Annotated in this window: 50 protein-coding genes and 1 tRNA gene (2 of these 51 only partly in view); 28 read left to right on the top strand and 23 right to left on the bottom strand. The window is 56.1% G+C overall.

The window, feature by feature from the left end; all coding sequences use genetic code 11:
* The 4 genes in view from E5180_RS12210 to E5180_RS12195 are tightly spaced (at most 36 nt apart) and all read left to right on the top strand, a layout consistent with a single transcriptional unit that may run on beyond the window.
* Nucleotides 1-120, top strand: partial view of a ComF family protein gene (locus E5180_RS12210; RefSeq protein ID WP_138924605.1) — the 3' end only. It extends 609 nt beyond the left edge of the window; only the last 120 of its 729 coding nucleotides appear in the window; its start codon lies off the left edge, out of view; the stop codon is at nucleotides 118-120.
* A gap of 36 nt (nucleotides 121-156) precedes the next feature.
* Entirely contained in the window at nucleotides 157-414 is a 258-nt protein-coding gene (gene grxC / locus E5180_RS12205; RefSeq protein WP_093732752.1) for a glutaredoxin 3, read from the top strand.
* Nucleotides 414-1,244: a carbon-nitrogen hydrolase family protein gene (locus tag E5180_RS12200; protein ID WP_138924604.1), complete on the top strand. Its 831-nt coding sequence runs from the start codon at nucleotides 414-416 to the stop codon at nucleotides 1,242-1,244. Before grxC ends, E5180_RS12200 begins: the two co-directional genes overlap by 1 nt.
* 9 nt (nucleotides 1,245-1,253) lie before the next feature.
* On the top strand, nucleotides 1,254-1,691 hold the full coding sequence (locus E5180_RS12195; RefSeq protein WP_093732750.1) for a MarR family winged helix-turn-helix transcriptional regulator: 438 nt from the start codon (nucleotides 1,254-1,256) through the stop codon (nucleotides 1,689-1,691).
* Between the two features lie 12 nt (nucleotides 1,692-1,703).
* On the opposite strand, the gene ubiG is transcribed toward E5180_RS12195, so the two are convergent.
* The gene (ubiG, locus tag E5180_RS12190; RefSeq protein ID WP_138924603.1) at nucleotides 1,704-2,450 is read right to left on the bottom strand and encodes a bifunctional 2-polyprenyl-6-hydroxyphenol methylase/3-demethylubiquinol 3-O-methyltransferase UbiG; all 747 of its coding nucleotides are present in this window, start codon (nucleotides 2,448-2,450) and stop codon (nucleotides 1,704-1,706) included.
* A gap of 48 nt (nucleotides 2,451-2,498) precedes the next feature.
* On the opposite strand from ubiG, the gene pip reads away from it, so the two are divergent.
* From pip to infB, 6 genes are all read left to right on the top strand, one after another.
* Nucleotides 2,499-3,470 carry a prolyl aminopeptidase gene (gene pip, locus E5180_RS12185; protein ID WP_138924602.1) on the top strand — a complete coding sequence of 324 codons (972 nt, stop codon included), beginning with the start codon at nucleotides 2,499-2,501 and terminating at the stop codon, nucleotides 3,468-3,470.
* Nucleotides 3,467-4,315 carry an ABC transporter substrate-binding protein gene (locus tag E5180_RS12180; protein WP_138924601.1) on the top strand — a complete coding sequence of 283 codons (849 nt, stop codon included), beginning with the start codon at nucleotides 3,467-3,469 and terminating at the stop codon, nucleotides 4,313-4,315. The genes pip and E5180_RS12180 overlap by 4 nt, the downstream gene beginning before the upstream one ends.
* A 162-nt stretch (nucleotides 4,316-4,477) precedes the next feature.
* A complete protein-coding gene (rimP, locus tag E5180_RS12175) occupies nucleotides 4,478-5,056 on the top strand; it encodes a ribosome maturation factor RimP (RefSeq protein ID WP_138924600.1) in 579 nt (192 codons plus the stop codon).
* Nucleotides 5,057-6,679, top strand: a complete 1,623-nt coding sequence (nusA, locus tag E5180_RS12170) for a transcription termination factor NusA (protein WP_138924599.1) — start codon at nucleotides 5,057-5,059, stop codon at nucleotides 6,677-6,679.
* A 22-nt stretch (nucleotides 6,680-6,701) separates the two neighbouring features.
* Entirely contained in the window at nucleotides 6,702-7,322 is a 621-nt protein-coding gene (locus tag E5180_RS12165) for an RNA-binding protein (protein ID WP_093732744.1), read from the top strand.
* A 9-nt stretch (nucleotides 7,323-7,331) separates the two neighbouring features.
* A complete protein-coding gene (gene infB / locus E5180_RS12160; RefSeq protein ID WP_138924598.1) occupies nucleotides 7,332-9,815 on the top strand; it encodes a translation initiation factor IF-2 in 2,484 nt (827 codons plus the stop codon).
* Nucleotide 9,816: 1 nt separating this feature from the next.
* Here the strand turns inward: infB and E5180_RS12155 are convergent, their stop codons facing one another.
* The 6 genes from E5180_RS12155 to E5180_RS12135 all read right to left on the bottom strand — a co-directional run bounded on the left by E5180_RS12155 (nucleotide 9,817) and on the right by E5180_RS12135 (nucleotide 14,405).
* The gene (locus tag E5180_RS12155) at nucleotides 9,817-10,623 is read right to left on the bottom strand and encodes a metallophosphoesterase family protein (protein WP_138924597.1); all 807 of its coding nucleotides are present in this window, start codon (nucleotides 10,621-10,623) and stop codon (nucleotides 9,817-9,819) included.
* On the bottom strand, nucleotides 10,620-11,543 hold the full coding sequence (locus E5180_RS12150; RefSeq protein ID WP_138924596.1) for a diacylglycerol/lipid kinase family protein: 924 nt from the start codon (nucleotides 11,541-11,543) through the stop codon (nucleotides 10,620-10,622). Before E5180_RS12150 ends, E5180_RS12155 begins: the two co-directional genes overlap by 4 nt.
* Before the next feature lie 85 nt (nucleotides 11,544-11,628).
* The gene (locus E5180_RS16010; RefSeq protein WP_302664626.1) at nucleotides 11,629-11,763 is read right to left on the bottom strand and encodes a hypothetical protein; all 135 of its coding nucleotides are present in this window, start codon (nucleotides 11,761-11,763) and stop codon (nucleotides 11,629-11,631) included.
* Nucleotides 11,764-11,889: 126 nt separating this feature from the next.
* Nucleotides 11,890-12,288 carry an 8-oxo-dGTP diphosphatase MutT gene (gene mutT / locus E5180_RS12145; protein ID WP_138924595.1) on the bottom strand — a complete coding sequence of 133 codons (399 nt, stop codon included), beginning with the start codon at nucleotides 12,286-12,288 and terminating at the stop codon, nucleotides 11,890-11,892.
* Nucleotides 12,285-13,511 carry a bifunctional glutamate N-acetyltransferase/amino-acid acetyltransferase ArgJ gene (argJ, locus tag E5180_RS12140; RefSeq protein ID WP_138924594.1) on the bottom strand — a complete coding sequence of 409 codons (1,227 nt, stop codon included), beginning with the start codon at nucleotides 13,509-13,511 and terminating at the stop codon, nucleotides 12,285-12,287. Before argJ ends, mutT begins: the two co-directional genes overlap by 4 nt.
* Before the next feature lie 3 nt (nucleotides 13,512-13,514).
* The gene (locus E5180_RS12135) at nucleotides 13,515-14,405 is read right to left on the bottom strand and encodes a peptidylprolyl isomerase (protein ID WP_138924593.1); all 891 of its coding nucleotides are present in this window, start codon (nucleotides 14,403-14,405) and stop codon (nucleotides 13,515-13,517) included.
* A 176-nt stretch (nucleotides 14,406-14,581) separates the two neighbouring features.
* On the opposite strand from E5180_RS12135, the gene secA reads away from it, so the two are divergent.
* Both secA and E5180_RS12125 read left to right on the top strand, forming a co-directional pair.
* Entirely contained in the window at nucleotides 14,582-17,311 is a 2,730-nt protein-coding gene (secA, locus tag E5180_RS12130) for a preprotein translocase subunit SecA (RefSeq protein ID WP_138924592.1), read from the top strand.
* A gap of 122 nt (nucleotides 17,312-17,433) precedes the next feature.
* Nucleotides 17,434-17,703, top strand: coding sequence for a spike base protein, RCAP_Rcc01079 family (locus E5180_RS12125; protein ID WP_138924591.1), 270 nt, complete (start codon nucleotides 17,434-17,436; stop codon nucleotides 17,701-17,703).
* 43 nt (nucleotides 17,704-17,746) lie between these two features.
* Here E5180_RS12125 and E5180_RS12120 read toward each other — a convergent pair whose 3' ends face one another.
* Together E5180_RS12120 and E5180_RS12115 are read right to left on the bottom strand one after the other, a co-directional pair.
* Nucleotides 17,747-18,415: a sugar transferase gene (locus E5180_RS12120; protein ID WP_254700470.1), complete on the bottom strand. Its 669-nt coding sequence runs from the start codon at nucleotides 18,413-18,415 to the stop codon at nucleotides 17,747-17,749.
* A gap of 102 nt (nucleotides 18,416-18,517) precedes the next feature.
* Nucleotides 18,518-19,252, bottom strand: coding sequence for a metallophosphoesterase (locus E5180_RS12115; protein WP_138924590.1), 735 nt, complete (start codon nucleotides 19,250-19,252; stop codon nucleotides 18,518-18,520).
* Nucleotides 19,253-19,428: 176 nt separating this feature from the next.
* Between E5180_RS12115 and E5180_RS12110 the strand changes: the two genes are divergently transcribed.
* From E5180_RS12110 to E5180_RS12080, 7 genes are all read left to right on the top strand, one after another.
* On the top strand, nucleotides 19,429-21,513 hold the full coding sequence (locus E5180_RS12110) for a YjbH domain-containing protein (RefSeq protein WP_441351429.1): 2,085 nt from the start codon (nucleotides 19,429-19,431) through the stop codon (nucleotides 21,511-21,513).
* Nucleotides 21,510-22,169 carry a YjbF family lipoprotein gene (locus E5180_RS12105; RefSeq protein WP_138924588.1) on the top strand — a complete coding sequence of 220 codons (660 nt, stop codon included), beginning with the start codon at nucleotides 21,510-21,512 and terminating at the stop codon, nucleotides 22,167-22,169. The genes E5180_RS12110 and E5180_RS12105 overlap by 4 nt, the downstream gene beginning before the upstream one ends.
* 171 nt (nucleotides 22,170-22,340) lie before the next feature.
* Entirely contained in the window at nucleotides 22,341-23,585 is a 1,245-nt protein-coding gene (locus E5180_RS12100; RefSeq protein ID WP_138925210.1) for a polysaccharide biosynthesis/export family protein, read from the top strand.
* Nucleotides 23,586-23,757: 172 nt separating this feature from the next.
* On the top strand, nucleotides 23,758-24,708 hold the full coding sequence (locus E5180_RS12095; RefSeq protein ID WP_138924587.1) for a glycosyltransferase family 2 protein: 951 nt from the start codon (nucleotides 23,758-23,760) through the stop codon (nucleotides 24,706-24,708).
* Nucleotides 24,708-25,112, top strand: coding sequence for a GtrA family protein (locus E5180_RS12090; protein ID WP_138924586.1), 405 nt, complete (start codon nucleotides 24,708-24,710; stop codon nucleotides 25,110-25,112). The genes E5180_RS12095 and E5180_RS12090 overlap by 1 nt, the downstream gene beginning before the upstream one ends.
* Nucleotides 25,109-25,882 (top strand): methyltransferase domain-containing protein, encoded by a 774-nt coding sequence (locus E5180_RS12085; RefSeq protein WP_138924585.1) that lies wholly within the window; start codon nucleotides 25,109-25,111, stop codon nucleotides 25,880-25,882. Before E5180_RS12090 ends, E5180_RS12085 begins: the two co-directional genes overlap by 4 nt.
* Nucleotides 25,883-25,908: 26 nt before the next feature.
* Complete coding sequence (locus E5180_RS12080) at nucleotides 25,909-27,312, top strand: hypothetical protein (RefSeq protein WP_254700469.1); 1,404 nt, start codon at nucleotides 25,909-25,911, stop codon at nucleotides 27,310-27,312.
* Here E5180_RS12080 and idi read toward each other — a convergent pair.
* Complete coding sequence (idi, locus tag E5180_RS12075; RefSeq protein WP_138925209.1) at nucleotides 27,309-27,827, bottom strand: isopentenyl-diphosphate Delta-isomerase; 519 nt, start codon at nucleotides 27,825-27,827, stop codon at nucleotides 27,309-27,311. The genes E5180_RS12080 and idi overlap by 4 nt on opposite strands.
* Before the next feature lie 345 nt (nucleotides 27,828-28,172).
* Between idi and E5180_RS12070 the strand changes: the two genes are divergently transcribed.
* Nucleotides 28,173-29,564, top strand: coding sequence for a DUF2793 domain-containing protein (locus tag E5180_RS12070; RefSeq protein WP_138924583.1), 1,392 nt, complete (start codon nucleotides 28,173-28,175; stop codon nucleotides 29,562-29,564).
* 113 nt (nucleotides 29,565-29,677) lie between these two features.
* Nucleotides 29,678-32,170 (top strand): calcium-binding protein, encoded by a 2,493-nt coding sequence (locus E5180_RS12065; protein ID WP_254700468.1) that lies wholly within the window; start codon nucleotides 29,678-29,680, stop codon nucleotides 32,168-32,170.
* A gap of 20 nt (nucleotides 32,171-32,190) precedes the next feature.
* On the opposite strand, the gene E5180_RS12060 is transcribed toward E5180_RS12065, so the two are convergent.
* From E5180_RS12060 to E5180_RS12045, 4 genes are read right to left on the bottom strand one after another with little or no spacing between them, the layout of a single operon-like run.
* Nucleotides 32,191-32,985, bottom strand: coding sequence for an ABC transporter permease (locus E5180_RS12060; protein ID WP_254700467.1), 795 nt, complete (start codon nucleotides 32,983-32,985; stop codon nucleotides 32,191-32,193).
* Complete coding sequence (locus E5180_RS12055) at nucleotides 32,985-33,887, bottom strand: sulfotransferase (protein ID WP_138924582.1); 903 nt, start codon at nucleotides 33,885-33,887, stop codon at nucleotides 32,985-32,987. The genes E5180_RS12060 and E5180_RS12055 overlap by 1 nt, the downstream gene beginning before the upstream one ends.
* A gap of 23 nt (nucleotides 33,888-33,910) precedes the next feature.
* Nucleotides 33,911-34,567, bottom strand: a complete 657-nt coding sequence (locus tag E5180_RS12050) for an ABC transporter ATP-binding protein (protein WP_138924581.1) — start codon at nucleotides 34,565-34,567, stop codon at nucleotides 33,911-33,913.
* Between the two features lie 8 nt (nucleotides 34,568-34,575).
* On the bottom strand, nucleotides 34,576-35,907 hold the full coding sequence (locus E5180_RS12045; protein WP_254700466.1) for a capsule biosynthesis protein: 1,332 nt from the start codon (nucleotides 35,905-35,907) through the stop codon (nucleotides 34,576-34,578).
* A gap of 90 nt (nucleotides 35,908-35,997) precedes the next feature.
* Here E5180_RS12045 and E5180_RS12040 point away from each other — a divergent pair, with 90 nt between their 5' ends.
* A complete protein-coding gene (locus tag E5180_RS12040; protein ID WP_138924580.1) occupies nucleotides 35,998-36,921 on the top strand; it encodes a glycosyltransferase in 924 nt (307 codons plus the stop codon).
* Between the two features lie 7 nt (nucleotides 36,922-36,928).
* Here E5180_RS12040 and E5180_RS12035 read toward each other — a convergent pair whose 3' ends face one another.
* The 3 genes from E5180_RS12035 to E5180_RS12025 all read right to left on the bottom strand — a co-directional run bounded on the left by E5180_RS12035 (nucleotide 36,929) and on the right by E5180_RS12025 (nucleotide 40,916).
* Entirely contained in the window at nucleotides 36,929-37,690 is a 762-nt protein-coding gene (locus E5180_RS12035; protein WP_138924579.1) for a sulfotransferase family 2 domain-containing protein, read from the bottom strand.
* Nucleotides 37,687-38,166, bottom strand: a complete 480-nt coding sequence (locus E5180_RS12030) for a DapH/DapD/GlmU-related protein (RefSeq protein ID WP_254700577.1) — start codon at nucleotides 38,164-38,166, stop codon at nucleotides 37,687-37,689. Before E5180_RS12030 ends, E5180_RS12035 begins: the two co-directional genes overlap by 4 nt.
* 251 nt (nucleotides 38,167-38,417) lie before the next feature.
* Nucleotides 38,418-40,916: a glycosyltransferase gene (locus E5180_RS12025; protein WP_254700465.1), complete on the bottom strand. Its 2,499-nt coding sequence runs from the start codon at nucleotides 40,914-40,916 to the stop codon at nucleotides 38,418-38,420.
* A 143-nt stretch (nucleotides 40,917-41,059) separates the two neighbouring features.
* Here E5180_RS12025 and E5180_RS12020 point away from each other — a divergent pair, with 143 nt between their 5' ends.
* Nucleotides 41,060-41,761, top strand: a complete 702-nt coding sequence (locus E5180_RS12020; protein ID WP_254700464.1) for an acyltransferase — start codon at nucleotides 41,060-41,062, stop codon at nucleotides 41,759-41,761.
* A 490-nt stretch (nucleotides 41,762-42,251) separates the two neighbouring features.
* Nucleotides 42,252-42,329 (top strand) — tRNA-Arg (locus E5180_RS12015).
* A 214-nt stretch (nucleotides 42,330-42,543) separates the two neighbouring features.
* On the opposite strand, the gene E5180_RS12010 is transcribed toward E5180_RS12015, so the two are convergent.
* On the bottom strand, nucleotides 42,544-43,485 hold the full coding sequence (locus tag E5180_RS12010; RefSeq protein WP_138924576.1) for an AAA family ATPase: 942 nt from the start codon (nucleotides 43,483-43,485) through the stop codon (nucleotides 42,544-42,546).
* A complete protein-coding gene (locus E5180_RS12005; protein WP_138924575.1) occupies nucleotides 43,482-45,617 on the bottom strand; it encodes an integrase catalytic domain-containing protein in 2,136 nt (711 codons plus the stop codon). The genes E5180_RS12010 and E5180_RS12005 overlap by 4 nt, the downstream gene beginning before the upstream one ends.
* 143 nt (nucleotides 45,618-45,760) lie before the next feature.
* On the opposite strand from E5180_RS12005, the gene E5180_RS12000 reads away from it, so the two are divergent.
* Nucleotides 45,761-46,920, top strand: a protein-coding gene (locus E5180_RS12000; protein ID WP_138922942.1) for an IS3 family transposase whose coding sequence is annotated in 2 segments (ribosomal slippage) — nucleotides 45,761-46,010 and nucleotides 46,010-46,920 — 1,161 coding nt in all. Because the reading frame shifts where the segments join, the coding sequence is not laid out codon by codon here.
* Here E5180_RS12000 and E5180_RS11995 read toward each other — a convergent pair.
* The 3 genes from E5180_RS11995 to E5180_RS11985 form a co-directional block, all read right to left on the bottom strand.
* Nucleotides 46,915-47,562: a hypothetical protein gene (locus E5180_RS11995; RefSeq protein WP_138924574.1), complete on the bottom strand. Its 648-nt coding sequence runs from the start codon at nucleotides 47,560-47,562 to the stop codon at nucleotides 46,915-46,917. The genes E5180_RS12000 and E5180_RS11995 overlap by 6 nt on opposite strands.
* 731 nt (nucleotides 47,563-48,293) lie before the next feature.
* A complete protein-coding gene (locus E5180_RS11990; protein WP_138924573.1) occupies nucleotides 48,294-49,529 on the bottom strand; it encodes a Zn-dependent hydrolase in 1,236 nt (411 codons plus the stop codon).
* Nucleotides 49,529-50,719, bottom strand: coding sequence for a hypothetical protein (locus tag E5180_RS11985; protein WP_138924572.1), 1,191 nt, complete (start codon nucleotides 50,717-50,719; stop codon nucleotides 49,529-49,531). The genes E5180_RS11990 and E5180_RS11985 overlap by 1 nt, the downstream gene beginning before the upstream one ends.
* Before the next feature lie 135 nt (nucleotides 50,720-50,854).
* Here E5180_RS11985 and E5180_RS11980 point away from each other — a divergent pair, with 135 nt between their 5' ends.
* Nucleotides 50,855-51,346: a MarR family winged helix-turn-helix transcriptional regulator gene (locus E5180_RS11980; RefSeq protein ID WP_138924571.1), complete on the top strand. Its 492-nt coding sequence runs from the start codon at nucleotides 50,855-50,857 to the stop codon at nucleotides 51,344-51,346.
* A gap of 21 nt (nucleotides 51,347-51,367) precedes the next feature.
* Here the strand turns inward: E5180_RS11980 and selD are convergent, their stop codons facing one another.
* Nucleotides 51,368-53,536, bottom strand: a complete 2,169-nt coding sequence (selD, locus tag E5180_RS11975; RefSeq protein ID WP_138924570.1) for a selenide, water dikinase SelD — start codon at nucleotides 53,534-53,536, stop codon at nucleotides 51,368-51,370.
* A 148-nt stretch (nucleotides 53,537-53,684) separates the two neighbouring features.
* Here selD and E5180_RS11970 point away from each other — a divergent pair, with 148 nt between their 5' ends.
* Together E5180_RS11970 and E5180_RS11965 are read left to right on the top strand one after the other, a co-directional pair.
* On the top strand, nucleotides 53,685-54,914 hold the full coding sequence (locus E5180_RS11970; protein WP_138924569.1) for a metallophosphoesterase family protein: 1,230 nt from the start codon (nucleotides 53,685-53,687) through the stop codon (nucleotides 54,912-54,914).
* On the top strand, nucleotides 54,911-57,671 hold the 5' portion of the coding sequence (locus E5180_RS11965) for an ATP-binding protein (RefSeq protein WP_138924568.1). 674 nt of this gene lie beyond the right edge of the window; the window shows 2,761 of its 3,435 coding nt (coding positions 1-2,761); the start codon lies at nucleotides 54,911-54,913; its stop codon lies off the right edge, out of view. Before E5180_RS11970 ends, E5180_RS11965 begins: the two co-directional genes overlap by 4 nt.

Here is a 57,671-nt window from a genome sequence, read left to right as displayed (position 1 = left end):
TTGGTGGATGATGTGATGACCTCTGGTGCGACGTTGCAGGCGGCGGCTTTGGCCTGTCTGGCGGTCGGGGCAGGTCCAATCTGCATTGTGACACTGGCAAGAGTGGCAAAAGATACTTAAGTCTTGGTCCAACCCATTTGTTGAAAGGACATCAACATGCAACCTGTCGAGATCTATACATCGCCGCTTTGCGGTTTTTGCCATGCTGCCAAACGTCTGCTGAATGAAAAAGGCATCAGCTTTGCCGAAGTCGACGTGTTGGCCCAGCCAGAGCGCAAGTCCGAGATGATCACGCGTGCCAATGGCGGGCGCACGGTGCCGCAAATCTTTATCGGAGATACCCATGTCGGCGGCTGTGACGATCTGTATGCACTGGAACGTGCGGGCAAGCTGGACGCGTTGTTGGCAGCCTGATGCAGGCGGCCCTGATCCAGCTGAATGTCAGCGACACACCGGCCCGCAATCTGGCGGGCACGGTAGAGATGGTGCGCGATGCTGCGGCGCAGGGGGCTGAATTTATCCTCACCCCCGAGGTGACGAACTGCGTGTCCACCAGCCGCGATCATCAGCGCAGTGTTTTGCAGCACGAGGACAACGACATCACTCTAGCCGCACTGCGCGACGCGGCGCGAGAGGCTGGCATCTGGTTGTTGATCGGATCGCTGGGGCTCAAGACGGGGGATGCGGACGGGCGCTTTGCCAACCGGTCGTTCCTGATTGATCCGCAGGGGCAGATCAAAGCCCGCTATGACAAGATCCACATGTTCGACGTGGATATCGACGAAGGTGAAAGCTACCGCGAATCAGCGGGCTACCGTCCCGGCGATCAAGCCGTTGTGGCGCAGACCCCTTTTGCCAAAATCGGGATGAGCATCTGTTACGATATGCGCTTTCCCAAGCTTTATCAGGCGCTGGCGGATGCGGGGGCCACGATCCTGACCATGCCTGCCGCGTTTTCCCCTGTGACCGGTGCCGCGCATTGGCATACGCTGCTGCGCGCCCGCGCGATCGAGACAGGGTGTTTCGTGTTGGCCCCCGCGCAAACCGGCACCCATCACAGCGATCGTCACAAGACCCGCGACACCTTTGGCCATTCGCTGGTCGTCGCCCCGTGGGGAGAGGTGCTTTTGGATGCCGGCACCGCGCCGGGCATTTACCCGTTCACGCTGGAAATGGCGCGTGTACAAGAGGCACGTACCCGCGTACCCAGTCTTGCCAACCGGCGGGAATTTGGGGCACCTTAGAAGACGACTATGACGGAAAATCGAAACTCACTTGCGATCACCTTGATCAGCGAATTGCTGTCGGCTGATCAACGGATGCGCACCCGGCTGACCCGGGCGCTGCCTAAAGGGATGGAGATTTCTCATTTTTCGGTGCTGAACAATCTGGCATGGCATGACGGCGAAAAGACCCCCGCGCAACTGGCCGAAACGTTCAACGTTACCCGTGGCGCGATGACGAATACGCTGAACAAACTGGTTTGGGCGGGCTATGTGCATATCCGCCCGGATTGGGACGATGCGCGGCGCAAGATGGTGGCGATCAGCCCTGCGGGCCGGAATGCGCGGGACCATGCGATCCGGCAAATATCCCCGTTGATCAATGACGTGGCGGATGATCTGGGCGAGGCGCAGGTGCGTGCCACGCTCGAAACCCTACGCGCCCTGCGGCGCCAGCTGGAAGGCTGACGCCGTCTTGGGTCACTCTGGCTTTAGGCTGGCGGTGACATAATTCACGCTCAGGTCACGGTCTGATAGACGCCACGACCATGTGATCGGGTTAAACACGAACCCCTTGCGATCGACCGCCGTTAGCCCTGCCTTATGCAGCAGGTCAAAGAGTTCGTCAGGTGTGATGAACTTTGACCAGTCATGTGTGCCTTTGGGCAGCCAGCGCATGACATGCTCTGCGCCGACAATCGCCATCATGAACGACTTTGGGTTCCGGTTCAGGGTCGAGCAGAGGTGCAACCCGCCGGGCTTTAGCAGGGTGCGGCAGGCGATCAGATAGTCGATGGGCGAGGCGACGTGTTCGACAACTTCCATGTTCAGCACAACGTCGAACTGTTCACCCGCTTCAGCCAGTGCCTCGGCCGTGGTGTGGCGATAGTCGATCTCGAGCCCCGATTGCTGCGCATGGACTTGGGCCACCGGAATGTTGCCCGCAGCGGCATCGGCACCGACCACGGTCGCACCCAAACGCGCCATCGGTTCAGACAGCAGCCCGCCGCCGCAGCCGATATCCAGAATGCGCAGCCCGCGAAACGGCTGGGGGGCTTTCAGATCGCGGTAGAACTCTCCGGCGATTTGAGTGGTGATGTAATCCAGACGGCAGGGGTTGAGCATATGCAGCGGCTTGAACTTGCCGTTCTCGTCCCACCATTCAGCGGCCATGGCCTGAAACTTTTCGATCTCGGCGGGGTCAACTGTGCTTTGAGGCGCTTGCATTCTGATCTCTCTGTGCTCTTTTGGGTCCAATGACTATATAGGGCTGTAATGGACAAAATCCCGGACCAAAAGCGCGCAGTGCAATATCTTCACCCGCCGATCGATCCGTTCGATCAGCGGATGATGGACATGGGCGATGGTCATTCGATCTATGTTGAACAATGCGGCAACCCTGATGGCATCCCCGTCGTGGTGTTGCACGGCGGCCCCGGCGGCGGGTGCAGCCCGTCGATGCGGCGCTATTTCGATGCCGAGAAATACCATGTGATCCTGTTTGATCAACGCGGGTGCGGGCGGTCCAAGCCTTTTGCGTCGGTCATCAACAACACGACGTGGGATCTGGTGTCGGATATCGAACATATCCGCGAAGCGCTTGGCATCGAGAAATGGATCGCCTTTGGCGGCAGCTGGGGGGCGACGCTGGCGTTGATCTATGCCGAAACGCACCCTGATCGGGTCCGCAACATCATCCTGCGCGGCGTCTTTATGATGACGCAGGCCGAGCTTGACTGGTTCTATGGTGGTGGCGCGGGCAAGTTCTGGCCTGACCTTTGGGCGCGGTTCACCAGCCTGATCCCCGAGGCAGAGCACGGCGATCTGATCGCGGCCTATCACCGGCGCTTATTCTGTGGCGACCGCATGACCGAAGTGAAATACGGCAAGGCCTGGGCCGCGTGGGAAAACGGGCTGGCGTCGATCCATTCATCGGGTGGGTCGTATGAGGGACCGGGAGAGTATTCGCGTACCTTTGCCCGGTTAGAGAATCACTATTTCACGAACGCGGGTTTTCTTGAGTTTGACGGACAGATCCTTGCGCATGTGGATCGCATTGCCCATATTCCTGGCGTGATTGTCCAAGGCCGCTACGATATGATTTGCCCCCCTTCAAGCGCGTATGAGCTGGCACAGGCTTGGCCTAATGCCGAGCTCAAGATGGTGCGTAATGCCGGCCATGCGCTGTCCGAACCCGGGATCAGCGCCGAACTGGTGCGCACGATGGACCGGATTGCAGCGCAATGACCCGTTCTTTGATGGACCGTCGTGCGTTATTTGCCTCGGGTGCCGCTGCTGCCTTGTTGGCTGCGACGGGCGTGTCGGCGGCGTCCATGCCCAAGGCGGGCGGGCGGTTGCGGATGGCGCTGTCGGGTGCGGCGCGCAGCGATACATGGGGGCAGGGCGACGGTCTGTTCATGCAGGTCGCGCGGCAGGGTCTGATCTTTGACACGCTGACCGAAATCGCTGCAGACGGGACATTGCGCGGAGAGCTGGCAACCGCGTGGCAGGGCAGCGAAGACGGGCGTGTCTGGCTGGTCGATCTGCGCAAGGATGTGTTGTTTCACGACCAGCAACCGCTGACCGCGCGCGATGTTGCAGCCTCGCTGGCGTTGGATGGTGTGGTAGAGGCGACCGGAACGCATCAGGTGCGCATCACGATGACTATGCCTGCGATGGATTTGCCCTTTACGCTGGCGGACCCGCGCCATGTCATTCGCGCTGCCCATGCGATGGACGATGGCATCGGCACCGGCCTGTACCGTCTGCGTCGTTTTACGCCGGGTCAGCAGGTTTTGGCCGAACGTGTGACGGATCACTACAAAGGCCGCAGCGCCGGATGGTTCGATACGGTGGAACTGGTTTCCATCCCCGCGCAGCAGGTCCGTGCACAAGCAATGGCCGAATATCTGGTCGAAGCTGCCGACCTGAACGATGGCGAAGCCCTTCAATCCTTTGATGATATTGCCCTGTTGCCCCATGCTCGGGGGGTGACGCACGCGGTGTCGCGCAGCATCGCCATGCCCCTGCGTACCGGCCAACATCGACCACTGGATAACCTGCGTGCGGCCGAACGTTGGTGGCTGGCCTAGGCGGGGCAGGCACACAGGGCTTGCAGTTTCACATATACGGGCGTATATGGCTTCATAACAGCGGCGCATCGGGGTCCACACCTGAGGCTCCACCGATCTTGAACACGGGCCGCGCGCCCGTTTTTTTGTGCCTGCTCAAAACTGCAGGATGATAGTGAGAATATGAACAACGACCTGATTGCAAAAGCAGCCATTGATCGCCGCATGGCCGAGATCATCACACCGGTGATCGAGGATCTGGGGTTTGAACTTGTGCGCGTGCGCCTGATGTCAGGCAAAACGACCACCTTGCAGCTTATGGCGGACCGCCCTGACGGCGGCATCGAAGTGGACGAGCTGGCCTTGATCAGCCAGTCTGTCAGTGCCGTTCTCGACGTCGAGGACCCGATCATCGAAGAGTATACTCTTGAGGTTTCCAGCCCCGGCATCGACCGCCCGCTGACGCGCCTCAAGGATTTCGAGATGTTCGAGGGCTATGAGGCCAAGATCGAAACCGCCGACCTGATCGATGGGCGCCGCCGCTTTAAGGGCGAACTGGCGGGCATTGAGGGCGACGAGGTGCTGATCAACGTTGAAGAGGGCACCATTGGCCTGAAGTTCGACTGGCTGACCGACGCGAAACTGGTCCTGACCGACGATCTGATCAAAGAAATGCTGCGCCAGCGTAAAGCGTCCGGTGCGATTGACGAAACCAAATTCGATGACATCGAGACCGAAGGGTCCACCGAGGGAGACGACTAAATGGCCATTACATCTGCCAACCAGCTGGAACTGCTGCAAACCGCCGAGGCTGTGGCCCGCGAAAAGATGATCGACCCCAATCTGGTGGTTGAAGCGATGGAAGAATCGCTCGCTCGGGCGGCCAAGTCGCGGTACGGCGCTGAAATGGACATCCGCGTCGCGATTGACCGCAAGACAGGGCGCGCGACCTTTACCCGTGTCCGTACGGTTGTGGCCGACGACGAGTTTGAAAACTATCAGGCAGAATTCACGGTTGAGCAGGCCAAGCAGTATATGGCCAACCCCGAAGTCGGTCAGGAATTCAGCGAAGAAGTCCCGCCGGTTGAGATGGGCCGCATCGCGGCGCAATCCGCCAAGCAGGTGATCTTGCAAAAGGTCCGCGAAGCAGAGCGTGACCGCCAGTACGAAGAATTCAAAGACCGCGCCGGCACGATCATCAACGGTTTGGTCAAACGCGAGGAATACGGCAACGTCATCGTCGATGTGGGTGCTGGCGAAGCGATCCTGCGTCGTAACGAAAAGATCGGCCGCGAAAGCTACCGTCCGAACGACCGTATCCGCGTCTACATCAAAGACGTGCGCCGCGAACAGCGTGGCCCGCAAATCTTCCTGAGCCGTACCGCGCCCGAATTCATGGCCGAACTGTTCAAGATGGAAGTGCCCGAAATCTATGACGGCATCATCGAGATTAAGGCTGTTGCCCGTGATCCCGGTTCGCGTGCCAAGATTGCCGTGATCAGCTATGATAACTCAATCGATCCGGTTGGTGCCTGCGTTGGTATGCGCGGCAGCCGTGTTCAGGCTGTTGTGAACGAGCTTCAGGGCGAAAAGATCGACATTATTCCGTGGAACGAGGACCAGCCAACGTTCTTGGTCAACGCGCTTCAGCCTGCTGAAGTCTCCAAGGTTGTTCTGGACGAAGAAGCCGGTAAAATCGAAGTTGTTGTACCAGAAGAGCAACTGTCGCTGGCGATTGGCCGTCGTGGTCAAAACGTGCGTCTCGCGTCTCAACTGACCGGGCTGACCATCGACATTATGACCGAAGAGCAAGAGAGCCAGCGCCGTCAGGCCGAGTTCGAACTGCGCACCAAGCTGTTCATGGACAATCTGGATCTAGACGAATTCTTTGCCCAGCTTCTGGTTTCCGAAGGGTTCAGCAACCTTGAAGAAGTCGCATATGTCGAAGTAGGCGAGCTGCTGGTCATCGACGGCGTTGACGAAGACACGGCCAGCGAACTGCAGGCCCGTGCCCGCGACGTGATCGAAGCGCACAACAAAGCGGCGATTGATGCGGCCCGTGCCTTGGGCGTGGACGACACGCTTATTGAATTCGACGGCCTGACACCCCAAATGATTGAGGCGCTGGCCAAGGACGACGTCAAAACGCTCGAAGATTTCGCGACTTGCGCGGATTGGGAACTGGCTGGCGGCTGGACGACCGTGAATGGCGAACGCACCAAGGATGACGGGACACTTGAACCTTTCGACCTTTCGCTGGAAGATGCGCAAAAGTTGATCATGACGGCGCGCGTCTTGCTGGGCTGGGTAGATCCCGCTGAGCTTGAGACCGATGAGGTTGAAGAAGACCTTGATATCGACACGGACGAGGAGGCCGAGGCCTGATCGCGGGGCTTTGGGGAACGATATGACACGTGGTGGCGTTTCTAAAGACCGGGAAGACGGTCCCGAACGAAAGTGTATCGCCACTGGCGAGGCGCAGCCCAAAAACGGGCTGATCCGCTTTGTTGTTGGTCCCGACATGCATGTTTTCCCGGATATTCTGGGAAAACTACCCGGACGAGGGATGTATGTGTCGGCGGATCGGGATGCGTTGGAAAAAGCGGCCAAGAAGGGCTTGTTCGCCCGTTCGGCCAAGCAACCTGTAAAGGTTGCGGATGATTTGGTGGAAGAAGTTGAAAAGCAGCTTGTTCGCCGTGTAGTTGACCTGATTTCGTTGCAACGCAAGGCGGGTAAGGCCGTTGCGGGCTACGAAAAAGTCAAAGGTTGGCTGCAAATGGAAGAAGCCGAAGTGTTGATCCAGGCAGTAGATGGATCGGGCCGCGGCAAATCGAAACTAAGTACGCCGCATTTCGGTCATTACATTGGCTGGCTGACGGCAGACGAATTGGGTTTGGCTTTCGGACGCCAAACTGTGATACATGGGGCGCTCGCCTCTGGTGGTCTTACCTCTCGTGTTGTAGAGGAAGCTCAGCGGTTAAAAGGCGTGCGCATAAACGAGGGTGGCAACGGTCACCCGAAAGGATAGACGAGCTTCATGAGCGATAGTGACGGCAAAAAGACATTGGGCCTGCGGGGTGCGCCTTCGCGCCCTGGTAACGTAAAGCAAAGCTTTAGCCACGGACGGACGAAAAACGTCGTGGTCGAGACCAAGCGCAAGCGCGTTGTGGTGCCCAAACCTGCTGGCGCAAAAGCCGGCGGCGGTAGCAATCCATCGCTCGGGGATCCCTCCAAGCGTCCGGCAGGCATTACGGATTCCGAAATGGAACGCCGGCTGAAGGCGGTTCAGGCGGCCCGCGCCCGCGAGGCAGAAGAAGCCGAAGCACGTGCCGCTGACGAAAAGGCCCGCGCGGAAGACCGCGAGCGTCGTCGTGCCGAAATCGATGCGAAAGAAGCCGAAGAACGCGAGCGCGTCGAAAGCCTGAAGGCGAAAGCCGAAGAGGACGAGCGTCGCAAAAAAGAAGCGGAAGCTGCGGCAGTCGCTGCATCAGCACCCGCAGCGGCCCCCGCCGCACCGCGTACGCCAAACGTCAAATCTGGCGTACCCACACCTGTGGTACGCAAGAAAGAAGGCGACCGCGAGGAAACCAACAAACGCAACAAGGGTGGCGACGATAGCCGCCGTTCGGGTAAACTGACGCTGAACCAGGCTCTGTCCGGTGGCGAAGGTGGCCGTCAGCGCTCTATGGCGCAGATGAAGCGCAAGCAGGAACGTCAGCGCCAGAAGGCCATGGGCGGTTCGGTCGAGCGTGAAAAGATCGTGCGCAACGTCAATCTTCCGCCGGCGATTGTTGTCTCCGAGCTGGCCAATCGTATGGCCGAACGCGTCGGCGCGGTTGTCAAAGCTTTGATGACCAACGGCATGATGGTGACGCAGAATGAAACCATCGACGCGGATACCGCCGAACTGATCATCGAGGAATTCGGCCACAAGGTCGTACGCGTTTCTGACGCTGACGTCGAAGACGTGATCAAAGAAGCCGAAGACGATCCGAAAGACCTGGTTTCGCGTCCTCCGGTCATCACGATCATGGGCCACGTTGACCATGGTAAAACATCGCTGCTTGACGCGATCCGCAAAGCCAAGGTTCAGACCGGCGAAGCGGGCGGTATCACGCAGCACATCGGTGCCTATCAGGTCACAACCGACAATGGTCAGGTTCTGAGCTTCCTCGATACACCGGGCCACGCGGCCTTTACCTCGATGCGGTCGCGCGGTGCGCAAGTCACCGACATCGTTGTGCTGGTCGTCGCTGCGGATGACGCTGTGATGCCTCAGACGATCGAAGCGATCCACCACGCGAAAGCGGCAAAAGTGCCGATGATCGTGGCGATCAACAAGATCGACAAATACGAAGCCAACCCTGACAAAGTTCGCACCGATCTGCTGCAACACGAGGTCATCGTCGAAAAGATGTCCGGTGAAACGCAGGACGTCGAAGTGTCGGCTGTAACGGGTCAAGGTCTGGACGAACTGCTGGAAGCCATCGCGCTGCAGGCGGAACTGCTGGAACTGAAAGCGAACCCGAACCGTGCCGCGGTTGGTGCCGTGATCGAAGCGCAGCTTGACGTGGGCCGTGGCCCTGTTGCGACTGTGCTTATTCAAAATGGTACCCTGCGCCAAGGCGACATCTTTGTTGTGGGTGAGCAATACGGTAAGGTACGTGCGCTGATCAACGACATGGGCGAACGCGTCACAGAAGCCGGCCCGTCGGTGCCTGTCGAGGTGCTTGGCCTCAATGGGACACCAGGTGCGGGCGACGTGTTGAACGTGACCGAAACCGAAGCGCAGGCGCGTGAGATCGCAGAATATCGCGAAAAAGCCGCCAAGGATAAACGCGCTGCGGCCGGTGCGGCGACGACGCTGGAACAGCTGATGGCGAACGCCAAGGTGAACGAGACGGTCAGCGAGCTGCCTTTGTTGATCAAAGCAGACGTGCGTGGCTCTGCCGAAGCGATCGTGCAAGCGATGGAGAAAATCGGCAACGATGAAGTCCGCGTACGGATTCTGCATTCGGGTGTCGGTGCGATCACAGACACTGATGTCGGCCTTGCCGAAGCATCGAACGCGCCGATCATCGGCTTTAACGTCCGTGCAAACGCTTCTGCCCGTGCCTCGGCGAACCAAAAAGGCGTCGAGATCCGTTATTACTCTGTCATCTATGACATGATTGATGATGTGAAAGCGGCGGCGAGCGGCCTGCTGAGCAACGAGATCCGCGAACACTTCATCGGCTATGCGTCGATCAAAGAAGTGTTCAAAGTGACCGGCGTTGGCAAGGTTGCGGGCTGTCTTGTGACCGAAGGCAAAGCAAGCCGCGCTGCTGGTGTTCGCTTGCTCCGCGAGAACGTTGTGATCCACGAAGGCACGCTGAAAACGCTCAAGCGCTTCAAGGACGAAGTTTCCGAAGTACCGTCAGGCCAGGAATGTGGTATGGCGTTCGAGAACTACGAAGACATCCGCCCCGGCGACGTTATCGAGATCTTCACACGTGAAGAAGTCGTCCGCACGCTCGAGTGATCTAAACTTCGTTCGATATTTGATGATCAGAAGCCCGGTTGAATGTCCGGGCTTCTGTCGTTTCAAACACCCGTTTATCCTCGTTAAAGCTCAGCCGGTCGACACAGACCCGATCGTCCGCGATTTTGATGACGTTGAAGTCGTTCGGCTCTCCGCGTACTCGCGACGATAGGCTCGTCCCCGCGTGCAACTGGATCGCAGTCGTTCCGCCAGATTCTACGGTGAAGTTTTCCGCGTGCCACGTGTGCAAGTGCCCCGATAGGATCAGGTTCGCCCCGCAAGACAGCAGTTTTTCCAGCGCCACGTCTGCGCCGGGGATCGGTTTCTTTTTGGTATGGTTGGGATGCTGTAGTGGATGATGAACGACCAGAATGCGGGCCTTGCGCGCGGCAGTATCATCCATGGCTTTACAGGCGTGGGCAATCCGCCCCGCCGTCAGCTTCCCTGTCTGCCATGAAAACCGGTCAACCGAGTTGATGCCGATCACCACCATATCGTCGTTTTCGAACCGTGGGGTAAGGTCGGTGTTGATCCACTTGCGGTACCGGCGCCACGGCATAAAGAACCGTTGAAAGGGGCGGTCCAGCAACACATCATGGTTGCCCGGCACGCCTAGAACGGGTGCATTGAGGCGCTGGATAAAGTTATGTGCTTCTTCAAACTGGCTACGCCGTGCGCGTTGCGTGAAATCGCCCGATATTGCGACGATATCCGGCTCAAGCGCGTTCACGCAGGACAACAGTGGTTCCAGCAGATCCGGTCGGTCTTTGCCAAAGTGTAAATCGGATAGGTGCACCAATGTGCTCATCTTACAACCTCGTTGAATTCGGCGGGCACGATCAATTGCAACGCCTCGCGCTGCATCTCTAGCTTGAACGGACCTTTCATGCGGGTCAGTTCTCCGTCGCGGGCGACGGGGCGTGATTTATGCGCCATCTCAAGCGTGATCTCGTTCCCGCAGTGCATTTGATAGTCGGTTTCCCGTTTCGCAACGCCGAACGCCAATGCTGCAGCGTGTTTGAACAGGCCCCATCGGTCTGTGTCCGGGGCTACCAGCAGCACCATGCCGCCCTTGGCGATACAATCTTCGCCGCTGAGGCCCATCTGGTTCAACTGAAAGGCGTTGCTGATCGCAAAGACCAAAGGGGTCCGGTGTTTAAACGATTTTCCATCGACTGTGACTGTCAGTTTAAGAGGCGCACGAAGCGTTGCCAACGCCTTAACCACCGACCAATAGGCGGCGATTCGGCTGCGGCCCCAGCGATCGTATATGCCTTCGCGGGTTTTCAGAATGGCGGCATAGGCCCCGATGCTGGCGTTGTTCAGGAAGGCGTTGCCGTTGATCTTGGCGATATCCGTGGGCCGCAACGCGCCATTGGCGATGACATCGACAGCTTCATCCACCGTTTCGGGCAGGTTCAAGGAGCGCGCGAAATAGTTGAATGTCCCCGCAGGAATAATGCCCATCTGATTGGGCACATTCGCCAGCCCCGCGGCAACGCCGCTGATTGTGCCGTCCCCACCAGAGGCGACAATGGTCGCGTCGGGGTTATCCTCGGCTGTAGATTGCGCCAATTTGCCAAGATCCGCGCCATTGGGCGAAAATTCAACGAAGCTGACGGGAATGTCGTGGTGTTCAAACCGGTCTGAAATACGGGACCTGCGTTCTATCCCGTCTTTGCGGCCAGAGCCCTTGTTTAAGATAACGATTACGCGCGAAGGCTTCATGTTTGATCCATCCTTGATGACCTAAGCAAACGCTTGGGAAAGAGGTTGGTTCAGATGTTTCGCGGCAGTTTGGTCTCTCGGCAGGTCAGCTTTGGCGCTGAATCGGCTTGCCTGTGTAGATCGCGTTATCAACCTTAACCGATATGCGGCCATCGGGCATGTCGCGCACAAAAATACCCTGGACTGAAACCGTAGACCCGATTGTGATTGTACATAGCATTACTTCCTCCCCGAAGAACCAGCAGTTGCATCTTTATAGGCGACTATTTGCTCACGTCTAGCAACAAAAAAGTCGTTAGCGCAGCATTTTAACGCTTAGAGAAACAGAGGCGCAGGGGCGCTCGCTCTACAGCCAGTCGCGCAGGATCGGGATCAGTGGAATGTCGGCGGGCGGCATGGGATAGTCCCTTAGCGCATTGGCACGGACCCATTTCAGGGTCTGTCCTTCGCACGCCTGCGGTGTGCCATTCCATTTGCGGCAGGCAAACAGGGGCATCAGCAGGTGAAAATCATCATAGGCGTGGCTGGCAAAGGTCAGCGGCGCAAGGCACGAGGCCCAAGTGTCGATGCCCAGTTCTTCCTGCAGCTCGCGGATCAGCGCGGCTTCGGGTGTTTCGCCGGCCTCGACCTTGCCGCCCGGAAACTCCCAAAGACCTGCCATGGATTTGCCGGGCGGGCGCTGTGCCAAAAGCACGCGCCCGTCCACATCGATCAGGGCAACCGCCGAGACCAATACAATCTTCACGAACGATAGTCCGCGTTGATTTCGATATAGCCGTGGGTCAGGTCGCAGGTCCAAACCGTTGCCTTGCCGTCGCCAAGTCCCAGATCGACACCAATGGTGATGTTCTGTCCCTTCATATGCGCGGCGGCCTCTTGTTCGGAATAGTCGGGGCTGCGCCAGCCGTCTTTTGCGACCTCAACGTCGCCAAAGCGGATCGACAGCCGATCACGATCCGCCGCGGCACCGGATTTACCGATCGCCATAACAACGCGGCCCCAGTTTGGGTCCTGGCCGGCGATCGCGGTTTTAATCAGCGGTGAGTTGGCAATAGCCATGCCGTGCGTTTTGGCATCCGCATCCGTCGCGGCACCTGTGATGGCGATTTCGACGAATTTGGTCGCCCCTTCGCCGTCTTGCACAACCTGATGCGCAAGGTTCAACATGACGCCGTGCAACGCATCAGAAAACGCTTCGCTCTCGCTTGCGTCCACGCCCGACGCGCCGGTCGCTGCAAGGATCAAACTGTCGGAGGTCGATGTGTCGCTGTCGACGGTGATACAGTTAAAAGTGCTATCCGTGTGGGTCGACAGCATCTTTTGCAGGGCAGGTTGGCTAACAACTGCGTCGGTGAAGATATAGACCAGCATCGTCGCCATATCCGGCGCGATCATACCCGATCCTTTCGCAATCCCCGCGATAGAGACTGCTTTTCCGTCAATTTCGACCTCGGCACGCACCCCTTTAGGGAAGGTATCCGTGGTCATGATCGCTTTGGCCGCATCCGAAATCCCCTTGTCGGACAGCGCGCCCTTGAGGTCAGCGAGAACAGCCGTGATCCGGTCGTGGGGCAATGGTTCGCCAATCACGCCGGTCGACGAGGTGAAAACCCGCGACTGGGGGATGTTGCACACATCGGCAACCGCGGCGGTAATAGCCTCGACTGCGATGACGCCGCCTTTGCCGGTAAAGGCATTAGCGTTGCCCGAATTGACCAAGATCGCAGCGCCTGTATCCGATGTCGCGCCGATTTTGGCCTGACAGTCCAGAACAGGGGCCGCACGGGTGGCAGAGCGGGTGAACGCCCCCGCCACCGTAGACCCGGGGGTCAATTCGGCCAGCATCACATCCGTGCGGCCTTGATACCGTACCCCCGCCGCGATGGTGGCGAAACGCACACCATCGATAACAGGAAGATCAGGAAAGTGATCGGGTGCCAGCGGGGATACAGCGGTGATCTTGCCCATTGATTACTCCAACAAGCCCAAGTTGGTCAGAACCGTTGGATCAACTGCGTCAGCAGCCGAACGGTCAACATCTGCGGCTTCGGTGGTTTCTTCAATCAACGCTTGTGCTTTGACCTGGCGCACCTGAGTTTCCAGCTCGTCTTTTACTTCTTCGAGCTTGGGGGCTTCTTTCTGGCGCTTCTCGTCCAGTTTGATGACATGCCAGCCAAACTGGGTTTCAACCGGTTCGGATACAGCACCGACTTCAAGCTCGGCGACAGCGGTTTCAAACGCGGGCACCATCATGCCGGGCCCGAACCATCCCAGAGTACCGCCTGCAGGACCGGAGGGACCCGTGGATTTTTCTTTCGCCAGCTCGGCGAAATCCGCACCCTCATCAAGCTCGGTCTTGACGGCTTTGGCATCTTCTTCTGTCTCTAGCAGAATGTGCGACGCGCTGAATTCTTCGGTAGGCTCTGCCGCGGCATAGGCTTCGTCATAGGCGGCTTGCAGCTCTTCTTCGGACACGTCCTGCGCCATCGCTTTTTCGATGACTTCGCCGGCGATCAGCTGGCGGCGTTCGTTTTCGAGCGCCAATGTAATGCGCGTTGGCAGATCGCCTTCGTAATCCTGCGACAGGGCGGTTTGCTGCACGAGCTGGTCCAGAATGCCCTTGAACAGAACCTCTGGCGGCAGTTGTTGATACTGCTCTGGCAAGGTGGCGCGGGCGATAATCATGTTGCCGATCGTGATATTCGTGCCGTTTACCGTCGCGACCACTGTTTCAGCAGTAACGTCCGTTTGTACATCGCTCTGCGCACCGGTGTTTGCGGCAGCGTCGTCCTGCGCAAAAGCGGGCAGGGCAAGCGAAGCTGCCACCATGAGTGGTGCCAGAAAAGTGAGAGGTTTTTGCATGTATCTGTCCTTGGTTTGGCAGCCGCAAAGGGCTGCTACATTGACACGGTTTAGTGCGACCCTTACATCGCCCTATGGGCGCGGCCTTGGCGCACGTTCAGTCTTGTATCTAGGGGCTGTCCGGCGGCTCGGCAAGCAGATGGACGCCTAGGAACTTAACTTCGGCAGGAGATTGCATGCTGGGCATCGGAACACTCGCCAAAAAAGTCTTTGGGACCCCAAACGACCGTAAAATCAAGGCGACCCGCCCGCTGGTTGAACAAATCAACGCGCTGGAAGACGAATTCTTGGCTTTGACCGACGACGGTCTAAAGCAAAAAACAGAAGAGCTGCGCAAGCGGGCAAACGATGGCGAAAGCCTAGAAGACCTGCTGCCGGAAGCCTTTGCAAACTGCCGTGAAGGCGCACGCCGGACCTTGGGTCTGCGCGCCTTTGACACGCAGTTGATGTCCGCGATTTTCCTGCATCAGGGCAATATATCCGAGCAGAAAACCGGTGAAGGTAAAACCCTGACCGCCACGCTGGCCGCCTATCTGAATGCGCTGACCGGCAAGGGCGTGCATGTGGTGACGGTGAACGAATACCTCGTGAAGCGGGACGCCGACTGGATGGGCAAGGTCTTTGCCTCGCTGGGGCTGACCACCGGTGCCGCGGTCTCTGGCATGACCGAAGAAGACAAACGCGCCGCGTATGAATGCGATGTGACCTATGCCACGAACAACGAGCTGGGCTTTGATTATCTCCGCGATAACATGAAATCCGAGCTGAGCCAGATTTTCCAGAAGCAGCACAACTTTGCCATCGTGGATGAGGTCGACAGTATTCTGATCGATGAAGCACGGACGCCACTGATTATCTCTGGCCCGTCGCAAGACCGCTCCGAGATGTATAAAGTCGTCGATGATGTGATCCCGCTGCTTGACGAAAGCCACTACGAGCTGGACGAAAAAACCCGCAATGTGACCTTTACCGACGAAGGGAACGACTTCCTCGAGAAAGAGCTGCTGAGCCGCGGCCTGCTGGAAGAAGGGTTCACGATGTATGACCCTGAAAGCACCACGGTCGTGCACCACATAAACCAGGGTTTGCGGGCGCATAAGCTGTTCATGCGCGACAAAGATTACATCGTGCGCGATGGCGAAGTGATGCTGATCGACGAATTCACCGGGCGCATGATGTCCGGTCGCCGTCTGTCCGACGGTCTGCACCAAGCGATCGAAGCGAAGGAAGGCTGCCAGATCCAGCCTGAGAACGTCACGCTCGCGTCCGTCACTTTCCAGAACTATTTCCGACTGTACAACAAGCTCGCCGGGATGACCGGTACGGCCGAAACCGAAGCCGAAGAATTTGCCGAGATCTACGGTCTGGGTGTTGTGGTTGTGCCGACCAACGTGCCGGTTGCACGCGTTGACGAAGATGACCAAGTCTATCGTTCCGCGCTGGAAAAATATCAGGCGATGATCGAAAAGGTTAAAGAAGCCAATGCGATAGGGCAGCCGGTTCTGGTCGGCACCACGTCCATCGAAAAGTCCGAAATGCTCAGCCAGATGCTGACCGAAGGGGGCATTACGCATAACGTTCTGAACGCACGCCAGCACGAACAAGAAGCCCAGATCGTCGCAGATGCGGGCAAATTCGGCGCGGTGACCATTGCCACAAACATGGCCGGTCGCGGCACCGACATTCAGCTGGGCGGCAACGTCGAGCTGAAGGTGCTCGAAGCACTGGACGCCGATCCAGAGGCCGATCCCGTTGCCATTCGTGAAAAGATCGAGGCGGAACACGCGGACGAAAAGAAAAAAGTGCTGGAGGCCGGTGGCCTTTATGTTCTGGCCTCTGAACGTCACGAAAGCCGTCGGATCGATAACCAGCTGCGTGGTCGTTCCGGCCGTCAGGGTGACCCGGGCCGCTCGTCGTTCTATCTGTCGCTGGAGGACGATTTGATGCGTATCTTCGGGTCGGAACGGCTTGAGAAAGTGCTGACCACGCTTGGCTTGAAAGAAGGCGAGGCGATTGTGCACCCTTGGGTGAACAAATCGCTCGAACGGGCACAGGCCAAGGTCGAAGGTCGCAACTTTGACATTCGCAAACAGCTGTTGAAGTTCGATGATGTGATGAATGACCAGCGGAAGGTCATCTTTGGCCAGCGCCGCGACATCATGGAAGCCGCGGACCTGCAAGAGATTACGTCGGACATGCGCGAACAGGTGATCGACGATCTGATCGACCAGTTTATGCCTCCGAAAACCTATGCAGATCAGTGGGATACCCAGGGGTTCCAGGCGGCTGTTGTCGAGCAGTTGAACCTGAACGTACCAGTTTCGGCCTGGTGTGAAGAAGAGGGCGTGGACGACGAAGTGATCCGCGAACGTCTGATCGAGGCCAGCAATTCCATGATGGCACAGAAGGCCGAACAGTTCGGCCCCGAGAACATGCGCAACATTGAAAAGCAGGTGTTGTTGCAGGCGATCGACGGCAAATGGCGTGACCACCTTCTGACGCTAGAGCATCTGCGGTCGGTCGTGGGCTTCCGCGGTTACGCGCAGCGGGATCCGTTGAACGAGTATAAAAACGAATCCTTCCAGCTGTTCGAAAGCATGCTGGACAGTCTTCGGACCGAAGTGACGCAGAAACTGGGGCAAATTCGTCCGATGACGGAAGAAGAGCAACAGCAGCTGATGTCACAAATGCAGGAACGTCAGGCGGGTGCACAGGTTGCAGCTGCGCAGGCGGCCGAAGAAAACAGCGCAGCGCCGGCGGCTACGGCGGCTACGGAGACTGGATCGACAGCCGTTGCTGGGTTTGACGAAAATGACCCGACCACATGGGGCAACCCTTCGCGCAACGACGAATGTCCCTGCGGATCGGGTGAGAAATTCAAGCATTGCCACGGCAAGCTTGCGTAAGTGACAGCTCCAAGGCCGTTTCGCGGCCTTGGAGACCGCTCCTTGCGGCAGGACCGTACGGTGGGGTAAGATTTAGGTAGGGTCAGTAGACCAAGCTGCGCTGTCCAATAAAGGAGAGCGACATGCCAATTACTGACAATTTCAGTGACTATACCGCAGGATTAACCGGCCCGATTTGCGGGGCCTTTGATGTCGTGCCAGATGATGCCGCTGAGCTGGCGCAGGTCACGCGGGGCTTTATGGTTGGTGGGGCTGGCGATGTAGCGGTGACGCTCAAAAGCGGGGATGCGATCACGTTGGTCGGGTTGGTGGCCGGGGTCGTCTATCCGTTTCGGGGCGCGCAAGTACGGGGCACCGGTACGACGGCCACGGGGATCAAAGGGTTGGTTTAGCGCGCAAGCCGATTGCCACATACTGTGGCCATTGCTGGCCCCCTTAATGACCGGTGGGGCGCAGCAGAATGGGCAGGGTCCGTGCGATGATCTGTAGATCACCGGCCAAGCACATCTGCCGCGTATAGCGTTCATCAAGCGTTGCGCGTTCATCAAACAGCATCACCCCGCGCCCTGCGACTTGCCATAGACCGGTGATGCCGGGGCGCACCGATTGATACGCGCCACGTGCATCCCCATAGCTGTGCAACTCGCTGCGCGTCACAGGGCGCGGTCCGACCAACGACATATCGCCCCGGAGGACATTCCAGATTTGGGGCAACTCGTCCAAGCCCGTGCGCCGCAGAAAATGGCCGCCGGGAATGACACGGGGGTCATTTTTCAGCTTTTTGTACAGGGCCCATTCCAGCGCGTGGTCCGGTCGCGCGGAAAGAATCGCCGGCAAGGCGGCCTGAGCGTTGGGTACCATTGTCCTGATTTTCCAACAGAGGAACGGTTTGCCAGCCCGTCCGATCCTTGGATGGGCATATAGACCGCTTTGCCCGTGAGCGGCCATATAGCAGCACAACAGAACGATCAGCAGCAGTATCAAGGGCAGCAGCACAAGGCTGACCGTTAGATCTAACAGCCGCTTTCCTACGCGTTGATACAGCAGCCGGCCCACGTAGGAACCGCCGCCCCGTCTTATCCCTACCTCGATAAACGCCATCATCACCCCGTGCTTTGAACCAACAAATAAAACCGGCGACTTTGCCGATGTGTCAGCTAAAGCAGAGGTATCCTAAGGTGTGGTTAAAGCCGGGCCGCTATCAGATCAGGCGTAGTTGAATTCGACCTCACCATTATGGATGGTTGCGGCGGTCAATTTGTCGGTTGCGTAGGCTCCGGTATCGATCGAAACAACGCCGCCCTTGACTATAGGCGTGTCGACAATCGTATGCCCGTGCACGATCCACATACCGTCGCGACGGCGTTTGCGCCCGAAATCCTCATGCCCCCAAAGCAACGTGCGGCTTTCCTGATCCTTTATTGAAATCAAAGGGTTAGCCGCGGCGTGAACAAAGGCAACATTGCCGCTGATCCAAGAAGTTGGCAGGTTGGTCACCCAGTCGACTAGCGCGTCGCCCATGGCCTCGCGCAGGGCATCACGGGACCGCTCAAGCTCGTCTCCCGAAGAGGTTTGCGATACGCCCGAGACGTCAAAACTCGATAGAGTTTGCAGCCCGCCGTAACGCAGCCAGCGCTGGCCATTCTCTTTAGGATTATCAATAAACTTTAGCATCATCTGCTCGTGGTTGCCCATCAGCGTTATGATATCCGGCTGGCTATGCAGGGCGCGCAAGACCTGCGCGCTTTGTTCGCCGCGGTCGACCAGATCACCGACACAGATCACCCGCGTATCGGGGGAGGGCTCAGGAAGCCGTTCCAGCAAATCAAAACGACCGTGGATATCGCCAATCGCGACCACGGGTACGTCCGGCGTGATGGGGTCGAAATGCGGTTCCGGCTCGGGGTCTGGTTGACGGCGTTTAAACCAACGGTTTAGCATAGTTTTTCAAGCGTCCTCTGTGTTGCAAAACTGGCGCAACGTAATGGTAAATCCGTTGACTGGCGGCACACAAAGTGTAGTCCAACTCAAACTTCTCTACGGTCCCGGTATTGGAAACAGTTAATTAATAGGCAGGTTGTCAGATGCAAGGCCACTTGAGGAAACTCGCTTGTACGATGTTAGCCGGGGTGTTCGGCGTTGTCAGCCTTTCCCAGTCATCTGCCCAATCGCTGTCGACCTACGGGACACCCGGTCTGATCGAAATGCCAACGGCCCGTGTGCTGAAGGATGGCGATCTGGCATTTACGGCCAGCGCCTTTGGTCCAAACTACCGGTATTCCGCGACCTTTCAAGTTTTGCCGCGCCTTTACGGTACATTCCGCTACTCGCGGATCAAAGATATCAGCACTGGTGCGTTTCTGGACGGCGATACCTTTGACCGCAGCTTTGACGTTCATTATCAGATTTGGGACGAAACCGATGTGCGCCCCGCGTTTGCCGTGGGCCTGCGCGACTTTCTGGGTACCGGTATCCTGAGTAGTGAATATTTCGTTGCCACAAAAAGCTTTGGCTCAAAGTTGGAAGTAACCGGCGGCTTGGGCTGGGGCCGTCTTGCGGGGCGGAATTCATTTTCGAACCCGTTCAGTGTGCTGTCCGAACGGTTTGATACACGGACGCGGGATGCGAACCTTGGCGGGCAGCTCGAAACCGGCAACTGGTTCAGCGGTCCTACCTCTCCCTTTGTCGGCGTGAAATGGAACCTCTCTGATCAAGCGACGCTGTTTGCGGAATACTCGCCCGATGAATACACGCGGGAATCGGTGAACACCGGTATCGACGTGTCTTCGCCGATCAATGTGGGGCTGGAGTATCGGTTCAAGAACGGCGTGAACCTCAAGGGGTTCGTTGTGGGTGGGCATGAGGTCGGCGCGCAACTGAGCTATATCATCAATCCCAAGACCCCGTCGGTTCCCGGTGGGTTGGAGCAGGCCCCGCGGACGGTCGGCGCACGCAATCGGTTGGCCATTGCAGAATGGAATAACTCGGCTGCGGGTGGTGGGCATGGTGCGGTAGAGACTGTGTTGCAACGTGTGCTCGCGGAAGATGGGCTGGAGCTGCAAGGGTTCACCATGTCGGGCACCCGCGCCACGGTGCGTGTTGAGAATAGCCGTTTCAATAACGAAGCCCAAGCGGCGGGACGCACAGCACGGGCCATGGCGGTGACACTGCCGCCCGCTATCGAAGAATTCACCGTCGTTTTCCTTGAACGCGGCGTGCCGCTTAGCCAGATCGTCACGCAGCGGTCTGATCTGGAAGAGCTGCAGTACGATTATGATGGCGCGTGGCGCAGCTTGGCGCGGGCGCGTTTGGAAGACGGACATACGCAGGGACGTGATGGGGAGCTGACGGATATTTATCCCGTGTTCGACACGTCTATCGGTCCTTATGTGGCGACATCTTTTTTCGACCCGAACAGCCCGATCCGGGCCGATTTTGGTGTCCAGCTCAAGATGGATTACCGGCCGCGTCCGGGCCTGACCTTTGCCGGTCGGTTCCGGTACCCGCTGGTGGGCAATATCGCCGATTCGTTCCGCGTGTCTAATTCGGTCATCGAACCTGTGCGTACGAATGCTGTGCGCTATGCCAAAGAATCTGATCTTGAGGTTAACAGCCTGACGGCGGAGTATCTGTTCCGTCCGGGCAAAGACCTGTTTGGCCGCGTCTCTGCTGGGTATCTCGAAGGGATGTTCGGCGGTGTTTCGACCGAAGTGCTGTGGTACCCGATGGCCAGCCGTCTCGCGCTTGGTGCGGAGCTGAACTATGTCAAACAGCGTGATTTTGACATGTTGTTCGGGTTCCAGGATTACGACGTCGTGACCGGTCACGCTTCGGCCTATTATGATCTGGGTAACGGGTTTTACGGCCAGCTTGACGTGGGTCGCTATCTTGCGGGCGATTACGGCGCGACGTTGTCACTGGATCGCGAGTTCAACAACGGGTTCAAGGTTGGCGGGTATTTCACGCTGACGGATGTGTCGTTTGACGATTTTGGCGAAGGGTCCTTTGACAAAGGGCTGCGGTTCGAGGTGCCTCTGTCGTGGATCACCGGTCGTCCGTCGCGTACGAAAATCCAACAAACCATCAAACCGATCACCCGTGACGGTGGCGCGCGTCTTGCTGTGGCCAACCGTTTGCATGGGGTCGTGCGCGATTATCGCGGCAAAGAGCTGCGGGACAGCTGGGGGAGATACCTGCGATGATCTTACGTGCGCTTACCCTCGGGTTATGTCTGGCGGGCCTGTCCGCCTGTAGCGAAAGCAAAGGCCTGCTGGCACGTGGTGTCGCGGTTGCTGTGGACGACGATTCTGTTGTGCCCAAGACCTCGCAAGGGTTCCCACCGCGCTTTGCAGCGCTGGTGCAGGACACCTCTATCCCCGCGCTGCTGCTAACGGTGGAAAACCGAAAGCAAACTGGGCGTATGTTGCGCGAAGCGCGTGTGAACGGCGTCGATACGTGGCTGAGTTCGGATTTGACAGCACTGATGTTGGAAGACGGTATGCTGCAAGGCACGCGCGGGCTTGGCTTTGAGTTATTTGCAGCGGATGTGTCCGAGCCCAAAGCGTTGATCTTGTCCGGGCGTGGCGGTTATTCCGACCGGCTTCACAGCAATCTGACGGGGACCGATGAAATCTCTACGCGGACATACCGGTGTTTGGTCGAAACTCAAGGCAGTGCAACACTGGCGCTTGAAATCGGCACAGTGTCGACGCGTAAGGTGACAGAGGATTGTAAAAGTCTGGACCAGTCGTTTCGGAATACGTATTGGGTCAGTGTAAATAGCGGTGCCATTGTTCAGGCGCGGCAATGGGCTGGCGACGAAGTCGGGTATCTTATGACCAAGGCTGCTGCACGCTAGTTTAACCGGGGCCGAACCTGTCTGGGGGCGAGGTGTCACATGATGAATGGGAGTATTGAAGTGCGATACCTATTGGTAGCTGTTTTGGGTCTGGCCCTTGCGAGCTGTGGTACGGTTTACCGAACACCTAAAGTTGTAGAGGGCGCAGCAGGCGGCACCAACGTACGCGTGCTGAACCTGACCGCTGAAACCGTCATTCAGGCGAATAGATCTGCCTATGCGCCGCAAAGCCTGCCGGCTGTCTTTTCGCGTACCGCCGGAAGCGGTTCCGGCCTGCGCGGGACCGGGGCGCTGCCATCGCCCACGCTTGAGGTTCAAACGCGGCCTAACGCGCTTGAGCTGCGTTTGCCCCCCGCAAATGATCCTGGCCCCTATGAAATTGGCGTCGGTGATGTGGTGCTGCTGGCCACGCCACGTGCTGCGGGATCGGTTGAACAACTGTCCGGGCTGCTGGCCGCGCAAAACTCGCGCCAAGGGTATACCGTGCAGGACGACGGTTCGATCAACATTCCCGACGTGGGCCGCGTGCGCATCGCCGGTCTGACCATTGAGGACGCCGAGGCTGCCTTGTTCCAGCGTCTGGTCGAGAACCAGATTGACCCGACGTTCAGCCTCGAGATTTCCGAATTCAATTCGCGGCGTGTGTCTATCGGCGGTGCTGTGTCGCAGCCAACGGTTGTGCCGGTGACGTTGACACCGCTGTATCTGGAAGAGGCTTTGGCCGCTGCAGGCGGGATCACGGTCGAAGATCAGGACTATGCCTCGATCCGTCTGTACCGCGATGGCACGCTGTACCAGATCCCGCTGTCGCAGCTCTATTCCAGCGCCAGCCTGACCAAGACGCGCCTGCTGCCCGGCGATGCGATTTTCGTTGATACGGCATATGAACTGGTCCGAGCGCAGGAATATTTTGCCCAACAGATCACCTTGGTTCAAGCGCGTCAGGCGGCACGTGCCTCTGCATTGCAAGAGCTGCAGTTTGAGGTGTCCCTACGTCGTGCAAGCTTAGAGGAGGCACGCAGCAACTATCAGGCGCGTCGCGAGCTTGGTGCTGACGACCGCGACTATGTTTATCTGGCAGGTGAGGTCGGGACGCAGTCCCGCTTTGCGCTGCCGTTTGAACGCAAAGCAAGTCTGGCCGATGCGCTGTATGATGCGGGTGGCGTGGCGTCGTCGACCGGTGATGTGTCGCAAGTCTATGTCCTGCGCGCATCGTCTGATCCGCGCGAGCTGGGGGCGATCACGGCATGGCATCTTGATGCTCGTAATGCGGCGAACTTTGCCCTGGCTCCGAAGTTCGAGCTGCGCCCCGATGACATCATCTTTATCGCGCAACAGCCCGTTACCAAATGGAGCCGTGCTGTCTCGCAAATTCTGCCACAGGTCCTGAGCGTGGGTAACGCCGTCGCCAAGTGATCTGACCACGATTGATTAGCAAAGGCCGGGCAGAAATGTCCGGCCTTTTGCGTTGTGGGGCTGGAGGGGTTCTGAGGTCGTCGAGGTCTCCGTAAATTGAACCAATCAGTGCCCTATTTCAGCCACATCGTCTGATTACCCCTAAAGAGGTCAACTATTCAGGCGGTGTGAAATGTATCTTTCTGTTGTTATTCCTTGCATGAACGAGGAAGCCTCGATCCCGGGCTTGGTGTTGCGGCTGACGCAGGCCATCGCGCCTTGGAAAGACCGTGCAGAGATTATCCTCGTCGATGACGGATCGACAGACGCCACATGGAAAGCGATCGAGGCCGCCCAAGCAAGCTGTGCGCAGCTGGTGGGGGTCAAGCTGTCCGCCAATCGTGGCCACCAGATCGCGCTGACTGCAGGGCTTGAGGCCGCGCAGGGTGAACGCATCTTCATGCTGGATGCCGATCTGCAAGACCCGCCCGAGTTGCTGGTAGATATGATGTTCATGATGGATCGCGGATTTGACGTGGTTTATGGCCGGCGCAGCGAGCGTCAGGGCGAGACGATGTTCAAAAAGGCCACGGCGCATCTGTTCTACCGTTTCCTGAATGCCATGTCTGATGTGCCGATTCCTCAGGATACTGGCGATTTCCGTTTGGTGAACCGCCGGTCGCTCGACGCTGTTCTGGCGATGCCGGAAAAGGCCCGTTTCATCCGCGGCATGTTTGCTTGGGCAGGGTTCAAGCAGGTTGGGATTGAATATATCCGTGCACCACGGGCTTTGGGTGAGACCAAATACCCGTTCCGCGCGATGATGCGATTTGCCATCGACGCGATGACCGCCTTTTCGACGAAGCCGCTTAAGCTCGCGACACGTCTATCCTTCGTCAGCCTGCTGATGGCGACGTTGATGGCAGTCTATGTCATTTACTCGTTGATCGTTTACCAGACTGCGCCCGGTTGGGCCTCGGTTGTGCTGGCGGTCAGCTTCTTCTCGGGGGCGCAGCTGTTGACGCTGGGAATTCTGGGTGAATACATCGGTCGCCTTTACGTCGAAGCCAAGGATCGGCCGCTGTACTTCGTGAGCGACGATACCCGCGATATGGTCCCTGACGTGAAAAGGTTGCGCGCATAATGCCTATTTTAGACTATAAATGTGCCCGTTTTGCTATCATTGGGGCTGTGACTGCAGCGTCCTATGTGGTGATGTATCCGGGGTTTTTGGCGGCGGGGCTGCCGCAGGTAGAAGCGAATGCGGCAGCATTTTTTCTAGCTATCGTGCTGCAATATATCGGGCACGCGCTGTTCACCTTTGAACGCCGGTTGGTTGATCGCAGCCAGATCACCAAGTTTGCCATCATGACCGGCTGCGGCTTTGCGATGTCGGCGCTTGTGACGGGCCCTTTCGCGCAGGCAGCGGGCGTACCTGCCTGGGCCGCGGCGCTGGCCGTTGCGCTATACCTGCCTGTGCAGAATTTTATTTTGATGACCCTATGGGTGTTCGCCCTGCCGCACCCCACAAAGGAGTACACATCGTGAGCCATATCTATAGCGATACGTTTTTCGACTACATCAACCAAAGCGCGCGCGCGTCGGCCAAACCATTTGTGTCGTTGTTGTTCCCATTGCTCAAGCCATCTTCGGTTGTTGATCTGGGCAGCGGGCGCGGCGTTTGGATGGATGAATGGCGCAAAGGCGGCGCAGATGACGTGCTGGCCGTTGACGGGGACTACGTCGATCGGGCGCAGCTTGCGGTCGCGCCTGAGCAGTTCATGGCGGCCGATTTGACCCAACCGGTCGAGACTGGCCGTCGCTTTGATCTGGCGCAAAGCCTTGAGGTCGGGGAGCATCTGCCGACCGAAGCGTCGCAGGTGCTGGTCGAGAGCCTGACCCGCGCATCGGATCGGGTGTTGTTTTCTGCTGCGGTCACCGGTCAAGGCGGAGAGTTTCACGTAAACGAACAACCCCTGTCTTTCTGGCAAGAGCTGTTCGCCGCGAAGGGCTATGTCGCTTATGACTGCGTGCGCCCCGCATTGAAGGACAACAAGGATATCGCGCCTTGGTATCGCTATAACGCGATCCTTTATGTGAACGCGGCGGGTCGTGACGGGTTGCCAGCAGAGGTCATCGCGACCGAGGTGCCTGCAGGTCAGAAGGTCGGAAACGCGGGCAGTCTGGTTTGGCGGTTGCGTCTGGCCGTGGTAAAGACCCTGCCACGCGGTGCAGTGACTGCGATTGCACAGGCGCGGGCTTTGGTTTTGGCGCTGCGGGCCCGTCGGGCAAAGACTGTGGGTTGCGCGGCTGTATGACGGCGGCGGTCGGGGAGCGGTCGGCTATGCGGGCTGATGCAGAACGGGTACAGCTTGCGCCGGTGTTCTGGATCACGCTGGCGGCGGCCTTTCTGTTGACGGGGCAAAACCTGTTGGACCCGATGATCCGCCATGATGACTATCCTGCCTTTTTCGGCGATGCGCCTGTGTTCTGGAACAAGACGCTGCACGAGGGACGGTGGCTGAATTATATCTGGCACCTGCGCGAGGTCGTGACGCCCGCGTGGTTGAACTTTGCCCTGTATCAGAGCCTATGGGCGGGCTTCGTGGCAGCGCTTGCGGTGACCACAATAGGGTCGGGCGCGTCGCGGTGGTTCACGGTCGTTCTGGCCCTGCTCATGCTGGTTTGCCCGTCCGAGATGCTGATCTCGCTTTGGTTCAACACGCTGATACCAGGGCTGGCCGTTGTAACGCTGTTTGCGGTGTCGGCGTGCTATCTCTCTAGTGCGCAGTTGCGCAGGTTGTTGCCGCTGTTCGTGATCATCAGCTTTATGGCCTATACCACCTATCCGCTGTTGCTGCTGGCAGTGTGTATTGCCCGCACGCGGGACCGTTCAGTGCGCGATCTTGCGGGATTACTGGTGCTGTTCTGCGCCAGTTTTGTCGTGGCGGTCCTGACTGTTTATACGTTGAACTGGCAGGTGCATGGTGTGTTTGGCGTGCCCGTGGCTGATTGGCGTGAGCCGACTGCCGGGCACGGGCTTGGCGGGATGGTCGCGAACCTTCCGAAACTGGGGGAGAGCCTGATGCTTTTCCTGAACCGCACAGGCATCGGGTATCCGCCGTTGATCGGCTTTATTCCCTTTCTGTATATTCTGGCGCTGAATGTGCTGCGCAAACGCGCGCCGCTTGAGGCGCTTTATCTCGGGGCTGGCTTGGCCATCGGTCTGGCGCTGGTGGTGGCTCAGGCGCTGAAGCTTGGTGTGATCGTACCGCCGCGGGCGTTCATCTTTTTCTGGGTATTTTTTGCGCTGACCACCGTACGTGCCGTCCAGCTGCTGAGCGAGGATGAGGGTCTATATGGTAGGTTAGGGCGTAATGCGTTGCTGCTGATCATCGGCGTTTGGTTTATCCAGCTGTTTCTGTCCTATGGTCAGGCGAATGCTTGGCGAAGTGATACAAAGACCTGGGCGCAGGAGGTGCAGGCGACCGAAGGGCCGGTCTTTATCTTTGGCGATCCATCTAAAATCGCCTCGGGGGTGAAGGCAGGTATACAATCCTACAAAGCGCTGCCCTCGCGGTTGAAACAGCTGACCGGCAAAACTGCTGTCGCCTGTGTCGAAGCGCCAAAGGACTGCCCTACACGGCCCGAAGTTATAGCAAGCGAGGCTGAAGTGCATTTGCTGCGCGAGGGCGACGCGTTGCTGATGGTATTTACCCCAAAGCCATCGAAAGACGCTGACGACTAATCGCTAAAAATGCTGTCCATATGGTCGGCAAGATAGATGCGCAGCCAGGGTGTGAAGTGTTCTGGCGTCTCGCGGGTCTTGCGGGCCAGTTCGGTCAGATCGATCCAGGCGGTGTCCATCACCTCTGCGGGGTTGGGGGTAACATCGGTCAGCGCGACAGCTTCGGCGACATAGATTTCTACCAGTTCGTGTTCAGTCAGGCCATTGCCCACGTCAGCGCGGTATTCGACCTGATCGCGATGCTCTAGCCGAAGCCCTGTGATCCCCAGCTCTTCGTCCAGCCGTCGTTTGGCGCAGGTGAGGGCCGGTTCGTCCCAGAATGGGTGCGTGCAGCAGGCGTTCGCCCAAAGGCCGGGGGTGTGATATTTCCCAAGCGCCCGACGTTGGATCAGCGTTTCGTGTCCGCGCATCACAAATACCGAAATCGCCTTGTGGCGCAGGCCGCGCTCATGGACTTCCAGCTTTTCGACCGGAGAGAGCCTTCCGTTGACCCAGGCAGGGATCATCGTGGTCATGTGGCTGCCCTGTTCTGGTCGTGTCGTGGTGGTGTCATATCCGCTGTTCTGGTCCTTGCGGCCAGTTGGCCGATCCATGTTAGGCAAGTGTCTAGCGGGTCGAGCGCGAAATGTCAGCCGCTGGATACACAATGGCGCTATGAACCCCTGAGCGGCACCGCCAGCGTCTTGGGGCGCACCCACCACAGGTGTCGCCGGGTCCGTTAATGGCCTCGTGACTGGACCCGGCACATCACTCAACGGTTTCATAGGCAAACCAGGGGGCCGTGCGGTGGTGCAGGGTGTTGTTAACCGACATGCCGCAGGGTGTGGCTTGATCGAGTTTATCTAAACCGGAGCCGCTATATGACCGATACGTCCCCCGTCCTTGCCCTGCCGTATATCCAGCCGTCACAGGCCCAAAAGCATGTGACCCATAACGAGGCGTTGCGATTGCTGGATGCTGTAGTTCAACTGGCTGTGCAGTCCTATACCCAGCACATTCCCCCTTCGACAGCATCGGAGGGGGACCGGTTTCTTGTGGCGGCAGATGGTCAGGCAGACTGGGCCGGGCATGACCACGAGATAGCGGTTTTTGTGGATGGTGCTTGGCAGTTCATCGCACCTTTGCCCGGTTGGGTGGCGCTTGTCAGTCCGAGCCAAGCGCATGTTGTGTACGACGGGGCGCGCTGGGCCGTGCCGGGGCTAAGCGATGTGCCGCAATTGGGAGTGGGCGCGTCCCCCGATGGGACTAACCGGCTCGTTGTGGCGTCGGATGCGGTGCTTTTTAACCATGCCGGTGCCGGACATCAGGTCAAGATTAACAAAGCGGCGGCGGGTGATACCGCCAGTCTGTTGTTCCAGACATCATTCGGCGGGCGTGCGGAATTGGGTACAGCGGGAAGCGATGATTTCACGTTCAAGGTGAGCGCGGATGGTATCGGCTGGGCTGAAGCCTTGCGGATAGACGCGGCGACGGGGCGGGTGACGGCCCCTGTTTCGGGCTGGCGCGAGATGCTGACCGGTCCGCGCACTTACTACGTAGATCCGCTGCTGGGAGGTGATACCCAGAACGGGCAGACTGCTGGGCAGGGTGCCTTTGCGACGCTGGCCCGTGCGGTGACGGAAGTAGCGCGTGCCGACGGTGGCGGGCATCTGGTGACGGTGCAGCTTGCCGATGGCGTCTATGATCTGGGCGCTGTGCCGGTTGGGATAAGGACAGTTTTGGGCGGCGGCGGTGTCGAGATTATTGGTAATGTCAGCGACCCTGACGCTGTGACGGTGACCTCCTCAGGGGCTGCGATTGAGCTGGTCACGGGATGGCTGAAGTTGCTTGGGGTTAGGCTGGAGACGTCCGGCACCGAGCCGACACTCCGCGTCTTGTCCGGTGGCGTGTTGGAGGTCGATCAGGTCACCTTTGGCACTGCCGGCGGGCATATTGACCTCGTGGGCGGGCGGCTAGAAGGGGGCGGTTCTTACGCGATCGACGGCGGCGCGGCCTATCACTTGCGGCTGTCGCAGGGGGCAGTGCTTGAGGGCGGTATTCAGGCTCTAACCTTGGCCAATACGCCAGAATTCGCCACCGCCTTTGCGATCTGCACGATGGCGGGGCAGGCGGATTTTAGCGGGCATAGTTTCGCGGGGACGGCCACGGGAAAGCGCTTTGATGTGGCGACCCAGGGCGTGATCCAAAGTGGCAGTATTGTGCTGCCTGGGGATACGGCGGGCAGCGTTCAAAGCGGCGGTATTTATGTTTAAGCGCGTAAACCCCGAAAATTGTATGAAAGAACCATAATGCCGCCCTAAATCCTGAAGCCACTGTTAAGACTTCCAGCGCATCTTTGTCCTCACAACACCTATGAGGGGACGAAATGATGGAGCTTAACCACTTAACCACTTTGCCCGGCCGGTCGGATCTGGCGCTGACGGGGGTGACGGATATGGCCGTTGTGCAGTCCTCTGGCGGGTCGGTTTTATACACGACCTCGCGTTTTGGGGGCGGTGATTTACTGGCCTATCGTATAGATGACGCAGGGGGGCTAAGGTTTCTGGACAGTCGGCCCATTGGCGGGGAGACACGGGCTGGTGTCACCAGCAAGCTTGAAGTTGTTGAGGGGGCACTGCTGCTAACGGGTGCGGAAAATGCCGCGCTAACCCGGATAGGTTTGACCGGTGATGGCCGGTTTGCGGAGGTGTCCACCGTGACCGGGGGGGATGTGCCAGCGCAACTGCTTGGGACCGAAATGCTGGACGCCAACGGCCAAAGCTATTTGTACGGTCTGGTGCGCGGGGCTGACAGTATCGGGACATGGCGTATGAACGATGACGGAACCCTTTCGCGGATTTCAAGCGAAAGCGGTACCGGATCAGAGGCAGGTCTAACCGGATTGAGCGTCGGACATGCGAACGGCGCACCCTATCTTCTGGCGGCGTCGGCCCAAGATAACGCATTGATTTCCTACAAAATTGATCGAAACGGCGTCCCCCAAGAGGTTTCCCGCATCGCGGCGGAGCAGGGCGTGGGGATCGGTGTGCCGACGGCGACAGCATTTGTCGAAGCTGGAGGGCAGGGATTTGCGGTATTGGCCGCTGCGGGGAGCTCATCTCTCAGCGTCGCTAAGCTATCGCCGGATGGTTCGTTAACCTTAACCGATCATGTCCTCGATACACGGGCGACGCGATTTGACGGGGTACATATGATTGAAACAGCGGCGCACAATGGCCGCGCCTACCTCGCGGCTGCGGGTGGGGACGATGGCGTCTCGGTGTTCGAGCTGTTGGCCGACGGACGGTTGCTGCATCTTGTTTCGATTGAAGACACGGAGGACAGCACGCTCGATGCTGTTTCGGCCATTAACTTTTCAGTCATGGGTGATGTGCTGCATCTTGCCGTCGCGTCTGGGGCAGAAGCGGGATTAAGCGTTTTTGCGGTCGATATCTCGAACCGTGTCGATGCAGAAGTTGGGACCGGGCAGGGGGATACGATTAGCGGCGGTTCGGGGGATGATATGTTGTCCGGCGGGGCGGGAGCGGACCAAATATCGGGACGTGAGGGCGACGATATTTTGCGTGACGGTGGGGGCGCAGACGCGCTGACTGGCGGTGCTGGTCGCGATCGGTTTGTTCTGTCCTCAGATGGTACTATAGATACAATTGTTGATTTCGATATCAAGCAGGACAGCATCGATCTTTCCGGATGGCCGTTTCTGCGGCATGCTTCGCAGCTGTCGGTTGTCTCTACTCATGACGGTGCCGTTCTGTCCTTCGGTGACGAACAATTGGTGATTAAAACGTCGAACGGTCAATCCCTTAGCCCCAGCGACATTCAATCCCTGGATGTGGTCGGGCAGTCGCGTTTCATGCCCAATTGGATCCTGCCAGAAGAGCCTGTCACGGCAACCTCGCCAGCTGCGCCAATCCCGTTGGTGCTGGTCGGGACGCCCCAGTCAGATAATCTGGTGGGAGAGGGTGCAAACGATCATATCAGCGGGCGCGGGTCGGGGGACCGTCTGAGCGGGGGGGGCGGCAACGACACACTCTTGGGCGAAGGCGGAGCCGATATGATTTATGGTAACGCCGGCAGCGACCTGATCGACGGGGGTACCGAGGCGGATCAGATCTGGGGGGGCATCGGGTGGGATACCATCCGAGGCGGCGACGGCAATGACACGCTGACGGGGGGGGACGGATATGATGCGCTAGGTGGTGGGGACGGGAACGACACGCTAACCGGAAACAACGGTGCAGATAAGATCTATGGCGACAGCGGCGACGACCATTTGATCGGTGGCTTGAACGCGGACAGCCTGTGGGGTGGGGCCGGCAAGGACCGACTAGAGGGGAGCGCGGGCGCGGATCACCTGTTCGGCGGTGGTGGAAATGACCAGATATTTGGAAATGCCGGCGCTGATGTGCTGCAAGGCGACAGCGGGAATGACCGTCTGGCCGGTGGGATCAATAATGATACGGTTAACGGTGGGTCAGGAAACGATACGCTGTCGGGCGACAATGGGTCAGACCTGGTCATAGGAGGCGATGGCGATGATCTGCTGAAGGGCAACGCTCGTCGTGATACACTCGATGGAGGCGCGGGCAATGATGTCCTGTCGGGCGGAATTGGCGCGGACGCATTTATTTACGGGTCGGGCCAAGATACAATTTTAAGCTTCCAGCCCGGAATTGATACACTCGCGTTGGACTCAGCTTTGTGGGGGGGGGGCAGTGTTACCCTGACACTGCTTCAATCATATGCCAGCCAAAGCGATGGCGGGCATATCGCTTTAGACTTCGGCAGTGGAAAGACGCTTGACCTAATGGGTGTAGCAGACCTTTCTGATTTAAAAGGAGATTTCGAGACCTTTTAGAGAGCTCCGCGTGCGGTCCTTTAGCGTTCTAATATGTCACGGTGATAGCGCCTGAGGAGCATTAGCCCGAACAAGCCCAAAAGTGCTGATATGGCATAAACGTATGATACGGAGACATAGGGGGCGTCATAATTGGGGTAGAAACCGGCCCTCACGCGCCCCACGATATGAACAAGAGGATTATACCATAGCCACCCGCGATAGGGTTCAGGCACCGTGCTATAGACGAAAATGACCCCAGAAAGCAGCAAAAGCGGTCGCGTGAAGATCGCGTAGATGCGTTGCCAAATCTGGAACATAGACATCATGAAGCAGTTGAATACGCCAAGGCCAAACGACAAGGCGGCGATCAACCCCAAACCCGACGCAATTTGTGAAAGGTTCAATGCTGCCCGTGTGTCGAAGTGCAATATAACACCAGCTAAAACGATAAATGCCACAAGAAGCTGCGTTAGGAAATTCAGGATAAACCTACCCAAAATAGCATCTATAAAGGTCACCCGCGGGTAGGCGAGTAACTGTTTCGAATAATTAATGGCCTGCGCAACCTTATTGCTGAGGTCAACAAACATTAGAAAAGGCAACAAACCGGTCGCATAGAAAAGTGGAAAATTGACGCCGATCGGAGGAGACCGAAAACCGATTGAAAAGATGACCGTCAGAAGGGCGATCCCCAGAACCGGTTCAGCCAGGGCCCAAAGGTATCCCCCCGGCGACCTGCCGTAGCTCGTTCCAATCTCACGTAAAATGAGCGCGATAACGATGCGGGGCGTTGCAAAATGCATAACCCGTCTATGGCGGAATTCAGATTTCATTAAGCCGCACCCTGACGGGCACCGTTGATGTGCCATCTGGCCGGGGTCGCTGATTTGAAACGGTCCAAGATAAATTCATACTGCGGAGAGAAGGCACCGCGAAATTGATCTTTTAATATCTCGGGCAACATAGCGTGACGCCCGGTGTTACTGTGAAGGCCTGCTTTGGGTGTCAGCGGCGCTATTTTGAGAAATGTACATATATCTCGCATAGTGCGCGCATGAAAAAGATCTTCGTAAAAGACGTACTTGATCCGGTGGCGAGGTATAGCTGCCTCAAGTTCTAATATTGTGCGACGATAATTTGCCCGCTCTAGGTTGGCCAATCGATTGCTATCGATCAGATGCTGAGCCCGTACCTCACAGGCATGTTGGAAGTCACTGAACTGGGAATGGTCTGAACTGACTGCCATCCTGATCTGCGACCACATACGGTCGATCGGATCTCTCATGATAAAAATAAAGGAAGCCTGCCCGAGCTTGCCCATCTCAGCAAACTCCCTAGCATCAAGAATCGCATAGGCTGGGGTAATATCGCAGATAACCCGTTGACCGGTGAACCCTTGTAGGAGGTAGGTCAGATACGCCCCATGCTCACCCTCATCATCGGTGTATATTGACAAAAGATCCGTCAATTCCGTCAAAACTTTGAGCCGTCTTCTGTTTTTTGCACCGTGTTCCGAAATCAGTTCCTTCGCCAAAGTTTTGACTGCGTTGATGCGAAGATTAAAGACCTGTTCTGCTTTTCCAGAGATTACATCAAAATAATGCAGTTCCTTATTGCGCGAAAAGTGTATCTCATTGCTAGTTCGCAGCATCTCATAGAGCCATGTCGTCCCGGCTTTTTGTGCGCCGATGCAATACGCGAGCTTTGTGGTTTCGGGCAGGAAGGGTGGGGCCATATGCTACGCCTTGGGTCAAGTCATCACTTGGCTGTACTGTAATTATAATGTGCTACCGCATCGTTAATGTCATCAAAGTATGTAAGCTTACCCGCTTCAAGCACCGCACCTGCAGTGCATAGTTCGCGCAGCATCCCGTTGGAGTGGCTCACAAAAACCGCGCCTGCTGTGGTAAGGCGGTCCATGAGAATTTGTCGGCTTTTCTGTTTGAAACTGGCATCACCTACCGCAGTAATTTCATCAATAAGATATGTGTCAAATTTGAGCCCCATGGACACACCAAAAGCTAAACGCGATTTCATACCAGCGGAGTACGTGCGAAAAGGCAGATGGAAATGAATATCTAGGTCTGAGAAGTCTGCAACGTAATTGATCAATGCTGATGTGTCTGCCCCATAGATCCTCGCTACAAAACGCGTGTTTTGTGCCCCCGTCATGTCGGGATGGAACGACCCCGCAAAGCCAACGGGGAATGAAATACGTCCTTTGGTGAGCACATCACCGGACGTCGGATCGGCGGAGCCTGCGATAAGTTTAAGAAGCGTCGATTTTCCCGCTCCATTTCGGCCCAGCAATCCCACCGATATTCCGCTCGGAAAAACTGCGTTCATACAGGAAGCGACGGTTTTTTGACGGCCATGCAACTTATAGATTTTGGTTAAATTTCGAAGGACAATCATAGGTGCAACTAGCGTCGATCACGTAGCGAGTACACAATCATCATAATTAATGCCCATAACGTGAAGCTAGTGATGAATGTCATTCCTAATAAGAACGGGCGGTTGGGAAGCGCCGCTGTTTCTGACAGCGTTGGAGGAATGTGTGCCGCCAAATATTTGGATTTTCTCCGCGCCTCCGCAACTGCCGCGTCGTAGGAGGCCCGTGCGGCTAGGTAGGCCTGTTCTGAGAACCCTAAATCTACTTTTAGGCTCTCGAACTGCCCGAATAGTTCGGCAAATCCGGCGGGGCGCTGGGCGTTTTGCCCATAGTTCAATTTTTCGCGCTCTTGAGAGATGCGGTCTGCGATAATCTGGCGCCTTCGCTCTGCTTGTTTGAGGCGGGGATCCGTATTGGTACTAGTTTGACTTAGCATATCTAAACTGATCAGCGTTTCTGTCATTTCCGCTTCTAGGGATGACAGAAGCCCAGTTTGGATTTGAAGAGGTGAATCCGGGCTAACTATTTGATTTTTATTTCTAAAATCTGAGAGGTCCCGCCGAGTGTGCTCAAGGCGCTGTGCCGCGAGATCCAAACCTTCACCCGCGTGCTTGGTCGTGTCCTCGCGTGCAATGGCCGAGAGTTGGTGAATCAGATTGGAGCTTTCTTTAAATATTTCAGTCGCGATGGCCTGCGCGTCTGCTGGAGTGAAGGCTTGAACCCTGAGGCTAATCAATCCGCTGCTGTTATCGCTGTAAACACTGACCATGCGCCCCCAGTATTTTGTCAGATCTTCGATCGTGCCGGGCGAATGGTAGCCGAAAACCGGGTCCAGTTCCGTGACAGAAGATGACCAAATATGGCGTAAATTCAGCGTCTTATCTATGCGTGAAACGAGTTCTTGGCTTCTTATGAACTGATAGAGCATTTCCTCGTAGTCGGCTCCGTTTCCTGTTAGGTTCGCCACCCCACCCAGAAGCTCTACTGCCGAGCTCATATCTTCGCTATGAACTGAAAAGCCCGACGCGGAGGTGTAGCGGTCCGCGGCGCGTTCCCAGAGGTACCAGGAAGCTATTAGGCTAGACCCTAAAACCCCGAGCACAAAACTCAGAAACGCAAGGCGATGCCGCAGTTGAAGACGCGCGTTCGGAACAGGCGCAGCAATGTTAGGGGGCGGTAGGGTCAGTACGTTCGGTTGGGCAGTCGTATCAATTCTGTTTCTCTGTGTCTTAATTGCGCGCACTTTTCTCCGGCGCTGCTCTTCTATACGTGCGAGCGCCTTTTCGCGCTCTTGAAGCTTTCGTTGCTTGAGGCGCGCGTGTGTCGGTGGATCTTTCGCTGACTGTGCGATTGATTGATTCATGACAACTGTAATAATTGAATAGTCCTCATGATTTATTAATCGCCGTGAGCTATTTCAAAGAAAGACATTTAAATTTTATAGGAATATAGAATGAAGGAACCGCATGTTCATATTTTAATGGGAACAAAAAATGCGGGTGTGTTCCTTGCAGATCAATTGGCGTCGATCCGCCGCCAAGAGCATCGCGGTTGGAGCCTTTGGGTCAGCGATGACACTTCGACCGATAGCACGTGGGAGGGGCTTTTAGACTTTCAATCCAACACACCTGATTATGACATTCGCCTACTTAAGGGCCCGAATACTGGAGTGGCTGGAAATTATTTTTATTTGTTGGGTCAAAAGGAGTTAGCAGGACAATGGGTTGCTTTCTGCGATCAGGATGATGTCTGGATGCCGCATAAAATCTCGCGTGCTGTGGAGCTCTTAAAACATCGTGAGAACTCAGATGTTTATAGTAGTAGAAGTTTTTACGTCGACGCTAGGATGTCGGGTCTTGGTGTGTCCCCCAATTTCATGCGGCCCTGTAATTTCGGAAATGCAATTGTTCAGAACTGCCTTAGGGGAAATACGATTGTCTGTCCGCCTGGCGTGACAGATTATCTTCGTAGCATTTTATTTACTTCGGCGAGTGCTGAAATTCCTTTTCACGATTGGTGGTTGTATCAGGCAATTACAGGAGCGGGGTTTGGTGTAATCCACGACGAGAAGCCCAGTATATTTTATCGACAACACGATGCAAACGTGATGGGTGCGCCGGTCGGCCATCTAAGACATCGGCTGACTCGCATCGTGGATGGTACATTTGCGAATTGGATAGATGCCAACGCGTCGGCGATGCTTCGATTGAGCCCCGTCTTAGATGCGGGGGCTCGGGAGAAATTGCTTAGATTTCAGGAGTGGAGGACCAAATGTAATACACGTGGTCGGACACCTTTGAACTCTATGGGCATCTACAGGCAGAGCTATTCTGGCAATATTGCCTTAAGCTTGCTCGCGCGGTGTGGACGGCTTTAAGAGAACATTAAATCAACAAGCCTTCGTCGCCCAACTGCTTCATAAAGACAACGTCTGACTCGGCGAACTTTTCTAATCGCCTCTGGGTAGGCTTATCGTTAATTAATGACATGAGATCCTGCCATCTGCTCCGATGAATGACTTTGGGGCCAGCGTTTATGCGCGTGCTTTGAATGTAAACTTGATGCCCTGTTATGGTATAAATATCTACTTCCAGAAAATTTAGATTGCTCAGCTGATAAATGCGGCTCAACTGCTTCGCTCTTTTTACTGCACGTTCGATAAGTACCTCACGCGAAATTTCGGCTATTTCGATTGTGCCCCGGACTTTGCCGGTTGCCATATAACTACAGTAGAAATTGTCATAATGGTCCTTGATGAACGTTCGCCAGGCTACATCCCCACCAAAGAAGTAGTCGTTCGGTGTCCAGTTTTTCACCCTGCGTAAGCCGGTGTGCTCGGGCATTGAAAGCATGCGGTCAGAGGCGGCGAGCGATTTTTGTCGGAGGTAGAAATAAAAGGATGCTATCCTTTCGTAGGGGTCGCGCAATACAGTGAAAGAAAAAACGTCATCTTCAAAGTGAGAGGGGTGGTGCCAATCCAGATGCCCTGAATATAGGTCATATCCTTCTGGAAATTGTTGATATTGATTGGCTTGGTGGTGAACGCGAATGGGCGATGTTCTTCGTTTTCCATATATTCTAAACAACTCAGAGTGCACAGATTGCCCAGCCGTCTTTGGGATATGCAAGAACACAATCTTTTTCATTGAGTGCGACCTGCCCGTAAGTCCAGTATTTCTGGGGTGTAAGGATCTACGTGCGGCAACATGCTGTTTATCCCCTTGCAGAATTCGAGCACGTTTGACGGATCGAGATGGTCGATCTGCCACGGGGCGAATCGCCACCAGCGACATTTTAGTAAGAGACTGATGAGACTAGGCGGAAGACGCATGCGTTTTATCGTAGCTGGATTCCCCGCGACGACAGTATAGGGGGCAATATCGCGTGTTACGACAGAATGGGCGCCTACCACTGCTCCGTCTCCTACACTTACACCGGCTGCGATATACGCCCCATGTCCAATCCAGACGTCATTCCCAATTGTCGTTACTTTTACTCTGGTGGGCGGTCTGCTGTGCGAATGCCGAGAGTTGTGATAATGCTCCGCTGCTTCAAACCCGTCATCTAAATCGAAAATTTTATCCCCAAGATATAAGGCGGGGCTGGTCGAGACCCAATCCATTGGGTGGTTTTGGCGCCCGATTTGTGCATTTTCTCCCATAGAACAATAGCGCCCTATCCGGGCAGCGAAGCAGTATCCCGACACCTGATACGAGAACGCACCCATTTCGAGCGAATGTTCGTATTGTGTCCACTTTAAACTTGCCGGTACCTCCAACACTGTGTGTTCGGGCAGCTTTATCGTAGGCGCGCCTCGGCTAAGCACCTCAATACCACGTTTGCGGAGTGACGAGAGAGAAAGGTTGACTTGGTTCATGAAGCCAGCGCCCACGTTTTGACGATCTGAGTTTCAATATGGATTAGTAAGACTTTAGCTAGATCATTCTCGGCAAAAAAAGGGATGGCATACCCATTTTCGGCCTTGGCAACGGCTTCTCCCTGAGCCCCGATAGCGAAGGCGTGGGTGTTCAGGCCAGTTGCCAGCGCTTCATGCGTGGTGAATGAAAAGGTTTCAGGCCAGACCGATGGTATCAACCAATCTGTCACGCCATATTGTCCCGCAATTTTGTCCAGATCAGTAACGCTGTAGTTTCCGTGAATGGGTACTGAGGGCGAGAGAGGGATGGCCGGGTCGAAATTTCCAACGATTACTAGACCAAGCCCAAGCTTATCAATCTGCGATGCTGAGCGGCTTATAACCCATGCGCCTTTCTGCAAGCCAATATCACCTAAGACACCGATGACACGGCGCATTCGGCTGTCAGGGCACTTGATGAGCGGAACCGAATGTAGCATTTGATGCGGCTTAACTTTTATTTTCGGCGTATGTTGGGGATATGCTTCGGAAACGATATCTTTGCTATTTCTAGAAAACACAGATATCTCATCAGAAGCCTCTAGAAGTTGTTCCCATTCATTCTGCCATTGCCTGAGGTTAACGTGCTCCGCCTTTAATTTTATTGATTTTCCATCGATCTCAGGCAGACCAACATACAAGCCATTTTCGTTCGTAAGTGTGTAATCTGGAGAAATCGAAAAATAGTCGTGAAACAGAAATTCGATTCTATGATTTCCATTTTGACTTAACCGTAAAATAGCTTTCGGAACTCCAAGTGGGTCGCGTGCCCCCACAGCGCAGGAGTAGACAAGCTTTCGCTTTTTTAATGGAAGTAGTAGTTCAACGACATAGTCGAAGTTGTCCGTCCCGCCAGAAATGATACCATCCTGACAGTGTAGTTCGATCTGCCACCTCATCGTTCCGCCCATTCTGATAACGATAGCAGCGCGACCCAAGGCGTAATGTTTAGATTTAATTCTATGCTGGAGATAGGCTTCGGCACCGCCGCCCATACTGTGCGCGAAGTAAATCGAAACTGGGTAGGTGTCTTGGGCCGCTATCCAGGCCAACGCCAATGCAAGGCGTGGTGAAATAAGCGGATCCGATTTGATAAAGTTTTGTACGTCGGTATCGTAGTGAGGATAGCGCTTGGATATAAGCGCGTTGTTTTTTGTAACCAGGCGCGACTTTGCTTCCGATCCAAAGCTTTGCCCGCCACGATGCTCCACGAACAAGTTGATTGCGCAGTAATGTAGCCCGCCTGCAGTCCTTATTTTCTGACACCAGTCAACCTCTTCGCCGTACCCTTTGCCAAAAACGATATCTAATTGAGGTGCCTTTTTCAGGTACTTAGGGTTAATCGCCATACAAAAACCCACTCCTGTCGGTGCGGCTGTAGTATAGGCTTCCGGATTTAGATTTGCGGCTGTCACATCGATAAGGTCGCCCTGCCCAAATGCAAGGTTTTGAGGAGCACAGATCAGCGGAGCCGTAAATATTTCGGCATCATTCGACATGGGTGTCGCAGTGGCCGCCCGAGGGTATTGACGTAAGGGCTGTATAAGTCGGCTAGCCCATTTCGGCGGCACCAAAGCATCGGAGTTCAGTAGTACGATCGTATCCGACCAGCGTTGTGCGCAGTTGAGACCTTTATTCACGCTTTTTATAAAGCCAAGGTTTTGTGAGTTCTGAATCAAAGTCGCACGATCTTTGTTGGTAACTGACCAATCGCGAATCAGAGGAAGTACGCGTTTGTCGGTCGAACAATCCTCGATCAGGATGATGCGCCACTGCAGGTCGGTATTATCGACGATGCGCTGTAGCGCCTCCTTCAGTACGTCATAGGCATTAAATATCGGCAATATAATCGTTATCGTGTCATTTCCCGTGGGAATGGCTTTGGGGCGGAATAGATCAGGATCAAGCTCGCGTGCCTGGGGAATGGGGCAAAGTCCTAGGCCCCGCTTGATCTGTGACCGATGTGAGGGATCGCGCGAGATGCGCCACCTAAAAAAGGCGGGGAGGTGCAGGACCAATGCCAATAGAAATGAAAGCGCCAGACGTAACTTTGTCCACCAAAGTCGTGCAAAGCTAAGATTTCGCGAAATTGGAGGCGGTGTCCCACGGCTGTGGTGGAACTCGACGCCGAAACGGCTAATTTCGTGTAAATGCGTGGGACCGAGCGGGGTGGTTAGGTCAAATCCGACGTGTTTCCCGCCGCCATGGGCGTCAGCTACATCTTCGCGTAGCAAGTTGGCTTTCGTGCTCACTTTGATGCCGTTCATGTGCAAAACGACATCTTCTGCAAAGGTCCAGCCTGCCAATCTGATGCTTCCCGAGCCGACATGCAGGACGTCGATGGCACCGACGACCTTTCCCGTTGTGCCAAGTATAGGCACTGGCCGTCCCTCAGCCTGCAAATGGGCGGCAATGTATCGGGCAAAAAGGGCTTTGAGCTGTTTATACAAAATCAATCTTTTCGATTCTATGTTGCAGGTATCGAGGGCTAATTCAGCATGCCCGCCCTTAAGGAGAGGTTAATTTCATTCTGTTTCATGACGTAAAAAATTTGGCGCACCGCACGGAGGTAACATAGGTGGACGGATCGCATCGCGGCATGTCCGTGACGGACTACGGCCATAATAATCAGGTAGATATTTCCCGAACTTCCGCGTGTTCTGGGGGGGCTTGCATCACTATTTATGGGAACAATAATCACGTGGTTATCGGCGAAGAGACCGTCATTTCTGCCGGCCTAATCGAGATGAGGAACCATGATAGCGTCATTCGTATCGGCGCGAATTGCAGCCTCGCGGGGTCGTTGCGCTGCCGCGCGCGTAACACATCTATCCGTATCGGTGACCGTACCACCACAATGATGGCGCATCTTAGTCTGCATGAAGCCGGGACCATCACGATCGGCGAGGACTGCATGTTTTCGGGGGATATCATGATGGATGTCAGCGACATGCACTCTATTCTTGATACTGAGACAGGCGCGCGGCTGAACCCAGCGCTGGATATTGAAATTGGGGATCATGTTTGGCTGGCTCAGGGTGTACGGATCATGAAAGGAGCGCTTATAGGGCAGCATTCCGTTATCGGCAGCCGGTCGATGGTGATGGGGGCGATTCCTGCGCATTCCCTCGCGGTCGGGGTGCCGGCGCGTGTGGTGCGATCGGGGATAACCTGGGACCGTCGACGGTTAAACACAGAAAAAGCGCATGAAGATGAAACCACTGAGGCGTTTCACAGCCCATTAGGGGGTATGCCGGCAGGCGAAAAATCCGGAGGGCCTAACACGACGACGGAGCAGTAGCAGACCCATATTATTCGCGGGTCGTGCGCGGCGTTCTGAGAAAAAGGCGTGGTTCAATGGCTATATTGGTTGTCAGCGAATGCTCCGATGACCACAGCTAAGCGCGCAAGAAACGCGGCTTTGGAAATCTACAAGCTGTGCCAGGTGCCATCTTTTGCTTCGACAAGAGGCACCGCAGATCAGATGGGGCCGGAAGCCCAGTGGGATTAAAGTAAGAATAGACCCCTGCCAACCATTGCTTTGAAATATGGGATAACTAGGTGCTATGCAGCACAAGTATCCACCGCGTATTGACACGAGTTAGCATCAAGCGGATAAGCTCCCCAAATGCGTCCGCGTAATTCAATTGGATGAGCTGAGATCGTGCCTTTTGCGCTTTCATGTTCTTTACCCTGTTGAGACGGAACGAATTTTTAATGGTGGGTATGCCGCTTGGCTACCAACATCGACAATGTTGAGGGCGTTGACAGAAACTCTCGACATAAAGTGCGGGCCGTTAGCTCAGCTGGATTAGAGCAGGGAACTTCTAATTCTCAGGTCGGGGGTTCGAGTCCTCCACGGCTCGCCAATTTTCCGAAGTTGCTGCCAATTGGGCATAAGCGTGCAAAAGGATCACTAGTCGGCAAGCATATACCTGAAAAAAACGTTTTTAATCATATGGTTAATTTAAGTTCCAAATTCATCTTCAATCATAAGCATGCAGCCGGGAAGAATAAACGTGCATGCCAAAAAAATGCCCGCCAAGGGCGAGCATCTTTTGGGAAGAACTGGGGTAATTTTAGCTATGAATTGATTTCAAATAGTCTTTGGGAGTCGAACGCCGTCAGGAAATCGGGTGCGGTGAATGGCGAGGATCGCATCAAAGTGCCTGTTTTTGCGGCGAACTGTACGGCAAAGTCATTTACCTCAAGCTCATTTTTACCAGATAGTTTTACTTCTACTAACGTCTTGATCAACAACTCGATTACAAGCCCCCATCGGTGGGAGCATGCATGATCAAGGCGCGCCAAAAAGTCTGGGGTAACAAGTTCGTCGATATTCATCTCGACTCTATCAGCATAGCAGTACAAGAGTTTCACGAGTTGGTCACTGTCCCGTTTTAGTCTAATCTCATCAAAATGGACTGGGTCAACGAGCTTCTCAAGCTGTTCGTACGAACGAATATAATTGGAGAGGGTCGGAACACCCGACAAAATCAGCATCATTGGCCAATGCCGTTCTTTCATCATCGACTTGAAACTATCAAGAAAAATTTTGTTAGATTTCGCGCCATCGATAAAGACATGCTGGCATTCATCATAATGAACACCGATGACACCTTGTCTCTCGGCTTGATCTACAACTCTTTTCCAAATGTACTCCTGTGTCCGGGTCCGGTGAAGATCATATCCAAGCGCCCTAAGTGTTTTGATGCCAAGATCCTTGAACGTGACTTGACCAGAAAGAAGACAACTTACAATTTTCGCTGGCCGTCCGTTTGGCATCAAAGTCTCACTTTCATTGAATTTTCGGATGAGTGAATTCAACTCTCTGGATTTCCCAATACGAGACTGACCAGTGACCAGCAGGCCGCGAACTTCTAGGCCCCCAATCTGCTGGGCGGTTAAATATTCCTCAACACACCTCTCGAAGGCCGATCTTAACTTCGCTTCTCGAGGGAACTCGAAATGTGGAGCCTTAAGCTCCGTCAAAAGTGCAATCCTTTCACGGTTCACGAAGCTCATTTAAAACTACCTTTTCGTTTGGGTCGTCCGATAGGTTGGTGTTTCTTGTCAGTATCCGGCTTTACGCTCTTCGAAACTGAAGCTGTGGCAGCTGGGAGGAGCTCCGGATCAACTTGATCCATTTTAAGAGCCTCTGCGACCTCTACGGACGGCTTTAGCGTCGCAGTTGGGCTGTTGTCCGCGCCAAGTGGATAGACGCCTGGGCCGCCGTTACTAGAGGTGATTTCTCCAGGTCGTACTGTTTTGTGTTCGGAGTTTGATTGTTCAATGCGGACGCCCCTGAACACGTGCCGGGCCTTTTCTTCGCACTCTTCAAATGTTGAATAGCTGCGGGGCAATTTATTCTCGACGCCAATTCTTCTTAGCTGGTCGTGCAGCTTGCGTCGTGTCGACATAATTCGATCTTGGTAGACTACCGCAGCGTCCGGAGACTCGCGAAGGTGAGCTTCTGTAATCTCAAGGACTTCCGCAACCGTCAGGTCCGAAAATGCTGTAACCTGAAGTTGAAGCCGAAAAATCTCTGAAACACCTGAGATGATAGCTGTGGCTTCATTCACATTGTCCGGGTCAAGATATACTGACACTTTGGTGTGTGGAATTTCGTCTACAACTCTTTGCAATTGTTCAGAGTTGTACCTGAGCTCAGACAATACTCGGACCCCTTCGTCATTTGGGGTTGCTTGAAAATTCCAGCCGAGATGAATTCGGCGCTGGTCTTCATCCAACGGTCTGAATAAACCGCGCTCGTTGTTGAGAGCCTTTAAGACTTCTGCTGGTCGGCGTCCTCCCATCCCTACTCCCATATCCTTTCTTGAAGGATACTCATCAATAAAGAAGCGGGTTAGAATGCCGTAGAGTTCGTCTGTGTCTAGCGCGCCATTTTTTACTGAATCGTAGCCCGGGAGCTCTCCAGCTTTCCGACCGGTGTAACCGTGGATCAGTTTGATAAGCATTGACTCAGTCATTCCAAAAAAGCTTTCAACGTATGGCTTGTCGGGAGAAGCATAAGTCCTGACGGTGGTGAATAACGCGCCCAACCCGACCGCACTGCTAATTACCTTTGAGTTTCGTAGGCCAACACCATTATCGGACTTAATCATGCCCAAACCCATGGCTGGTGCGGGGTCATTGGCGCACCCATAAACAGTCTTTTCCCTCGTCTTGTCGCGTGTGGCCATTCTGAAAAGTGCTAATGTTGCTTCGGCTTTGGGTTGGTCACTCAGTACCCACGCTAGGGGCATCCTGCTGGCGACATCAATCATTACAAGGAGACTCAAACGCTGTTTGATGTCCTCGTCGATAGCGGTGAGGTTTTCCTTCTGGTGAGTTGATAATCTTTCCCAATACCCCTGCATTTTTGCTGTTGTGATAAGAGAGATTTTGCATTCATCAATTTCAACAAGCTCACCTACGAGCAACGCCCGAAAATCTGTACTGCCTCTTCCCCTTTTGTTTCGGCCGTAAACTTCTCCCTTAATTGAAACTGTATATTCAGTTGGGCTTTGGAGGTACGCTCGATGAGCCACGAGCGCCTTTTGCGATGGTACAGCAAGAGCGTGAAGGCCATTCCTTTTTCGAGCTTTGTTCCTCTCAAAAATCAGCATTTCGAGATGATTTAGAACATTTGAGGGAGAAGGGCCCTTAAGGTCCAGTCCGATTTGTTCCCATGCTTCGGTCATAAGTTCCAATAGCTCGATGGGTAGCCTCTGGGTCCTATTCCCCTTTTTATGGTCAAGTGTTGCAAGGGCAGCAATCACGTCGTCGTCAGCACTTAGGGCATCAAAGATCTCCAGGTACTTTAAGATCGTACGGCCGCGATAAAGTACCCAGTGCGAGTTCCTACCTCCCGGCGGTTTCGCTGGATACACGGCCTTGCCGAGAACGCTTTTCGCGACCTCGCAAACAAAAATTCGATTTTTTCTTTCATCAAGTAGCTTCCCAGTTAATCGTAGTTCGTTGTCGCCGCTCCTGATCCGCAGGTTCTCTCGCAATGATGCAGCGGCGATGCAGATTGCACGATGAAATTCCCCGTTCTCGCGCTGTGGTGCTGCAAGTTGATCCGCAAACATCAAGTCTTCGAGGCGGAGCTCTAAAATACCTGTAGATAATGCGCTTGAGCGAGACACTTTCATTACAGGGCTTTTTAGAAGGCTTGCGAATTTGGAGAAAGACGTGACTCCCACCTCACCGGTGGAAGTGTTTACAAGCTGACCTGCCCCCCGAAACTTCCCTCAGTTTAATGTAGAGTTTGCTCAACCTTCGAAGGAGCAAACAGATGCGACAGAGCCGTTTTACTGAAGCCCAAATTATCGGAATGATCAAAGAACAGGAAGCTGGCATGCCGACGGCAGAGGTGTGCCGCAGGCATGGCTTGAGTCCCGCGTCGTTCTACAAGTTCAAAGCCAAATATGGTGGCATGAACGTTTCTGATACTCATCGCCTTAGATCGCTGGAGGATGAGAACGCCAAGCTGAAGCGCCTTCTGGCGGACACGATGTTGGACAATGTTGTGTTGAAGGATTTGCTGGGAAAGAACTGACGACACCGAATGTGCGACGGGCCGCAGCACGCAAGGCAATGCGAGACCATGATATCTCGCAGCGCCGGGCGTGCAGGCTTGTCGGTGTCGATCCCAAGACCGTCCGGCGCGATCAGTCACCGGATAATCCAGAAGTTCGCGAAGAGATGAAAGCGATTGCCAGCAAGCGACGGCGCTTTGGCTACCGCCGGATCGGTGTGCTGCTGGAACGCAAGGGAAGGATCATGAACCACAAGAAACTGTATCGCCTTTATACTGAAGAAAAGCTGGGCGTTAGACGGCGCAGGGGCCGCAAGCGTGCGCGTGGCTCGCGGACACCAATGCCGGTTGCTTTGCGTCCTGGCGAGCGTTGGTCCTTAGATTTTGTGTCGGATACGTTCGGCGCGTCACGCAAGTTCCGCATGCTGGCTGTAAACGACGATTGTTGCCGCGAGAACCTCTGCTTGGTGGCTGACACCAGCATCTCGGGCGCTCGTGTCGCGCGGGAACTTGACGCGCTTGTCCGTATTTATGGAAAGCCTGCCTGCATTGTCAGTGATAACGGCACGGAGTTTACCAGTCGTGCGATCCTAAAATGGGCCGGTGATAACGACGTTGATTGGCATTACATCGACCCCGGCAAACCCCAGCAGAATGGCTTCATAGAAAGCTTCAATGGCAGCCTGCGCGACGAGCTGTTGAATGAGGAAATCTTCGATACGTTGGATGACGCCCGTCGCAAGCTGGCACTCTGGCGATACGACTACAACAACGTCAGGCCGCACTCATCGCTTGGGAACCAAACACCGGCAGAAGCTCGTCGAGCGCTTGAGCAATTTGAGGGCTCCGCGCAAGACGCGCTTGCCCAAACTGACGACGAAGAATATGAAACCCAGACCCGCAAACTCTCGTTATGAATGAGGGAGCCTCGGGGGGCAGGTCAAATCCCCTGTCTCATCACGCCCATGTGTTCGATAAGTCAAAAAGCGAGTTCCGGCTTTAATAAAGTATTCGTCGGATATGAACATCGCAGCCCTATACTCGTTTTGATATCTGAATTTATTGTGTTTGATAAAAGCCTCCTTCCAAGCCTCTCCTTCCATACGAGCGGGGTGGTTATTGATGTCGTAGTACTCCACCGGAGCATGGCTGAAGAATTTTGTGCCATCTGGATTGGTACCAGGGAGCGTTGGGGTTGGTAGAAGCATTTCAAAAACATCGAAAATATCTGTGTCGAGTTCGACCATATAATTGCAGCCGCCAATGGCGCTTTCGCTGCTCTCGATGCTGGCGCAAAAAACGAAGTACTGACTGAGGTAATCGTCATCAAGCGAGACCCTGACACACGAAAATTCAACTCCATTAAAGCTACCGATTGGCAAGGCATCGGGATAGCGCTGAATTTCCTCGTTCGGAAAGCTCAAAGTGCCCTCGGAGGGATCGGAGCGCCCAGTGTTCTCTTCCAGCTTCCTGTATTTGGTCAGTTCGTAAAATCGATATACGCCTTTTGCCACCTGACCCGCAATTTCAACGGTTGGAACAAACTTGTAGAGAAGCATGTTTACTTGCACTTTCTTTCAGTTGGCAGACGCGTGATCCTGATTAAGGTTTTTTAAAAATGACTGAAAGCGATCAATGGGGCGGTTGCAGCGAAAGTTTTTTTGTCCCACTGAACAGACTTCTGGCCAACCAAAATGCTGCACGATGCCTCCAACGGCCGCTTCAGCGAAGCTGCAATGTCGCGTTTGGATCACCGGTCAACGGCGGCTTTGGGCCGTTTCCGCTCGGCTAAAATTTCTGAACGCACCAAACAAATCTATTGACAGTCATTTGCATCGAATAGCGGCGATTTGCACGCTTATGCTCCATTGGCAGTTACCCATACCGCCTATGTTTGCACAGTCTTCATGCATCCCTGTGAAGAGCAGAGTAGTATCAGAGCAGTTACACGAAACGCATTTGATTGAACGGTCAGGGGCTGCCCCCGCGAAACCTTTACACTGCACGAAGATATATCTGATTTAACTGGCACCTAGGCCCATTGGCACTTTCGATGCCTGCCGTGTTTTTTGCGCCAATACCGGTGTTCATCTTGTCTGTACCGATCTGTACGAACACCGCGTGCCGGATCACAGTATGCTCCGGCTTATCTAGGGCGGACTGGGAGCAATTGTGTTCGCGCAGCGTGCCATCCTGACGGCGGCAATCTGGGGTCCTTCTCCTGTCTCCGGCAGGAAAAGGGCTTCTTTCCGACGTTTTGGGGTGGCATATTACCCCCGTGGATAACGTTTTACGCCGTCATCTCGCGTATGGTGGCAAAGATCACATCAACCCCACGGGCCAGCTGGTCATAATCCGTCCACTCGTCAGGCGAATGGGACACACCGTTCCGGCTTGGGACGAAAATCAGACCTGTCGGGACATAATCCGCCATAATCATAGCATCATGCCCGGCGCCACTGACCATGCTGCGAGATTTGAGCTGAAGCTGATCAGCGTGTTTGGTCAAACGGGTATGGATCTCGGAAGAGAGCATTGTCGGCTGGGCGAACAGGTCTTCCACCACATCGGTTCTAAGCCCTGTGTCTTCTGCCCGCGCCACAGCCGCGCGTGTTTGCGCGACCAGTTGGCGTACCACGCCTTCCTCTGGTGCGCGGATGTCGACTGTGAATTCCACCTCGTCGGGAATAACATTGGCACCGCCGGGTTTTACGTCGACTTTGCCGACCGTCAGCACGGCGTTCTGGCCAATATCCTTCGCAAGGCCCGGAAGCTCTGACAAGACCGCGACCGCGCCGACCAACGCATCGCGCCGCGCTGTCATCGGCGTTGTACCTGCATGGCCTGCGGCCCCATAGATACGGACGCGCAGCTGTGTCAGGCAGACAATACGATCGACAATCGCCACGTCTTCGCCATGCGCTTCGAGAACCGGCCCCTGTTCAATATGCAGTTCAAGAAACGCATGAACCGCCTCTTTGGGCAATGGGACGTCGTCTAGCTGTTCTGGGTCCAGACCATAGCGACGCATCGCTTCTGTAAAACTAACGCCGGCAGCGTCCTTGATCTTTGACAGCTGCTGCGTGGGCAGTTTTCCTGTCAGCAACCGCGAGGCCATGAGGCCGCTTCCAAAGCGGCTCCCTTCTTCTTCGATCATGGCGATGACATCGATTGATCGGGTGGGGGTAATGCCCTGCTCTTGAAACAGAAAGGCTGTTTCAATGCCCGCGATCACACCCGCCGGCCCGTCAAATTTGCCGCCATGGGGCACGGAATCAAAGTGAGATCCGACAAGAACAGGGGCGAGAGCAGGGTCGCGCCCAACCAGCCGTCCAAAGAGATTGCCAACAGCGTCCTCGCGCACGACGAGACCAGCCTTTTGCATCTGGGCGCGCAAATAATCACTCGCTTGCCTGAACTCGGGGCTGAATGTCGCGCGTGTCGTCCCTTCGCCCGGTGTCGCGTTGAAGGCGTCTAGACCGTCAATCATTGACTGGATGCGGTCTGGATTGGCAAAGTTTGTCATCAGAGCAGCCCCACGAAGATGCCGGCCATGACGACGGAAACCATCGTTACAGTGACAAACCCTGCGACCAGCATTGGCGGCAGCATATGCGCCGTCAGGATCTCGCGTTCTTCGACGTCATCGGTCAACGCGTTCACGACTTCTTTGGTGATCACATAGTCCGCTGGAAAACCATAAAGCGCGGTCAAGGAGCATGCAAAAGCCATCGCTGTGCTGATTCCGACCAGCTTGCCCGCGATAAAGGAGAAGACATACATCCCCAAGATACCGATGGCGATCAAAGCCACCATTGGCAACGCCAGCTCGGCAAGCATATCCGGCGTGGCGCGTTTCAGGCCATCAAAGATGAACACCATCAAAATGAGGATCGTGAACCCGAAAGCATTCGCAGCGCGGAGCGGTTCACGTTCAAGGAACCCGACCGATGTGGCAATGACGCCAAAAACCAGACAAACGACGAAGGGGCTGATGGTGAAGATCGGGTCAACAGCCTGAGAAACGCCCCATGCAAGCAGGGCAACCAGCCCAAGCCGAAGGAATTTGAAATAAACGGTGTTATAGGCCTCTGGTAGTTTCGCGAACAAGCGCGCGGGGGCCGGTTCGGCGTTCGCGGGGGATGTTTGTTGGTCCGCCTGAGCCTGCCAAGTGCCTTCTCTATAGCGGCGCAGCACGTGGTTTCCCTCGCGCTTGAGCATGATGGCGGTCAGCGGGTACCCAACAAAGCCCTGCATCACATAAATCAGGATGGCCAATACCGACAGGCTGGTCAGTCCGGCCTCTGCGGCGGCCTGTGACATAATGAGGGACGAAACGACGCCGCCCACCAACGGGGGCGCACCGACGACGACCGTTTCCCAATCGAGCACCAAAAGACCCACGGTAAACAGCAGCACGACGATCCCTGCGATGCCCGACAGCGCTACGACGACAGTTTTCCATTGTCCGATCAATTCGCGAACAGAAAGAAGCGTGCCCATGTTTGTGATCAGCAGGAAGATCGCCAGATAGACAATCGGCGTCTGGAACCCGGCAATCGCCACGATATCTGCCGGAAAAAACGTCCAGTAGCCCAAAAGAAACAAGACCGCGCAGACGAATACCGACGGCAACCAGGACTTCGTTCGTGTCGACAACACATCGCCTATGTATAGAATGGCGGCGAGTAGAGAGAAGGCAATTAACTGTGGCATAACGAAAATCCTCTGGTGGCGATTAGGCGCGGCGGGGCTGTACTGACATGGGTCCGGCCGCTCGCGCGACACAATTGTTCCATATGGATGTATCTTGCAAGATAAAATTTCGTTTAACTCCGGCAGGGGGTATTAATGATTAACGAAAGCTTAAATCCAGCGGCGGAAATGCTCGATCAGATGTTCGGCTCCGAGCTGCGCTACCTTCTGGCCGTGAGCTATATCGTGCTGAGCAACAATCAGGTCACCAGTCGACATATTGAGCGTGAATATCAGATGCCGGTGCACGGATGGTCAGCGCTTTATGCGATCACATCCTTTCCCGGTCTGCGCAGCAAGGATATCCAACACCTGTTTCCGCGGCCCCAGAATTCGATCAGCCGCGTCGTGCGTCTGCTTGTCGATCGCGATCTTGTCCGCGAAGAGGTTTCGAAAGCCGATGCCCGCGCAAAGCTGCTTTATGCGACTCCCAAAGGAACAGAGCTGTTGGCCGAAATCAAAGCCAAGGTGCTTTCCCGGCAGAACGAGATGCTGGGCAGTCTCACTGATAGCGAGCGGGAGGATTTTCTGAAACTGTGCCGCAAAATCGCAGCTGACCCCAGCCTGCACCGTTCAGAAACGATGTAGCCGCGTGTTTGGTGGCGGTATTCATAGGATCGTGACTGCACCTTCGCCGTCGATCATACGCCCGATGATCCACGCCTTTTTACCTTCGGCAACCATATTGCAAAGGGCAGCCTCGGCGTCAGCGGGGGGCAACGCCGCCAGTAGCCCGCCAGCGGTTTGGGGATCGTGAAACAACGGGTCCTGCCGCCCCAGCGTCGGGGCGTTTTCGATATTTGGTTGAAAGAGCGACGATTGCACGCCGCGCTCTGACAGGGTTCGCGCTCCGGCATAAGCAGGAACCGCATCTGCTGAGATTTCAGCACTTAGATGGGATGCCCGGCAGATTGCAGCGATATGCCCCGCAAGGCCAAAGCCGGTTACATCGGTCATGGCATGTGCGTGACGCAGGTGAAACGCTTGACGATCTTGCAGCTGCGTCATCTCGGCCAGGACCTGAGCAACATCCGCGCCACAGGCCGACCCCTCCATATGTGCGGCCATTAAAACGCCTGATCCAATGGGCCGGGTCAGCACAAGGACATCGCCCGCTTGCGCGCCGGACAAAGAGATCGGCGGCGACGTGCAGGTGCCAGTCACGGTAAAGCCGATGGTCATTTCGGCACCCATTGTTGTGTGTCCGCCTACGATCGTTGCCCCAGCACGAGAGAATACATCGTTTGCCGCCGCGGTGATTTCACCAAGCGTTCTGGACTGTAGCGCCGGTGACATATGGGGGAGTATGATGCTCGACAGGGCTGCTTGCGGCTGCGCCCCCATGGCCCAGATGTCGCCCAAAGCGTGGATTGCAGCGATGCGTGCCATTTGAGCCGGATCATGGATCAGGGCGCGCAAGTGGTCGGTGCTGATCACCTGAAAGCCACCACCGGGTTGTCTTAATACAGCGGCATCATCCCCCGGGGTCGACAGAATGGTATCGTCGGTCGGATGTTGCAGCAGCGATAGCCCGTCATTTAGAACGGTGTTGCCGATCTTTGCGCCACAGCCCCCACACAAGGGTTTCGATCCCAGCACCTCGCGTGCACCGGTTGCGACAAGATCAGGCAGTACGACAGGTCGTGGTAGCGGCAGATCGTCCAGTTTCTTCATAAAAGCGCGATCGATGCGGTCTTTCCAGCGCCAAAGCATCGGCCCCGAAAGCGCCAGCCCAAATTTTTCCGCCAAAGCCGATTTTTCTCCGAGGGAGATAAGCTTTAGGTAACCTTTCTGTGGTTTGAAGGGCTTGCGGGGACCGTTGGTCAGGGCCGCGCGCAGATTGTGGAACAGAACCGGGGCCGCGCGCACGGCAAATACACCGGCTTTGGGGCGCGGCGCAAAGGGCATCGCGGCGCAGTCGCCAACGGCAAAGACGCTGGGGTCATCTCTGATCGACAGATCAGGGGTCGTTTCAATGAACCCGTCGCTCAGCGGTAGGTCCGTTTGGCTCAGCCAGCTGTGTGGCACGGCACCGGCGGCACCCACGGTCAATCGCGAGGGGATCTTTTTCCCGTCGTGCAGGGCGACGTGGTCTGCGGCGACCTTTGTCACCCGGACGTCGGTATAGATGTCGATATCGGCGCGACGAAGCTTTGCTTCGATGCGCTGACGGGCAAGATTGCCAAGGCCGGAAAGCGAAGGGCCGGAATGAAGCAGGGTCACCCGCGGCTGGATGTTTTTGGCGCGTAGCGCGTGGGCCATAGCAAGAGAGAGTTCAGAACCGGCCACCCCGCCACCGATCACGGCAACTTCGGGGGCGGTGTCACCCTGTTCGACGGCGGACAGGAAATCACGCCAGCGGCGGGCGTAAACAGCAAGAGGCTTTGCCCCAACCCCAAAGGTAGCGAAACCCGGGATATCCATCGTGGCGGTAATCCCGATATCAAAGGAGGCGACATCATAGGCAACGGGCGTCCGTCCGTCGACGTGGATCAAACGCTGCTCCCGGTCGATTTGCGTCGCATGGGACAGGATCAACCGCGCCCCGGCAAAGCGGCATAGCCGGACAAGATCAATCTCTAGTGTTTCACGTGAATAATGCCCCGCGATATGGCCGGGAAGCATGCCAGTATAGGGTGCTGTCGGGCCCGGATTGATCACGGTCAGCCGCGCACCGGGCAGCGGGTTCATCCCCCATTTGCGCAAGACCAGCGCGTGGGCGTGCCCGCCACCGATCATGACCAGATCTTGGGTCAGGGGGATATCGCTGCGGTGCATGGGGTGGCCTTCCTTCACGTCGTTGAAACAGTCTTAGCCTGCTGGACCTGAGCGGCAAGGCTGCAAGCAGGTTCAGCAGGCCCGTTGCAACGGAATGTGAACTACGTGACAAGACCAGTATCTGTTTTCTCGATCAAGGTGGCTGACCATGACCGTTCGTATTTTGCACACCGCCGACCTGCACCTGGATTCGCCGCTTCGCAGTCTCGCGATGAAAGACGACCGTTTGGCGGCGCAGGTGCGCAGTGCAAGCCGGCAAGCGCTTGAAACGATGGTGCAGTATTGCATCGACGAAGATGTCGCGGCTTTCTTGATCTCGGGCGATCTGTACGACGGACAAGAGCGGAGCGCGAAAACCGCCGCCTATCTAGCTGCGCAGATGCACCGTTTGGCGCAGGCCGGGGTGCAGGTGTTCTATATCAAGGGCAACCACGATGCGGAAAACCCCATCGCGGGCGAGATTGATCTACCGTCCAACGTTCATGTTTTCGAGGGGCGGGGTGAAAAGGTGCAATTGGGGGGGCATCCTCTCTTTATTCACGGGGTCAGTTTTCGCGACCGCCATGCGCCGGAAAGCTTGCTGCCGAAATACACCGCGCCCGAACCCGGCGCAGTCAACATCGCGATGATGCACACCTCGCTTGCCGGGGCAGAGGGGCACGATCTGTATGCGCCTGTATCGGTGGGGGAATTGGTCGGGGCCGGGTTTGATTATTGGGCGTTGGGACATATTCATAAACGCGCGGTGCACAGTGAAACCCCTTGGGTCGTCATGCCCGGCATGCCGCAAGGGCGCGATATCGGAGAGGCAGGACCAAAATCAGCGACCCTCTTGACGGTTGAGCGCGGAGAAATCTCGGTGTCCGAAGTCGCAACGTCGGTGGTAGAGTTTCGGCGGTGCGACTGTGATCTGACTGGTGTGGAAACCGATGAAGATATGCGCGCGGCACTGCAGTCGGCGCTGCAGGCGCAGGCAGGAAGGGGCGCGGCGATTTTACGATTGCGCTTGATGGGGCAAACATCGCTGGCGTGGCAACTCAGGCAGCTGGCAGACGCATGGCGCGCCCAAGCGGATGAGATCGCGGAGAGCATCGGCACGCTCTGGATCGAAAAGATGACGCTGGACGTGACGCCTTTATCGCAGGACGCCGCAGACAGTGCTGTTTCCGAGGTGCAACAATTGATGACAGAGATCGCGGCAGAACCGGCATCCCGTGACGGCTTGCGGCAGGAATTGGGCCAAATTCTGGGGCTTTTGCCCGCAGAACAGCGCCGCGCTTTGGCCCCCGACGCCGAGGCACAAGAGGCACTGTTGCAGCAGCTCACCGACGACGCGGTGCTGGCAATGGCGGCGCAGATGCGGGGGGCGGGGACATGATGCGGCTGCAACAGCTGACGCTTGATCGCTTCGGCCACTTCACCGACCGTGTGCTGGACTTTGGGGCGCGCGCCTCTGACGGGTCTGATTTCCACATCGTTTTTGGCCGAAACGAAGCCGGCAAAACCACGTTGATGGAGGGATATTTGAGATTGCTGTACGGGTTTGCTGCACGCGAGCCCTATGCCTTTAAACATCCGCGCGCGAACCTTCGGGTGAGCGGCACCCTTGATATCGACGGGCAGATCCACCAGCTGGCGCGTTTGCCCAAGCGGTCGGGAAACCTTGTGGATGGCGCGGGTCAGCCGGTTCCGGATGCCCTATTGTCTGCCGCCTTGCGCGGGGTGTCGCAAAAGGAATACCAGAGCCTGCTTTGTCTCGACGATGAAACCATCGAGGCCGGCGGCGAGGAGATTACTAAAAGCGAAGGCGATATCGGCAAGCTTCTCTTTTCGGCGGCGGCGGGCATCAGTGATTTGTCGCAGGTGCTGGGACGGGTAGAGCAGGGCAATCGCGAGCTTTATCTAAAAGGCGGCACAAAATCCGATTTCGCGGCCCTTAAGTTGGCCCATGCGGATCTGGTCCAGCAGATCAAAGAGCACGACATCAGCGCCTTGGCCTTTCGCGATTTGCGTCTGGCGCGGACAAACGCGCGCGCAGAAGAGGACCGTCTGCGCAGAGCCAAGTCCGAGCTTTCACTTCGGAAAATTCGTCTGGAAACCATTCTGGAAGCGCATCCGTTGGCGACAGAGTGGCAGGCACTTCAGGCTCAGTTGACTCCGATCTCGCATTATCCTGAGGTGCTGGAGCTTGATGGCGAAGACTTGATTAAAATGATGACCAAACGGATCGCGCTTGTCGCCAAGCTCGAACGCTCTGCCACCGAGGCCAGCACCTTGCGTGCGCAATATGACGCAATAACTGTGGATGCAGCCGATCTGACCCGAGGGGACGAGGTGGATGCGCTCGCGTTTGCGAAGAGTAAGGTAGAGGCTGGGCAGTCCGATCTGCCGAAACGCGAAGCCCAGTTGTTGCACGATACGGCCGATATGCGCGGCAAGCTGGGCACCTTGGGCCTCGCCGCCGACGGTGATTTGGCGCAGTTCATCCTCGCCGATCCTGCCCTCGCAACGCTCGAGGACGCGCGTGTGCAGCTGAACGATGCGCACAAGCACCTGCAGACCGCGGAGGGCGAGGCAGCAACCGCAGGCGACAGGCACGAGGATGCGACCCGTGCCTTGAATGAAACAGAGCAAGAGACCGCTGTTGATCCGGATATCGAGCGGCTGTGCCTCCAGGTCGAAGCCGAGGATTTAATAGGTAGATATAGTGACGCCCTGCGTATCCTGGCAACGGCGGGGCAAGAGGCGGGCACGTCCCTGCGGCGTTTGACGCGGCAGGGGGTAACGTTTGATGCGGTGCCGGTGCTCCCTGTCTCCCCACGTCGGGCGCAAGCGCTGGCGCAAACCTCTACTGATGCGCAGCTTGCTCTGCGTGCTGCCGAGCAGGCTGAAAACGCCGCGGCCGATCGGCTTGCAGAGGCCGAAACACAGCGCAGCGTTGCCGCAACGCCTGACGTGGTAAGCGATGATGCCGCCGCCCGTGGCCGCCAGAAGCGGGATGCGCTTTGGGCGGTGCATAAAGAAGTGTTGAACGGGACCTCGGCCACGGCTTTTGAAGCCGCGATGCAGGCGGATGACGCGCAAATCTCTCTGCGTGCCAGCCAAAGTCAGTCGCTTGCGGAAATGCGGCACGCGGAACGCAGGGTGATAGAGACCCGCGAGGCCCATGCAGGTGCCGCAGCAAAACGCGACCGGGCAGAGGCCACGCTCCAAGATCTGAGGGCCGAGCTGAGCTCGCATCTACAGTCAATCGGCTTGCCTGAAACCCTCTCGGCTGAGGACTTGTTAGACTGGCTGCGCGATGCTGAAACGGCGCAAAGTGCAGCAGAAAAGTGCGAGACGATTGCGCAGACCCATGCCGCGCTTTTGCGCGAGGCCGAACAGATGCGCGACGATCTTGCCGCCCGTCTACACGCGGGGGAGGCCTCCTTGCGGACGGTTGTGCAAATGGCCAAGGCGCAGATCACCGCGCTGCAAGCCCATAAGAACGCGCAAAAGCTGGCGCAAGCCACTGCGAAGCACGCCAGCACAGAAGTGGCGCGCCGCGCGGCTGCGTCTGAAAAAGCGCAAGCCGCGCTCGCCGACGCGCTGGACCACTGGCGCAGCTGCGTCGCTGAATATCTGCCCGCGCTTGATGCAGATGTGGATACATGGAACGGCCTGACCGGATTGCGCAGCCTGCGTGAGGTCGACGCTCGGATGGTGGGCATCCAGCGACAGATTGCGGGCATCAAGCTTGACCGTGCGGCTTTTATTGAACGGCTGGATGCATTGGACGGCGGCGCGACCGCGCAAGAACAGCCGTTGATCCGCTATGCCGCATTGCAAACAGCGGTGACGGCGGCACGTCAGGCAGAAACCCGTCGCCGTGATCTGGCCGCACGGAGAGCGGATGCGGAAGAGGCAGCGCAGGAGGCACAGCGCGAGATCGCCGTGCTTGACGATCAGGCCCATCTTTTGGCCCGCGCGTTTGATAGCATGATCGACACCTCGACGCTGGATGCCTTGCGCCGCGCGACCGCGACCGCGCAGCAGGCTATCGCATTGCGCCGCCAAAGCGCCGATGTCCTGAGCCGGTTACGCGCAGCGCTTAATGTTGCCAGCTGGGGGCAGGCGCATGATATATTGGCAGCCA

Source organism: Sulfitobacter sp. BSw21498, assembly GCF_006064855.1.
Taxonomy (GTDB): Bacteria; Pseudomonadota; Alphaproteobacteria; order Rhodobacterales; family Rhodobacteraceae; genus Sulfitobacter.
This window is presented reverse-complemented; position numbering and strand designations above follow the sequence as displayed.

Coding starts and splice junctions, on each gene's coding strand:
- E5180_RS12125 (WP_138924591.1), top strand. CDS start 17,434: ATGCCAATTACTGACAATTTCAGTGACTATACCGCAGGATTAACCGGC.
- E5180_RS12005 (WP_138924575.1), bottom strand. CDS start 45,617: ATGAAAGTGTCTCGCTCAAGCGCATTATCTACAGGTATTTTAGAGCTC.
- pip (WP_138924602.1), top strand. CDS start 2,499: ATGGACAAAATCCCGGACCAAAAGCGCGCAGTGCAATATCTTCACCCG.
- E5180_RS12035 (WP_138924579.1), bottom strand. CDS start 37,690: ATGAAAAAGATTGTGTTCTTGCATATCCCAAAGACGGCTGGGCAATCT.
- E5180_RS11990 (WP_138924573.1), bottom strand. CDS start 49,529: ATGACAAACTTTGCCAATCCAGACCGCATCCAGTCAATGATTGACGGT.
- ubiG (WP_138924603.1), bottom strand. CDS start 2,450: ATGCAAGCGCCTCAAAGCACAGTTGACCCCGCCGAGATCGAAAAGTTT.
- E5180_RS12040 (WP_138924580.1), top strand. CDS start 35,998: ATGAAGGAACCGCATGTTCATATTTTAATGGGAACAAAAAATGCGGGT.
- E5180_RS12070 (WP_138924583.1), top strand. CDS start 28,173: ATGACCGATACGTCCCCCGTCCTTGCCCTGCCGTATATCCAGCCGTCA.
- E5180_RS12155 (WP_138924597.1), bottom strand. CDS start 10,623: ATGAGCACATTGGTGCACCTATCCGATTTACACTTTGGCAAAGACCGA.
- E5180_RS12195 (WP_093732750.1), top strand. CDS start 1,254: ATGACGGAAAATCGAAACTCACTTGCGATCACCTTGATCAGCGAATTG.
- E5180_RS12110 (WP_441351429.1), top strand. CDS start 19,429: ATGTTAGCCGGGGTGTTCGGCGTTGTCAGCCTTTCCCAGTCATCTGCC.
- E5180_RS12095 (WP_138924587.1), top strand. CDS start 23,758: ATGTATCTTTCTGTTGTTATTCCTTGCATGAACGAGGAAGCCTCGATC.
- E5180_RS12090 (WP_138924586.1), top strand. CDS start 24,708: ATGCCTATTTTAGACTATAAATGTGCCCGTTTTGCTATCATTGGGGCT.
- E5180_RS12200 (WP_138924604.1), top strand. CDS start 414: ATGCAGGCGGCCCTGATCCAGCTGAATGTCAGCGACACACCGGCCCGC.
- E5180_RS12135 (WP_138924593.1), bottom strand. CDS start 14,405: ATGCAAAAACCTCTCACTTTTCTGGCACCACTCATGGTGGCAGCTTCG.
- grxC (WP_093732752.1), top strand. CDS start 157: ATGCAACCTGTCGAGATCTATACATCGCCGCTTTGCGGTTTTTGCCAT.
- E5180_RS11985 (WP_138924572.1), bottom strand. CDS start 50,719: ATGCCACAGTTAATTGCCTTCTCTCTACTCGCCGCCATTCTATACATA.
- infB (WP_138924598.1), top strand. CDS start 7,332: ATGAGCGATAGTGACGGCAAAAAGACATTGGGCCTGCGGGGTGCGCCT.
- E5180_RS11995 (WP_138924574.1), bottom strand. CDS start 47,562: ATGCTTCTCTACAAGTTTGTTCCAACCGTTGAAATTGCGGGTCAGGTG.
- E5180_RS12180 (WP_138924601.1), top strand. CDS start 3,467: ATGACCCGTTCTTTGATGGACCGTCGTGCGTTATTTGCCTCGGGTGCC.
- E5180_RS16010 (WP_302664626.1), bottom strand. CDS start 11,763: ATGCTATGTACAATCACAATCGGGTCTACGGTTTCAGTCCAGGGTATT.
- argJ (WP_138924594.1), bottom strand. CDS start 13,511: ATGGGCAAGATCACCGCTGTATCCCCGCTGGCACCCGATCACTTTCCT.
- E5180_RS12115 (WP_138924590.1), bottom strand. CDS start 19,252: ATGCTAAACCGTTGGTTTAAACGCCGTCAACCAGACCCCGAGCCGGAA.
- E5180_RS12045 (WP_254700466.1), bottom strand. CDS start 35,907: ATGAATCAATCAATCGCACAGTCAGCGAAAGATCCACCGACACACGCG.
- rimP (WP_138924600.1), top strand. CDS start 4,478: ATGAACAACGACCTGATTGCAAAAGCAGCCATTGATCGCCGCATGGCC.
- E5180_RS12030 (WP_254700577.1), bottom strand. CDS start 38,166: ATGGATTGGGTCTCGACCAGCCCCGCCTTATATCTTGGGGATAAAATT.
- E5180_RS12010 (WP_138924576.1), bottom strand. CDS start 43,485: ATGAGCTTCGTGAACCGTGAAAGGATTGCACTTTTGACGGAGCTTAAG.
- E5180_RS12080 (WP_254700469.1), top strand. CDS start 25,909: ATGCGGGCTGATGCAGAACGGGTACAGCTTGCGCCGGTGTTCTGGATC.
- secA (WP_138924592.1), top strand. CDS start 14,582: ATGCTGGGCATCGGAACACTCGCCAAAAAAGTCTTTGGGACCCCAAAC.
- nusA (WP_138924599.1), top strand. CDS start 5,057: ATGGCCATTACATCTGCCAACCAGCTGGAACTGCTGCAAACCGCCGAG.
- E5180_RS12120 (WP_254700470.1), bottom strand. CDS start 18,415: ATGATGGCGTTTATCGAGGTAGGGATAAGACGGGGCGGCGGTTCCTAC.
- E5180_RS12050 (WP_138924581.1), bottom strand. CDS start 34,567: ATGATTGTCCTTCGAAATTTAACCAAAATCTATAAGTTGCATGGCCGT.
- E5180_RS12165 (WP_093732744.1), top strand. CDS start 6,702: ATGACACGTGGTGGCGTTTCTAAAGACCGGGAAGACGGTCCCGAACGA.
- idi (WP_138925209.1), bottom strand. CDS start 27,827: ATGACCACGATGATCCCTGCCTGGGTCAACGGAAGGCTCTCTCCGGTC.
- E5180_RS12055 (WP_138924582.1), bottom strand. CDS start 33,887: ATGGCCCCACCCTTCCTGCCCGAAACCACAAAGCTCGCGTATTGCATC.
- selD (WP_138924570.1), bottom strand. CDS start 53,536: ATGCACCGCAGCGATATCCCCCTGACCCAAGATCTGGTCATGATCGGT.
- E5180_RS11970 (WP_138924569.1), top strand. CDS start 53,685: ATGACCGTTCGTATTTTGCACACCGCCGACCTGCACCTGGATTCGCCG.
- E5180_RS12150 (WP_138924596.1), bottom strand. CDS start 11,543: ATGAAGCCTTCGCGCGTAATCGTTATCTTAAACAAGGGCTCTGGCCGC.
- E5180_RS12020 (WP_254700464.1), top strand. CDS start 41,060: ATGTCCGTGACGGACTACGGCCATAATAATCAGGTAGATATTTCCCGA.
- E5180_RS12060 (WP_254700467.1), bottom strand. CDS start 32,985: ATGAAATCTGAATTCCGCCATAGACGGGTTATGCATTTTGCAACGCCC.
- E5180_RS12105 (WP_138924588.1), top strand. CDS start 21,510: ATGATCTTACGTGCGCTTACCCTCGGGTTATGTCTGGCGGGCCTGTCC.
- E5180_RS12065 (WP_254700468.1), top strand. CDS start 29,678: ATGATGGAGCTTAACCACTTAACCACTTTGCCCGGCCGGTCGGATCTG.
- E5180_RS11980 (WP_138924571.1), top strand. CDS start 50,855: ATGATTAACGAAAGCTTAAATCCAGCGGCGGAAATGCTCGATCAGATG.